Origin of the sequence: Bradyrhizobium sp. ORS 111, from assembly GCF_045571485.1 — a bacterium.
In the GTDB taxonomy this organism is placed as follows: domain Bacteria; phylum Pseudomonadota; class Alphaproteobacteria; order Rhizobiales; family Xanthobacteraceae; genus Bradyrhizobium.
Map to the genome: position 1 here is coordinate 7,980,801 of NZ_CP120701.1, position 47,462 is coordinate 8,028,262.

43 protein-coding genes, 1 tRNA gene and 1 pseudogene (1 of these 45 only partly in view) are annotated in these 47,462 nt (G+C 64.1%); 18 read left to right on the top strand and 27 right to left on the bottom strand.

Translation table 11 applies throughout. The features are described from left to right. From P6U30_RS36840 to P6U30_RS36850, 3 genes are all read left to right on the top strand, one after another. A protein-coding gene (locus tag P6U30_RS36840) for a LysR substrate-binding domain-containing protein (RefSeq protein ID WP_407167528.1) crosses the window boundary here: on the top strand, positions 1-514 show its 3' portion. It extends 359 nt beyond the left edge of the window; the window shows 514 of its 873 coding nt (coding positions 360-873); its start codon lies off the left edge, out of view; its stop codon occupies positions 512-514. 233 nt (positions 515-747) lie between these two features. Further along, positions 748-3,852, top strand: coding sequence for an EAL domain-containing protein (locus tag P6U30_RS36845; RefSeq protein ID WP_407167529.1), 3,105 nt, complete (start codon positions 748-750; stop codon positions 3,850-3,852). Positions 3,853-4,024: 172 nt separating this feature from the next. Continuing rightward, positions 4,025-4,429 (top strand): YccF domain-containing protein, encoded by a 405-nt coding sequence (locus tag P6U30_RS36850; RefSeq protein ID WP_407149350.1) that lies wholly within the window; start codon positions 4,025-4,027, stop codon positions 4,427-4,429. Positions 4,430-4,445: 16 nt separating this feature from the next. On the opposite strand, the gene P6U30_RS36855 is transcribed toward P6U30_RS36850, so the two are convergent. Then, positions 4,446-5,486: an alpha/beta hydrolase gene (locus P6U30_RS36855; RefSeq protein ID WP_407167530.1), complete on the bottom strand. Its 1,041-nt coding sequence runs from the start codon at positions 5,484-5,486 to the stop codon at positions 4,446-4,448. 123 nt (positions 5,487-5,609) lie between these two features. Then, complete coding sequence (locus P6U30_RS36860; protein WP_407167531.1) at positions 5,610-6,689, bottom strand: LLM class flavin-dependent oxidoreductase; 1,080 nt, start codon at positions 6,687-6,689, stop codon at positions 5,610-5,612. A gap of 132 nt (positions 6,690-6,821) precedes the next feature. On the opposite strand from P6U30_RS36860, the gene P6U30_RS36865 reads away from it, so the two are divergent. The 3 genes from P6U30_RS36865 (at position 6,822) to P6U30_RS36875 (ending at position 8,671) form a co-directional block, all read left to right on the top strand. After that, a tRNA-Arg gene (locus tag P6U30_RS36865) sits at positions 6,822-6,898 on the top strand. 478 nt (positions 6,899-7,376) lie between these two features. Next, positions 7,377-8,126 (top strand): protoglobin domain-containing protein, encoded by a 750-nt coding sequence (locus P6U30_RS36870; RefSeq protein ID WP_407167532.1) that lies wholly within the window; start codon positions 7,377-7,379, stop codon positions 8,124-8,126. Positions 8,127-8,212: 86 nt separating this feature from the next. Then, complete coding sequence (locus P6U30_RS36875; RefSeq protein WP_407167533.1) at positions 8,213-8,671, top strand: nuclear transport factor 2 family protein; 459 nt, start codon at positions 8,213-8,215, stop codon at positions 8,669-8,671. Positions 8,672-8,827: 156 nt separating this feature from the next. Here P6U30_RS36875 and P6U30_RS36880 read toward each other — a convergent pair whose 3' ends face one another. Continuing rightward, on the bottom strand, positions 8,828-9,421 hold the full coding sequence (locus P6U30_RS36880; RefSeq protein ID WP_407167534.1) for a Pr6Pr family membrane protein: 594 nt from the start codon (positions 9,419-9,421) through the stop codon (positions 8,828-8,830). A 445-nt stretch (positions 9,422-9,866) separates the two neighbouring features. Here P6U30_RS36880 and P6U30_RS36885 point away from each other — a divergent pair, with 445 nt between their 5' ends. From P6U30_RS36885 to P6U30_RS36895, 3 genes are all read left to right on the top strand, one after another. Next, positions 9,867-11,264 carry an MFS transporter gene (locus tag P6U30_RS36885; RefSeq protein WP_407167535.1) on the top strand — a complete coding sequence of 466 codons (1,398 nt, stop codon included), beginning with the start codon at positions 9,867-9,869 and terminating at the stop codon, positions 11,262-11,264. Between the two features lie 101 nt (positions 11,265-11,365). Continuing rightward, positions 11,366-12,259: a sigma-70 family RNA polymerase sigma factor gene (locus P6U30_RS36890; protein ID WP_407167536.1), complete on the top strand. Its 894-nt coding sequence runs from the start codon at positions 11,366-11,368 to the stop codon at positions 12,257-12,259. A 118-nt stretch (positions 12,260-12,377) separates the two neighbouring features. Next, entirely contained in the window at positions 12,378-12,716 is a 339-nt protein-coding gene (locus tag P6U30_RS36895) for a YciI family protein (RefSeq protein ID WP_407167537.1), read from the top strand. A gap of 57 nt (positions 12,717-12,773) precedes the next feature. Here the strand turns inward: P6U30_RS36895 and P6U30_RS36900 are convergent, their stop codons facing one another. From P6U30_RS36900 to P6U30_RS36915, 4 genes are all read right to left on the bottom strand, one after another. Next, entirely contained in the window at positions 12,774-14,804 is a 2,031-nt protein-coding gene (locus P6U30_RS36900) for a YgiQ family radical SAM protein (protein WP_407170638.1), read from the bottom strand. Positions 14,805-14,947: 143 nt separating this feature from the next. Beyond that, positions 14,948-18,106, bottom strand: a complete 3,159-nt coding sequence (locus P6U30_RS36905) for an efflux RND transporter permease subunit (RefSeq protein WP_407167538.1) — start codon at positions 18,104-18,106, stop codon at positions 14,948-14,950. Continuing rightward, positions 18,103-19,221, bottom strand: coding sequence for an efflux RND transporter periplasmic adaptor subunit (locus P6U30_RS36910; protein WP_407167539.1), 1,119 nt, complete (start codon positions 19,219-19,221; stop codon positions 18,103-18,105). The genes P6U30_RS36905 and P6U30_RS36910 overlap by 4 nt, the downstream gene beginning before the upstream one ends. Before the next feature lie 551 nt (positions 19,222-19,772). Next, the gene (locus tag P6U30_RS36915) at positions 19,773-20,909 is read right to left on the bottom strand and encodes a hypothetical protein (protein ID WP_407167540.1); all 1,137 of its coding nucleotides are present in this window, start codon (positions 20,907-20,909) and stop codon (positions 19,773-19,775) included. 354 nt (positions 20,910-21,263) lie between these two features. On the opposite strand from P6U30_RS36915, the gene P6U30_RS36920 reads away from it, so the two are divergent. Next, positions 21,264-22,376 (top strand): helix-turn-helix transcriptional regulator, encoded by a 1,113-nt coding sequence (locus P6U30_RS36920; RefSeq protein WP_407167541.1) that lies wholly within the window; start codon positions 21,264-21,266, stop codon positions 22,374-22,376. Positions 22,377-22,409: 33 nt separating this feature from the next. On the opposite strand, the gene P6U30_RS36925 is transcribed toward P6U30_RS36920, so the two are convergent. Continuing rightward, a complete protein-coding gene (locus P6U30_RS36925; protein WP_407167542.1) occupies positions 22,410-23,177 on the bottom strand; it encodes a dienelactone hydrolase family protein in 768 nt (255 codons plus the stop codon). Between the two features lie 202 nt (positions 23,178-23,379). Beyond that, positions 23,380-24,483, bottom strand: coding sequence for a serine hydrolase domain-containing protein (locus tag P6U30_RS36930; protein ID WP_407167543.1), 1,104 nt, complete (start codon positions 24,481-24,483; stop codon positions 23,380-23,382). 176 nt (positions 24,484-24,659) lie between these two features. Between P6U30_RS36930 and P6U30_RS36935 the strand changes: the two genes are divergently transcribed. Further along, positions 24,660-24,965, top strand: coding sequence for a hypothetical protein (locus P6U30_RS36935; protein WP_407167544.1), 306 nt, complete (start codon positions 24,660-24,662; stop codon positions 24,963-24,965). Positions 24,966-24,992: 27 nt separating this feature from the next. Next, positions 24,993-25,505, top strand: a complete 513-nt coding sequence (locus tag P6U30_RS36940; RefSeq protein ID WP_407167545.1) for a DUF1697 domain-containing protein — start codon at positions 24,993-24,995, stop codon at positions 25,503-25,505. Positions 25,506-25,779: 274 nt separating this feature from the next. On the opposite strand, the gene P6U30_RS36945 is transcribed toward P6U30_RS36940, so the two are convergent. The 11 genes and pseudogenes from P6U30_RS36945 to P6U30_RS36995 all read right to left on the bottom strand — a co-directional run bounded on the left by P6U30_RS36945 (position 25,780) and on the right by P6U30_RS36995 (position 33,096). Next, positions 25,780-27,006, bottom strand: a complete 1,227-nt coding sequence (locus P6U30_RS36945; protein WP_407167546.1) for a threonine ammonia-lyase — start codon at positions 27,004-27,006, stop codon at positions 25,780-25,782. 318 nt (positions 27,007-27,324) lie between these two features. Beyond that, the gene (locus P6U30_RS36950; protein WP_407170639.1) at positions 27,325-27,471 is read right to left on the bottom strand and encodes a response regulator; all 147 of its coding nucleotides are present in this window, start codon (positions 27,469-27,471) and stop codon (positions 27,325-27,327) included. A gap of 128 nt (positions 27,472-27,599) precedes the next feature. Continuing rightward, the gene (locus P6U30_RS36955; protein ID WP_407167547.1) at positions 27,600-28,343 is read right to left on the bottom strand and encodes a di-trans,poly-cis-decaprenylcistransferase; all 744 of its coding nucleotides are present in this window, start codon (positions 28,341-28,343) and stop codon (positions 27,600-27,602) included. Between the two features lie 32 nt (positions 28,344-28,375). After that, on the bottom strand, positions 28,376-28,756 hold the full coding sequence (locus P6U30_RS36960) for a transcriptional regulator (protein ID WP_407167548.1): 381 nt from the start codon (positions 28,754-28,756) through the stop codon (positions 28,376-28,378). Then, a complete protein-coding gene (locus P6U30_RS36965; RefSeq protein ID WP_407149383.1) occupies positions 28,743-29,360 on the bottom strand; it encodes a hypothetical protein in 618 nt (205 codons plus the stop codon). Before P6U30_RS36965 ends, P6U30_RS36960 begins: the two co-directional genes overlap by 14 nt. A gap of 123 nt (positions 29,361-29,483) precedes the next feature. Continuing rightward, entirely contained in the window at positions 29,484-29,840 is a 357-nt protein-coding gene (locus tag P6U30_RS36970) for a DUF1428 domain-containing protein (RefSeq protein WP_407167549.1), read from the bottom strand. 78 nt (positions 29,841-29,918) lie between these two features. Further along, on the bottom strand, positions 29,919-30,656 hold the full coding sequence (locus P6U30_RS36975) for a DUF899 domain-containing protein (RefSeq protein WP_407167550.1): 738 nt from the start codon (positions 30,654-30,656) through the stop codon (positions 29,919-29,921). Between the two features lie 21 nt (positions 30,657-30,677). Continuing rightward, a pseudogene (locus P6U30_RS36980) lies at positions 30,678-31,040 on the bottom strand (SRPBCC domain-containing protein); the annotation flags it as partial. Beyond that, positions 31,025-31,480 (bottom strand): ArsR/SmtB family transcription factor, encoded by a 456-nt coding sequence (locus tag P6U30_RS36985; RefSeq protein ID WP_407167551.1) that lies wholly within the window; start codon positions 31,478-31,480, stop codon positions 31,025-31,027. The pseudogene P6U30_RS36980 and the gene P6U30_RS36985, both read right to left, overlap by 16 nt. A gap of 150 nt (positions 31,481-31,630) precedes the next feature. Further along, positions 31,631-31,906, bottom strand: coding sequence for a DUF3551 domain-containing protein (locus tag P6U30_RS36990; RefSeq protein ID WP_407167552.1), 276 nt, complete (start codon positions 31,904-31,906; stop codon positions 31,631-31,633). A gap of 218 nt (positions 31,907-32,124) precedes the next feature. Further along, the gene (locus P6U30_RS36995) at positions 32,125-33,096 is read right to left on the bottom strand and encodes a Bug family tripartite tricarboxylate transporter substrate binding protein (protein WP_407149389.1); all 972 of its coding nucleotides are present in this window, start codon (positions 33,094-33,096) and stop codon (positions 32,125-32,127) included. A gap of 149 nt (positions 33,097-33,245) precedes the next feature. On the opposite strand from P6U30_RS36995, the gene P6U30_RS37000 reads away from it, so the two are divergent. Together P6U30_RS37000 and P6U30_RS37005 are read left to right on the top strand one after the other, a co-directional pair. Further along, the gene (locus tag P6U30_RS37000; RefSeq protein ID WP_407167553.1) at positions 33,246-33,656 is read left to right on the top strand and encodes a VOC family protein; all 411 of its coding nucleotides are present in this window, start codon (positions 33,246-33,248) and stop codon (positions 33,654-33,656) included. 229 nt (positions 33,657-33,885) lie between these two features. Then, positions 33,886-35,466 carry an AMP-binding protein gene (locus P6U30_RS37005; protein WP_407167554.1) on the top strand — a complete coding sequence of 527 codons (1,581 nt, stop codon included), beginning with the start codon at positions 33,886-33,888 and terminating at the stop codon, positions 35,464-35,466. 122 nt (positions 35,467-35,588) lie between these two features. On the opposite strand, the gene P6U30_RS37010 is transcribed toward P6U30_RS37005, so the two are convergent. From P6U30_RS37010 to P6U30_RS37025, 4 genes are all read right to left on the bottom strand, one after another. After that, a complete protein-coding gene (locus P6U30_RS37010; RefSeq protein ID WP_407167555.1) occupies positions 35,589-36,878 on the bottom strand; it encodes a cytochrome P450 in 1,290 nt (429 codons plus the stop codon). Positions 36,879-37,110: 232 nt separating this feature from the next. Continuing rightward, entirely contained in the window at positions 37,111-38,205 is a 1,095-nt protein-coding gene (locus P6U30_RS37015) for an HD-GYP domain-containing protein (protein ID WP_407167556.1), read from the bottom strand. 206 nt (positions 38,206-38,411) lie between these two features. Continuing rightward, on the bottom strand, positions 38,412-40,697 hold the full coding sequence (locus P6U30_RS37020) for a molybdopterin cofactor-binding domain-containing protein (RefSeq protein WP_407167557.1): 2,286 nt from the start codon (positions 40,695-40,697) through the stop codon (positions 38,412-38,414). Continuing rightward, on the bottom strand, positions 40,694-41,185 hold the full coding sequence (locus P6U30_RS37025) for a (2Fe-2S)-binding protein (RefSeq protein ID WP_407149395.1): 492 nt from the start codon (positions 41,183-41,185) through the stop codon (positions 40,694-40,696). The genes P6U30_RS37020 and P6U30_RS37025 overlap by 4 nt, the downstream gene beginning before the upstream one ends. A gap of 306 nt (positions 41,186-41,491) precedes the next feature. Between P6U30_RS37025 and P6U30_RS37030 the strand changes: the two genes are divergently transcribed. Genes P6U30_RS37030 through P6U30_RS37040 form a run of 3 tightly spaced genes read left to right on the top strand, consistent with a single transcriptional unit; the run spans position 41,492 to position 43,347 of the window. Beyond that, a complete protein-coding gene (locus P6U30_RS37030) occupies positions 41,492-42,280 on the top strand; it encodes an alpha/beta fold hydrolase (RefSeq protein WP_407167558.1) in 789 nt (262 codons plus the stop codon). After that, positions 42,277-42,618 (top strand): hypothetical protein, encoded by a 342-nt coding sequence (locus tag P6U30_RS37035; protein ID WP_407167559.1) that lies wholly within the window; start codon positions 42,277-42,279, stop codon positions 42,616-42,618. Before P6U30_RS37030 ends, P6U30_RS37035 begins: the two co-directional genes overlap by 4 nt. A gap of 54 nt (positions 42,619-42,672) precedes the next feature. Then, positions 42,673-43,347, top strand: coding sequence for a dienelactone hydrolase family protein (locus tag P6U30_RS37040; RefSeq protein ID WP_407167560.1), 675 nt, complete (start codon positions 42,673-42,675; stop codon positions 43,345-43,347). 292 nt (positions 43,348-43,639) lie between these two features. On the opposite strand, the gene P6U30_RS37045 is transcribed toward P6U30_RS37040, so the two are convergent. The 3 genes from P6U30_RS37045 to P6U30_RS37055 form a co-directional block, all read right to left on the bottom strand. After that, the gene (locus P6U30_RS37045; protein ID WP_407167561.1) at positions 43,640-44,380 is read right to left on the bottom strand and encodes a polysaccharide biosynthesis/export family protein; all 741 of its coding nucleotides are present in this window, start codon (positions 44,378-44,380) and stop codon (positions 43,640-43,642) included. A gap of 128 nt (positions 44,381-44,508) precedes the next feature. Continuing rightward, positions 44,509-45,165: a peptide-methionine (S)-S-oxide reductase MsrA gene (gene msrA / locus P6U30_RS37050; RefSeq protein WP_407167562.1), complete on the bottom strand. Its 657-nt coding sequence runs from the start codon at positions 45,163-45,165 to the stop codon at positions 44,509-44,511. Positions 45,166-45,284: 119 nt separating this feature from the next. Beyond that, positions 45,285-45,602, bottom strand: coding sequence for a hypothetical protein (locus tag P6U30_RS37055; protein ID WP_407167563.1), 318 nt, complete (start codon positions 45,600-45,602; stop codon positions 45,285-45,287). A 369-nt stretch (positions 45,603-45,971) separates the two neighbouring features. Between P6U30_RS37055 and rpsT the strand changes: the two genes are divergently transcribed. Continuing rightward, entirely contained in the window at positions 45,972-46,241 is a 270-nt protein-coding gene (gene rpsT / locus P6U30_RS37060; protein WP_407149402.1) for a 30S ribosomal protein S20, read from the top strand. Positions 46,242-47,462: the final 1,221 nt, after the last annotated feature.

A 47,462-nucleotide genomic window follows, 5' to 3' on the forward strand; every position in this document is an offset into this window, starting at 1 on the left:
CATCAAGATGGAGATCCGCGTCGATCGCAGCCCGTTTCTGATGGAGGCCCTCCATGCCGGCGACATTGATCTGACGGTCTCCACCCGGTTCGATCAAACGTTGGAGGGCATGGTGATTCGTCGGACTCCCACCGTCTGGCTGTGCTCCGCCGACTATGTTCACGACCCCGCGCAACCCGTGCCTTTGGTGCTCGCCGATGAGCCCAGCATTTTCAGGCGCGTTGCCCTCAACGCCCTCGAGCAATCACGCGTCGCCTGGCGCGCCAACTACGTGGCCCCCAATCTGGTAGGGATCAAGGCGGGGCTGCGCGCCGGCCTTGGGGTCACCGCGCGCGGAGTGGACTTCCTCAATCCCGAATTCAGGGTGCTTGGCGAGGCCGACGGACTGCCGAAACTTCCTGATATGACCTATTTCCTTTGGACCCGACGCGGCGCGTTGGTGCCATTGACGCGGCATGTCTATGATCTTCTGACCCGCAGCATGGGCCTGACCGAGCCCGGTCGACGCCCCTGACCCTACCAGGTCATACCGACCGCGCCGGCGCTCAGAGAAATAATTCGGTCCCGGCCGCCAAGCTCGCCACGCACCTGATATTTCGACTCCTTGAAAAATGGAGCTTGTTGAGCTGGTTGCGCCACACAACCATTCCGCTCAAAACACATCCGTTCCGATTAAGCGTTGAGTAACCGATTTTCCTAACGGCTTATGCGAACTCTGCGGCTTATCCATGCCGGCAGGGGTATGGCATGCGTGGATCGATGCAGGGGCAGGCGGACGTCCCATCAGAACCAGGTACGAGACGATGGCGGGTCGCGGCGGTCCTCCGCGGGCCGGTGCTGTGGCTCAGCGTGTGCGGCGCCCTGCTGGTGACCGCGATCTTCGCCGGCACCATCATGATGGTCGGCGAATTCCGCGAACGCGCCCTCGTCAACAGCGAGCGCGAGCTGGAGAACACCGTCCTGCTGCTCGCCCGTCACTTCGATCAGCAGTTCGAGGACTCCGACATCATCGCCGAGACCATGATCGACAAGCTGCGGATCTCCGAGATCAGCTCGCCGGAGCTGTTCAGGACCAGGATGTCGACGCCGGAAGCACATCAGATCCTCAAGGCCAGGAGCGTCTCGTTCCTGGGCAAGATCTCGCTGTTCGATACCGACGGCAAGGTCATCACTTGGTCAGGCGATTTGCCGCCGCCGGCGCGACTCGACATTTCCGGGCGCGACTATTTCAAGAGCTTCAAGTTCGATGCGCACCCCGAGCCGGTGCGCACGGAAACCCTGCACAGCATACTGATCAGCGGTCTCAGCACCATCATCGCCCACCGCCTGAGTGGGCCGGACGGCGGCTTCCTCGGCGTCATGACGCGGCGGATCGATCCCTTGAACTACGAGAAGTTCTTTGCCTCGGTCACGCCGGGGACGAGCGCTGCGATCACCATGGTCCAAACCGACGGCACCCTGCTCGCGCGCTATCCGCATGTCGACGCCCTGATCGGCCGCAAGCTCTCCGCCGCGCGGCTGGTGGAGCTCACCGCGCGCGAGGGCGGCCAGCACACGATGCGCATGATCAGCCCGATCGACGGCAGCGCGCGGCTCGGCTCGGCAGCGAAGCTCCGCTATTTTCCCGCCGTCGTCATCGCCACCAACACGATCGAGGCCGCGCTCGCCGACTGGCAGGCGCAGACCCGCTTCCTGATCTCCGCCGCGACGCTCGCAGCCGCCACTGTCGCGCTGGTTCTGTTCGCCCTGATCAGGCAGATCCTGCGGCAGAACCACGAGGCCCGGCAGCGGCTGGTCGCGGAGCGGCAGCGGCTCGACACCGCGCTCAACAACATGATCCAGGGCCTCGTGCTGTTCGACGCTTCGGAACGCGTGGTGGTCTGCAACCAGCGCTATCTCGCGATGTGCGGCCTTTCGCCGGGGCTGATCAAGCCCGGGTGCAGCTTCGAGGAGGTGATGCGGCATCGCAAGCTGAGCGGATCGTTCGTCGGGGACCTCGACGCGTTCTGCACGACGGTTCGGGCCAATATCGCCAACGGACAGGTGATGGAGGTCGTCACCCCCACCGCCGACGGACGCAGCTTCTCGATCGTCAACCAGCCGCTGACCCATGGCGGCTGGGTCGCGACGCTCGAGGACATCACCGAACGGCGCAACCTGGAGCAGGAGCGCGACCGCAACAACGCCTTCCTGCGCGAGATCGTCGACCACATTCCCTCGCAGATCACGGTGAAGGACGCGCATACCCGCCGCTACCTGCTGGTCAACCGCGTCGCCGAGACCCATTTCGGCACTTCGCGCGAGAACATCATCGGCAAGACGGCGGTCGACATCTTCCCGCCGGAGCTCGCGGCAGTGATCGCCGAGGACGACAACACCGTCCTGCAATCGCCCGACGGCCTCTTCAAGGACGAGCACCGCTGGCTCAGCCATGTGACCGGCGAGCATTACATCACGTCACGCCGGATCGGCATCCGCGACCAAGCCGGCACGCCGCGCTACATCATCACCGTCGTGGACGACGTCACCGAGCGGCGGCGCGCCAATGAGCGGATCGCCCGTCTCGCCCATTACGATGCGCTAACCGATCTGCCGAACCGCGTCCTGTTCCGCGAGCAGATCGAGCGCGAGCTGGAACGGGCCAGGAAGGGCCAGCAATTCGCCCTGCTCTACATCGACATCGACGAGTTCAAGGGCATCAACGATTCGCTCGGTCACCATGTCGGCGACGAGTTGCTCAAGACCATCGCCGGCCGCATCAAGGCCTGCCTGAGCGAAGGCGACCTGATCGCGCGGCTCGGCGGCGACGAGTTCGCGGTGATCCAGACCGCGATCCGCGGCACTGGCGATGTCGAGGATTTCGTCGCCAGCGTGCATCGCGCGATCCGGCAGCCTTGCGATTGCCTCGGCCATCACCTGTCGACCGATGCCAGCATTGGCGTCGCGCTGGCACCGCGCGACGGCACCGATCTCGACCAGTTGATCCGCAATGCCGATATCGCGATGTACGGCGCCAAGGCCGAGGGCCGCCACACCCACCGCTTCTTCGAGCCGGAGATGGGCGCAATGGCCCGCGCACGGCTGACGATGGAACAGGATCTGCGGCAGGCGATGACCGACGGCGGCTTCGAGATCCACTATCAGCCGCTGCTCGACCTCAACAGCGGCGAGGTGACCGGCTGCGAGGCGCTGCTGCGCTGGCGCCATGCCGAGCGCGGCATGGTCTCGCCGGCCGAGTTCATCCCGGTCGCAGAGGATACCGGCCTGATCGGCGAGCTCGGCGAATGGGTGCTGCGGACCGCCTGCATGGAGGCCGCGACCTGGCCGGACGACATCCGCCTCGCCGTCAACGTGTCGCCGATCCAGTTCAAGAACATCTCCCTGGCGCTGAAGGTCGCAACTGCGCTCGACGCCTCCGGCCTGAAGCCGAGCCGGCTCGAGCTCGAGATCACGGAGGCCGTGCTGATCGGCGACGACGAGGTGGCGCTCGCGATCCTGCACCAGTTGCGCGCCCTCGGCGTCAGAATCGCCCTTGACGATTTCGGCACCGGCTATTCGTCGCTGAGCTACCTGAAGCGCTTCCCATTCGACAAGATCAAGATCGACCGCAGCTTCGTCAGCGACATCGCCGTCGACGGCTCGGCGACGATCGTGCAGTCGGTGGTAAATATCGCCACCTCACGCAACATGACCACGACGGCGGAAGGCGTCGAAACCGAACAGCAGCGCGACTTGCTGCGCGAGCTCGGCTGCACCGAGATGCAGGGCTACCTCTTCAGCGCCCCGAAGCCGGCTGCCGAGCTCAGGCGCCTGCTCGCCGCGTCCGGTGCGCCTGCGCTCGCGCACGCCTAGAGCATTCGGCTCTGATTGAATCAGAGCCGAAGCTCTAGATCCTTGTTTTGGCGCGTTTTCTGCACGCGAACCGCTATCCACTTCGCTCGAAAGCGCTCCAGGCTGCACCTACCGCCGCGAAGGCCGCCGGCCTATATTCCGGACGGTCCCACGCGGCGCGAAGGTGTCAGCCATGCAGCCTGTGTCTATTCTCCTGAACATCCTCTGGATTCTGATCGGCGGCGCATGGATGGCGTTCGGCTGGCTGGTCGCCGCCGTGATCATGGCGATCACCATCATCGGCCTGCCCTGGGCGCGCGCCGCCTTCAACATCGCGGTCTATACGCTGTTGCCGTTCGGCTCGCGCGCGGTGCGCCGCGACGAACTGACCGGCCAGAGCGACACCGGCACCGGGCCGCTTGGTCTGATCGGCAACGTAATCTGGTTCATCCTGGCCGGCTGGTGGCTCGCGATCGGGCACCTGATCACCGCGCTGCTGCTGGCAGTGACCATCATCGGCATTCCCTTCGCCTGGGCGCATCTCAAGCTCGCCGGCATCGCGCTGTGGCCGATCGGCAAGGCGATCGTGCCGGCATAACGCGCCGATCTCGCGATCAGCGCGCGGCCGCACAGCCGGGAATGTCGAACACCGCGGCGAGGCCGCAGGGCGGTGTCAGCATCTTGCCGCCTTCGTGGCCGACCCCGGGCACGTCCCATTCGCTGTGGTTCGGCGTGCCGTTGTCGCGCGCCTTCATGACGGCGACATAGGCGTGGCCACGCGCATATCGATACGGACCCTCGGCCTCCGCCATGCAGGATTTGTCGAGCGCGGGATGGTTGGGATTGGTGTCGAGCGTTCCCAACAGATAGATCACGCGCCGTGCGACATAGGCCTGCTCCAGCGCGGCCGGCGTCGGCGCGGCGAGATAGGGCGGACGGTCGTCCATGCCGAACTTCCAGCGGTTGTAGCCGTGGCAGCTCGCGGCGATCGTGGGCTCCGGCCGGTCCTTGCTGAAATAGGCGTAGGAGGACGGGTTGGCGACCACATAGCGTACGCCGATGCCCTCTCGCGTGAGCACCTGGTCGCCGTTCGCCGCGATCGCGTAGCGCTGCACGACCTGCCCGCCGCCGGAATGGCCGAACACCACCACCTGCTTCAGGTTCGGAAACAGCGTGCGGTCGCCAAGCTTCGCCAGGATGGCATCGAGCACCTCGAACGAGCTCACCGGGCCCGGCGCGAGCGCGGGATCGCCGCCCTCCCAGCCCGTGATAGTCCAGCGCAGCATGTTTTCGGGGAGATTGAACGCATCGACGTCGGCTTGCGTCAGGAATTGCGGCGCGATCATCAGCGTCGCCTTGCCGGTCTCGCCAGCCGCCGCTTGCGCGTCCAGGGCAGAGCGGAAATAGTCGTCGGCATTGCGCAGCACGCCATGCAGGACGAGAACTGCGCGCGTGATGTCCGGCAACGGCTTCGACCAGTCGGCCGAGACGTACAGCGGAAAGGTTGCCGTGCCGACTGCGACGCGGGCGCTGCCGATTTGCTTGACCGGCTTCCGATAGCGCTCGGCTCCCGTATCAACGGCAGATGCGGCAGGCGCGTGGGCCGCCGTGATGACAAGCAGCGTCAGCGCAACAAGCCAGCCTCGCTTATGCATGGGGTTCGACTCCAGGTGCAGAGCATTCAGGCAGGATACGATCGGGGCCGGATTATCGCGCGTCGTGCTGCTCTCCACGCATGAACTTTCGGAAAACCTGCCTCACATCTTCCGGATCACGGATCAGGCGGCGAGCCGCCCGGGATTGTTCGCGGCGAGGATCGGGCGGATCAGCCGGCCGAACCGCTCGGCTTCCTCGTCGTGCAAATAGCCCGACAGGCAGAAGGAGTGGCAGCCTGCGTCAATGAATTGCTGCAACGTGTCAGCGCATTGATCGGGATTGCCGACCACGGCGATGCCGGCGCCGGGCCGCACCTTGGTGATGCCGGTCCACAGATGCGGCATCAAGAGATCGCCGTAGTCGCGCGCGAGTTGCTGCACGCGCTGATTTGCCTCCGAGCGGTTATAGAGCGTCTTCATCTCCTGCTTCTGCCGCTCGGTGGCGTGACGCACCAGTTGGTCCGCCGCCTCCCAGGCGTCCGCCTCGTTCTCGCGGCAGATCACCTGCAACCGCATGCCGAAGCCGATCGCGTCCTCGCGATCATGGGCGCGCGCCATCCGCCTGATCTCGGCGATATTCTCGGCGATGCGCTCCGGCAAATCGCCCCAGAACAGATGCACGTCGGAGTGCTTTGCCGACAATTCCCAGGCCTGCCGCGACCCGCCGCCGAGATAGAATTTCGGGAACGGCTGCTGCTTTGACCGCGGCCGGATATGGGCGCCCGAGATCGTGTGAAACTTGCCCTCGACATGCACTGGACCGCGCGTGGTCCACAGCGCCTTGAGGATCGAGACCTCCTCCTCCATCAGCGCGTACCGCTCCTCTTTCGCGTAGCGCACGCCTTCGGCCTCGACCTCGCTCTCGTTTTGGCCGGCGATCAGATTGATGCAGATCCGCCCGCCCGACATCTGGTCGAAGGTCGAGATCATCTTGGCGAGCAGCACCGGGTTGATGTAGCCCGGCCGTGCCGCAATCAGCGGCTTGATCCGGGCCGAGCGCGCCGCCATGAAGGCGCCCGTGATCCAGGCCTCCCAACACACCGAGCCGACCGGAATCAGCAGATAGTCGAAGCCCGCGTCCTCGGCCGCCTTGACCACCCGCTCGCAAAGTTCCGGCGAGCCGGCGACCTGCGCCTCCATCAGCCCATAGGCCGTGGTGTCGCCATGCGTGGGCAAATACCAGCCAAATTCCAGCGGACGCATGCCGATCTCCCTCGAAACACAGCCCTTTTTCCAGCGGGCCGTCAGATTGGCGGTGGGTCAGTTTACAGCCAACGCCGGGCCGGACAACGTCGTTGCCGTTCATGGGCCAATCAGCTAAATGAGGCCCTGCACGCACCCGTAGCTCAGCTGGATAGAGCGTTGCCCTCCGAAGGCAAAGGTCACACGTTCGAATCGTGTCGGGTGCGCCACTTTTTGTTATTTTACAGCGCTATATCGCGCGCTGACTGAACCCCGCTGACCTGCTCTGTTCGACGAGCAAGCAATCTTAAGAGAATCGGAGATTCGGCAGCACAGGCGTGCTGGCCCGAACTGCCCCTCAGTGCTGCCCGCGAACGTCAGCAGGTCCGCAGGGTCCGCTGCCAGGACGGGGCAGAGGGTGCAATTTCCATCAAGCATATCGATTGTGAACGTGGAGCGTTTTTAGCTGCACGCATGCGATCGACTTGGTCGCTGCGAGATGCCGCACGAGTTCGCGCGCGTGCAGGCGCGACGGATGGCGCTTGAGTCGTAGTGTCCGGGACACTTCAGCAGGGACAAATCGCTTCATAGGACACCTAGTCCGGCCCCGCACGCGACCCCGGAGGTCTGCATTCCCTGGAGGTCAGCGTCCCTCATTTTTGGACCTGCGCGTTTGCAACGAATTCCGAATGCGAGCGTTCGCGCAGCATGGAGGATCAGACGCTCCAAAGACGCGCCGAGAAGCTCGATCCGCGCGAGCAACACCACTGGCTCGACGAGGCACCGACGGCGCGCGCCGGACCTACTGCGCATCGTCCTGTTCACCAGCAAGGAGGAAGAGCCATGGATGCTCCGCGCGAACAACAGCATCAGCAGAAGATTCCCGGTTACGATCTCGGGTCCGACAAGGTGGCCAAGTCGCCGATTTCCATGGAGGAATGGGAGGAGTTGAAGAAATCCGCGCTCTTCTCTGAAGAGGACATTGTCTATCTGCGGCTTTCCGGTGAAATCCTGGAGGACCAGGTGCAAGATCTGTTGCAGGTCTGGCGCGGCATCATCTTTGACCATGCTCATCTTCGCGCCTATGACGAAGACCCGCAAACGCACAAGGTCGATACCGAGTATGCCAGCGCCGTGGCCAAGCGCTTTGGCCAGTGGATTCACGACACCGCGCGGGCAAAGTACGACAAGGCTTGGCTCGACTATCAATATGAGATCGGCCTGCGCCACCACCGCACCAAGAAGAACAAGACCGACAACGGACATACCCTGGGTCATATCCGCGCGCGCGATCTTCTCGCATTCTCCGCGTCGATCGTCGCGACGATGAAGCCGTTCCTCGCCAAGAAGGGGCATTCGCCGGAAGTGGTCAATCGGATGTACGATGCATGGTGGAAATCCATGATCCTGCAGGCGACGCTGTGGGTGCAGCCCTATGTCCGTGAAGGCGACTTCTGACGATTCAAGTCGCCCCTCGTGCTTAGCCGCTGGCGAAGATCGCTCGCGACGCAAATGCGCAAGAACTGCACAGCTAGGAGTAAGCCATGGATGACAGAGCACTGCCGAGAAATCTGGTCACAGCCGGTTCGACGCCGGTCGAGCGCATGTACTTCGCCTGGAACGACGCGCTGTCGCACAATGACGCCGATGCTCTGCTCGCACTCTATGCAGAGGACGCGTGGTTCGAAAGTCCGCTCGTTCCTCACCTGCTCGGCATCGAAAGAGGATACCTGCACGGCCACAAGGAAATTCGGCCGTTGTTCGATATTCTCGCAATTCGGAAGCCGCCGGTTCGCCAGTACTACCGGACCGGGTATTTGACTGACGGCAAGCGGCTGATCTGGGAGTACCCGCGCGACGCGGGAAAGGGCGAACAGATGGACTTCGTGGAGGCGATGGACCTCAACGATGATGGCCTGATCCAGCGCCATTGCGTCTATTGGGGCTGGTTCGGCTTTCGCGTGCTCCAGCGCAACGAGTATCACCGTGGGCACGATGATTGACGTCTCGGCGCCGCGAAATGGTCAATGCAGCCGGATCATTTCGCGGCGGGGCATGTTGGGCCCCAAGCCTCGGCGATCGCGTTCCAGGCCCCGCGAATTCGCGCTTATTCGAGGGCCGCAAAGCGAGTGCGCCCGCAGCCTGACCCGCACGGACCCTTACCCTTGGCGTCGAGCCAACATCTGATCGGCCCAGACCAGAACTTCTCCGCCCGCGACAAAGCACAGCGCAATCGCGACCGCATTTATTACCGTCCGTGCCCATCCATGCGCGGACACGTCGATGAACGGATAAGCATAATGCCCTTCGGCCGCGCCGCGGGCCAGGGCATAGACCAGGTAGCTCAGCGGATAGAGAGCCCAGAGCGGCGGATCGCGCCGCGAGAGCTTTCCTTTCCGCGTAAACAGCAACCAGAAGAGCGCGGTGAGGATCGGGTTGAGTTGATGGAGCAGAAAGTTCGCTTCCGCGGTTGCACCGGCCAAGATGCGCCGGCCTTGAAGCAGCAGCGCAAAGATCACGCCAACCAGGATCATTGCAGAAACCACGCCCGCCATCAGCCGGGGATGAATGAAACGCTCTCCGCGAATCGCAGCGCCACCGAACACGACGGCGACCAGAGCATTGGTCAGGATCGTAAAGTACCCACTCAGCAACCACACAGCACCAAGGATGGACGCGCCGCCCTTGATCAGTGCGCTGAATTCAAGTCCGATACCCGCGCATGCAGACAGGCAAATTATCAGGGCGAGCAAGCGAGAGATCACGAGAGGAACAATCCTTTCAACCCTTACGTAGCGGGAAGAGGGCAAGGTAGACGCAGCTTGGCCGCTGTCAACGAAGGGGGCGCGCTGCGAGGCATGCTGCAGTCGGACGGGCGCGCAATGCAGCGATGCCCTGCGGCCGCGCCAAGGCAGAACCTGGCCGGCGGCTGGATCGCGCGCTCGTCCTGGTGGCGGAGGCGCTTCGGCCCGCTTGCGCCCCGTAGGAGCGCTGCTTTCGACCTTTCGAAGCGGCGCGAGGAACTGTCGCCAGCGCAGGGGGTTTCCACACAAGCTGCGGTCAGGCAACCCATGGACTCACCTCGCGCGAGGACAAGATGGCTGGACGGGCGATATTGGCAATTGGGACCGCGCCGAACCTCGGTCGCAACATGACGCCTGCACAAGCGGTGGCCGCCCTCGGCAGAGGAAGCTACCAATGCTTCGTGCATTTCTGACAGCCGGTTCGCAGGCCGCAGACGACGGCCCGCCGGTGGTTGTGGACGAGCACCAGGTCAGGCGTGCTGTTGGCGCGACCGCCATGGGCAATGCCATGGAGTGGTTCGACTTCGGCATCTACAGCTACCTCGCGGTCGTTCTCGGCAACGTCTTCTTTCCCGGCAATGGCGACGAATTGATCCCCAGCCTCGTCGCATTCTCAGTCGCCTTTCTGGTAAGGCCGATCGGGGGATTCTTCTTCGGAATGCTCGGTGACCGGGTCGGTCGCCGAAGCATCCTCGCGACGACGATCATCGCGATGGCGACGGCCACCTTCTCAATCGGTTTGATCCCAAGCTATGCATCGATCGGCATCTGGTCGCCCGTTCTGCTCTTTGCCGCGCGCCTGGTGCAGGGCTTCTCGACCGGCGGCGAGTACAGCGGCGCCTCCACGTTCGTCACCGAGTTTGCACCCGATCGACGACGCGGATTCCTCGCGTCCTTCCTGGAAGTCGGGACCATCTCGGGATTCGTCCTGGGTGCAGCACTGGTCACCGGCCTGACGGCAGCGCTCGGCGACGCAGCGATGGAGGCATGGGGCTGGAGGGTGCCATTCCTGATTGCCGGACCGCTCGGGGCCGTCGGGCTCTATCTGAGGCTCAAGCTCTCGGAGACGCCGGCATTCGCCTCAATGCACAAGAGAACGCACGCGCGGTCCGGCGTGAGCCGATTATACGACATCGCCGTCGAGCATGGTCGCGTCGTCCTGCTTTGCATGGCCTTGGTGCTGGCGCTCAACGTCACCAACTACCTGGTACTGACCTACATGCCGAACTACCTGTCGGCAACGCTGGGCTACGACACCACGCACAGCCTCTTCCTGAACCTGCTGACCATGATGGTGATGCTGGTGGCGATCCCGTGCGTCGGCTGGCTGGGTGACCGGGTGGGGCGACGGCCGGTGCTGCTCGCAGCCTGTGTGGGCTATTTGGCGCTGTCCTTGCCGTCCCTGTGGCTGCTGCAACAGGGTTCCATTGCCGCGATCCTGACGGGCCTCCTGATCCTGGCTCTGTGCCAGACGCTCTTCATTGGTACGACGCCGTCAACGCTGCCGGCCATGTTTCCGACGGCGATCCGCTATGGCGGCCTGTCGATCGCGTACAATGTATCGGCCTCGCTGTTCGGCGGAACGGCGCCATTGGTGGCGGAGTGGCTGGTGCGCATCACCGGCAACGATGACATGCCCGCCTATTACGCGATGCTGGCGGCGCTGGCCGGACTCGTTGCCGTACTGTTCATGCGTGAGACGTCCGGGCAGCCGCTGGAAGGATCGGCGCCGACCATCAGCGCCGAGGAGGCCGACCGCTCGCAACCCGTCGCCGACGCCGCAGCGGAATGAGCAGTGCTGACGAGCGTTGGAACCTGCCGTTCCCGTTGTCACGCCGACCGGGGGTCCATTCGTCATAGTTATGATGAAGTGGCACCAGGGAGATGTGACCGATGGGCGAGCAGGAATGGCTCACGGAGCAGTTCACAGCTCATCGCACTCAATTGCGGAAGGTCGCCTACCGGATTCTCGGCTCGGTCGGCGAGGCTGACGACGCCTTGCAGGAAACCTGGCTCCGAATCAGCCGCGCCGACGCACATGGCGTCGAGAACATGGGTGGATGGCTGACGACGATCGTCGGGCGGGTGTGCCTGGACATGCTGCGCGCGCGCGTGCGCAAGATCCGGCGCGAGGAGCCGTTAGACTCGCTCGGGCCGGACGTAGTCGCGCGCGGCGGGGACATGATCGATCTGGAGCAGGAGGCGATGCTCGCCGATTCCATCGGGCTGGCATTGCTCGTGGTGCTGGAGAAATTGCCCCCGGCGGAGCGCGTCGCCTACGTCCTGCATGACATGTTCGATCTGCCCTTCGACGAAATCGCACCCATTGTTGCGCGATCAGTCGAAGCCACGCGCCAGCTTGCGAGCCGTGCGCGCCGCCATGTGCAGGGAGACAGGGCAGTTCCGGAGGCTCATCCGGCTCGCCGGCGTCAGATTGTGGAAGCCTTTCTGACTGCGTCTCGTGCAGGCGACTTCGATGCCCTCGTCGCCGTGCTCGATCCCAACGTCGTGCTGCGGGCGGACGAAGCCGCTGCACGCAGCGAAGTCGCAATGGAGCTTCGCGGTGCGTCAACGATTGCGAAACGGGCGCTGGCGTTCTCGGGGCGCGCGCCGGCGACGCGCCTTATGCTTGTGAATGGCGCCGTCGGAGCGGCGTGGTTTCGAGGCGAAGAACCAGCCCTCGTCCTTGTCTTCACGGTCGACGATGCGAAGATCATTGAGATCGAACTCATCGCCAATCCCGACAAGCTTCGCAGCATCGATCTGGCAAATCTCGATGAGCGGTGATCTTCATCAAAGACCGGGTTGCGTGACGCGTCCTGTCACGAACCGGAGCTTCGCGTCGTCAACAAGATAGGGGGCTGACGCAGGAGCCCAAGTTCGAGCAACCCTGGAGATCTACGCGATGAAATATCTGATGTTCATCTATCAGCCGAAGGACTTCGACGCGAACGCGCTCACGGAAAGCGAGTATCAGGCTGTGGCGGCGCAATACGCGGCCGTGACCGCGACGCCCAACGTAACGCCGGGACTGCCGGCCGGCCTGCCGAAAGACGCTGTCACCGTTCGCGTGCAGAACGGCGAGACCGTAACCGCGCAAGGCCCCTACCAGGAACACGCAGTGGGAGCCTATCTGGAATTCGAAGCCGACACGATTGATGCGGCGGTCGAATTGGCCGCCCGCATCCCGGCTGCCCGCTTGGGCGGCGCGGTTGAGGTTCGTCCGGCCCAGAAATACTGGTAGGTAGCCAAGCGACCAGCCTGTGAAGCGCGGCCGCATCAGATACCCGGCGATGCCGGCTTACTTGCCCATCCGCAGGCCCTTGGTGGTGAAGCGCTGCGTCCTGCCGCCGGGACGAACCGGTCGGCGGGTGCCGGCGGCTTTGCCTGTGCCGGGCGGCTGATGGGCGGGCACGAGTTGATCGGGACGCGAGCCGATCAGGTCGGCGCGGCCCATCCCTTTCAGCGCCTCACGCAGCAGCGGCCAATTGTCGGGGTCGTGATAGCGCAGGAATGCCTTGTGCAGCCGGCGCTGCCGCAGCCCCTTGATCGCCTCGACCTGGTCGCTCGCGCCACGGCGCACGCCGCGCAGCGGATTGACGCCGGTGTGGTACATCGCCGTCGCGGTCGCCATCGGCGACGGCAGGAAGGTCTGCACCTGATCGGCGCGGTAGCGATTCTTTTTGAGCCAGAGCGCGAGGTTCATCATGTCCTCGTCGGTCGTGCCCGGATGCGCTGCGATGAAATACGGGATCAGATAGTACTTCTTGCCGGCCTGCTCGGCGGCGGCATCGAACATCCGCTTGAAGCGGTTGTAGGCGCCGATGCCCGGCTTCATCATCTTGTCGAGCGGGCCACGCTCGGTGTGCTCGGGCGCGATCTTCAGGTAACCGCCGACATGATGGGTGACGAGCTCCTTGATGTAAGCGGGGCTCTCCACCGCGAGATCGTAGCGCACGCCGGAGGCAACCATCACCTTCTTGATGCCCTTCACCTCGCGCACCTTGCGATAGAGCCGGATCAGCTCGTCATGCGAGGTATTGAGATTCGGGCAGATCTCGGGGAAGACGCAGGACGGCCGCCGGCATGCCGCCTCGATCTTCGGATCCTTGCACGCCATCCGGTACATGTTGGCGGTCGGCCCGCCGATGTCGGAGATCACGCCGGTGAAGCCCGGCGTCTTGTCTCTGATACGCTCGATCTCGCGCAGGATCGAGCCCTCCGAGCGGTTCTGGATGATGCGACCCTCGTGCTCGGTGATCGAGCAGAAGGTGCAGCCGCCGAAGCAGCCGCGCATGATCGTCACCGAGAACTTGATCATCTCCCACGCAGGAATCTTGGCATCGCCATAGGAGGGATGCGGCGCGCGGGCGTAGGGCAGATCGTAGACGGCATCCATCTCGGCTGTCGTCAGCGGAATCGGCGGCGGGTTGAGCCAGAGGTCGCGGTCGCCGTGGCGCTGCACGAGCGGCCGCGCGTTCCCGGGATTGCTCTCCCGGTGCAGCACGCGCGAGGCGCGGGCATAGGCCTCGCGATCCTCTTCGACCTGTTCGCAGGCCGGCAGGCGGATCACGACATTGCCGGGTTGGCGCGATGCGCCCTCGTCGGCGGACGCGAGATCGTCGGCATGCAGCTCCGTGTAGTCGTCGGGCACGCGGCGAAACAGCGCCACGCCCCTGATCGAGTCGAGATCGCGCGGCGCCTCGCCATTGGCGAGCCGGTGCGCCACCTCGACGACGGCGCGCTCGGCGTTGCCGTAGAGCAAGAGGTCTGCCTTGGCGTCCGCCAACACCGAGCGTCGCACCTTGTCGGACCAGTAGTCGTAATGCGCGATGCGGCGCAGCGACGCCTCGATGCCGCCGAGCACGATCGGCACGTCCTTGAAAGCCTCGCGGCAGCGCTGGGCGTAGACGATGGTGCAGCGGTCGGGCCGCCGGCCACCCTCACTGGCGGGCGTGTAGGCATCGTCATGGCGCAGCCGGCGATCCGCGGTGTAGCGGTTGACCATCGAATCCATGTTGCCGCCGGTGACGCCGAAGAACAGCAGCGGCTTGCCCAGCGCCTTGAACGGCTCGGCCGATTGCCAATCGGGCTGCGCGATGATGCCGACCCTGAAGCCCTGAGCCTCCAACAGCCGGCCGATGATCGCCATGCCGAAACTCGGATGATCGACATAGGCATCGCCGGTCACCAGCACGATGTCGCAAGCATCCCAGCCGAGCTTCGCCATCTCGGCGCGGTTCATCGGCAGGAACGGCGCCGGCTTGCCGGGATGCGCCCGGTGGCGCGACCAGGAGCTCAAGGGCTTTGCAGTTGCAACGAGGGTTTCCATGGCGCTCACGCATAGGGCTCCGTGGCTGCGAATTCAACCGGCCGACCTGCGGCCCGACGTGGCCGCGAGGGCTATTGTGCCGGCGCGGAGGGACAATTTGCCCCGCAAATCAAACCGTTACGCTCTCAGCAGAGCCGTCGCTGTCACTCCGGCCGGTCGTGGGCCGGAGCGTCCGGTCCCCTCCCCTTGCGACCGAACCGATTTTTCACGCCCTCGCGCCAGCGCTGGAAGGTGACGTAGAGCATCGGCACCAGGAAGATGCCGATCGAGCTTGCGGCGAGCATGCCGCCGAACACCGCGGTGCCGACGGCTCTGCGGCTGATCTGGGCGGCGCCGGTGGCGACCACCAGCGGAACGAGGCCCAGGATGAAGGCGATCGAGGTCATCATGACCGCGCGGAAGCGCATCTGCGATCCGAGCGCCGCGGCTTCCCGGATCGGCAGGCCGGCTTCGCGCTGCTCCTTGGCGAACTCGACGATCAGGATGCCGTTCTTGGCCGCGAGCGCGATCAGCACCACGAGGCCGATCTGGCCATAGAGATCGAGATTCAGTCCCGCAACCTTGATGGCGAGATAGGAGCCGAACACGCCGACCGCGACCGACAGCAGCACCGGAATCGGGATCGTCCAGCTCTCGTACAACGCAACCAGGAACAGATAGGCGAACAGCACGGCGAGCGCGAGGATGATGCCGGTCTGACCCGAGGCCGCCTGCTCCTGATAGGCGGTGCCGGTCCACTCATAGGAATAGCCCGCGGGCAGCGTCGCCTTGGAGACCTCGGACATGGCCGCAAGCGCCGTGCCCGACGATATTCCCGCCGCCGGGCTGCCATTCACGGTGACCGAACGATAATTGTTGTAGCGGGTGATCACCTGCGGGCCGGTGACGATCCGCAAGCTTGCGATCGAGCGTATCGGCACCATCTCGCCGCCGCTGTTGCGCACATAGATCTGCCAGATATCGGGGATGTCGGCCCGGTTGGCGGCTTCGCCCTGCACGTTGACCTGCCAGGTCCGGCCGAACAGATTGAAGTTGTTGACGTAGATGCCGCCGAGCGTGGCCTGCAGCGCAGTGAAGACGTCGGCCATGTTGAGGCCGAGCGCCTGCGCCTTGGCGCGATCGATGTCGAGATAGATCGACGGATTGGTCGCGGTGAAGGTCGAGAACACGCGCGTCAGCCGCGGGTCGCGGTTTGCGGCGCCGATCAATCCCCCCATCACGCTGCCGAGCGCAGCTGGGTCCTGCCCTTCGAGTGCTTCGAGCTGGTATTCGAAGCCACCCGAGGTGGACAGCCCGATGATCGGCGGCAAGTTGAACGGCAGGACAGAGGCCTGGCGGATTTGCGCGCCGGCCATAAAGGTCTGCCCGATCGCGGCCTGCACCGAATCGGTGACGGCCTTGCGGTCGGCAAACGGCTTCATCCTGGCCACCATGAAGGCCGAATTGGGCTCGCTGACGCCGTCGAGCAGCGAAAAGCCGATGATCGACAGCACGTGATCGACGGCCGGATTCTTCTTCAGCAACGCCTCGACCTGCTTGGTCACCTCGCTGGTGCGCGCCACCGACGCGCCGTCGGGCAACTGCACGGAGATGAAGAATGCGCCCTGGTCCTCTTCGGGCAGGAAGCCGGTCGGCGTGATCCGCGACACGCCGAAGATGCCGCCGGCGAACACCAGAACGGCGACCAGCGACAGCACCGCCAGACGTAACAGCCGCCGAACCATGCCGGCGTAGCGGTCGCGGACCCAATCGATGCCGCCGAGCACCCGTCCCATGATGCCGCGGCGCGGTCCGCCGTGGCGCAGGAATACGGCGCAGAGCGCCGGCGAGAGCGTGAGCGCGTTCAGCGCCGAGATCACCATCGCCGCGCTGATCGTCACCGCGAACTGACGGAACAGCGTTCCAGAGATGCCGGGGATGAACGCGATCGGCACGAACACCGAAAGCAGCACCAGCGAGATCGCGATGATCGGCGCGGTGATTTGCGCCATGGCCTTCTTGGTCGCGTCGGCAGGCGACAGCTCCGGCTCCTCCTCCATGACGCGTTCGACGTTCTCCACCACCACGATGGCGTCGTCGACCACGATGCCGATGGCGAGCACCATCGCCAGCAGCGAGACCGTGTTGGCGGAATAGCCCATCGCCAGCAGGACGGCGAAGGTGCCGATCAGGCTGACCGGAACCGCCACCGCCGGAATCACGGTGGCGCGCAGATTGCCCAGGAACAGGAACACCACGATCACGACGAGCACAAAGGCTTCGCCGAGCGTCTTCATCACCTCCTTGATCGTGTCGGAGACGAAGGTCGTGGAGTCATACTGCACGAGATAGGTCAGCTCCGGCGGAAACCGCTCCGACAGCTTGGCGAGCGTGGCCTGGACGGCCTTCGCGGTCGTCACGGCGTTGGCGCCGGGAGCGAGATAGATACCCATCGGTACGCCGGGATTGCCGTCGATCCGCGACTCCGAGTCCATGTTCTGCGCACCGATCTCGACGCGGGCGACGTCCCTGATCCGCAGCACCGATCCGTCCGGATTGGCCCGTAGCACGATGTTGCCGAACTGCTCCGACGTGGCGAGACGTCCCTGCGTCTGCACGTTGAACTGGAACTGCTGATCGTTGCTGATTGGGCGCGCACCGATGCGGCCGACCGGCGCCTGCACGCTCTGCGCCCTGATCGCGGCGATCACGTCCGATGGCGCCAGGTTGAGGCTGGTGAGCCGCTGCGTGTCGAACCAGATCCGCATCGAGTAGTTCAGTTTCGCGAACAGCGACGCCTGCCCGACGCCGGGCGTGCGCGAAATCGCGTCCAGCACGTTGATGATGGCGTAGTTGGTGATGAACAGCGGATCCTGCTTGCCGCTCTTGCTGTACAGCACGATGAACTGCAGCACGGCCGAGGATTTCTTCTGCACGGTCAGGCCCTGCGCCTGCACCTCGGTCGGCAGTTGCGCAAGCGCGCTCTGCACCCGGTTGTTGACGTTGACCGTGTTGATGTCCGGATTGGTGCCGAGCGCAAACGACACCGTCAGCGTATAGCTGCCGTCGTTGCCGCTGGTCGACTTCATGTACAGCATCTTGTCGACGCCGACGACCTGCGCTTCGAGCGGCTGGGCGACGCTCGATTCCACCACGTCGGCGGAGGCACCGGGATACACCGCCGAGACCGTGACCTGTGGCGGCACGATGTCGGGGAATTGGGCGACGGGGATCTGCAGCAGCGCCAGCGCGCCGGCGATCGTGATCACGAACGCAATGACGATCGCTAGCCGCGGACGATCGACGAAGACCGCGGAAATCATGGGTTAGCGCCCGACTTCGAACCGCGGGCCCCGCCATTGTCCTCGGCCGAGGCCTTCATGCTCGACTGGATCATCGCGCTGGCCGGCCCCGGCGCCACGACTTCGCCCGGCCGCACCTTCTGCACTCCCTCGGCGATCACCTTGTCGCCAAGCGAGAGTCCGTCCGTCACCGCCGCGATCGTGGACGTCGATTGCCCGAGCTTGATCCGCCGCTGCTCGGCCTTGTTGTCCGCGCCGACGACATAGACATATTCGCCCTCCTGATCCGACAGCACCGCGGCGCGCGGGATCGCCAGCACCTCGACCGGCTGCACGCCCTCCAGCAGCACGGTCACGAACTCGTTGTCGGTGAGTTCGCGCACCGCGCCGCCGGTTTCAGTCGGCTTGTACAGGGGCGGATTCGGGATGGTGCCGCGAAGCGTGATCGTGTCGGTGTTCTGCGCGATGGTGTTGTTGACGAAATTCAGTTCGCCGACCTTGTCGTAGAGCCGGCCGTCCGGCAGGCGCAGCCGGATGACAACCGCGTTGAAGCCGCCTCGCGTCGCGTAGCGCGCGCGCAGGTTCAGCGCCTCACGCACCGACACCGGGAAGGTGACATACATCGGGTCCTGGCTGACGATCGTCGTCAGTGTTCCCGAGCTGGGTGTCACGACGTTGCCTTCGGTGACCGCGGTGCGCCCGATCCTGCCGTCGATCGGCGAATGGATCTCGGTATAGTCGAGATTGATCTGGGACAGATCGACCTGCGCCTGCGCGGCCTGCACCTGCGCTTCGAGGCTCTGCTGATTGGCGACCGCGGCATCATAGGTCGATTGCTGACCGGCCGGGCCGCCGAGCAGGGCCTTGGCGCGGTTGGTCGTCAGCTTGGCGTTGACGAGCGTCGCCTGCAGTTGCGCGACCTGCGCCTTCTTCGATTCCAGGTCGGCTTCGAACGGGCCACGCTCGAGCTGATAGAGCAGATCGCCGGACTTGACCTCGGCGCCTTCGATGAAGTTCCGCTTGTCGAGGAACGCGGTGACGCGCGCGACCACGTTGACGCGGTTGGTCGCCTCGACGCGACCGAGAAACTCGCTCGACTCGGTGACCGGCCGCTTGACCGCCTCGATCACGCCCACGGCCGGAGGCCCCGCAGGAGCCGGCTGGGCTTCGGCCGCAGATATCCCCGCAACCACCAGTCCTGCCGATATGAGAAGACCCGCCGTTCGACCGCGCATACTTTCGGTACCATTCATGTTGTCGAACCCCGGTCACCGCCTGCAGAGTTGAGATCGAGTTCCTTCGAGCGCGAAGGCCGGGATAGGCTGGTTGCGTTGCAGCAGATCATAACGCGCAGAATCCACATCCGACAATGCTGTAACAGGATCGTGCGTTCCGCATCTGTGCTCGCGACACGGGAATGGCGCCTCGGACGGGCGCGGGCTGCCGATGCAATTGTGCTCAAATGTTTGCGAGTTGCTGCTTCGCTTCGGCGTGTTCCCGGCCTCGCCGCGTGATGCGTGTGCACGTTAGTATGCGGCTGCAATCAAGACGTCACGACGACCATACCGCGGCGCGCCCATGAACGGCTTCGCCCGCCGCGAGCGTGATGCGCTCCAGTCCGTCGGCCATCACGTGCGCTTGGCGAGGCTCGGCGCGCATTGAGGCGGGGTTGAGGCGGCTATACCTCTCACAAGGCGATCGCGTTCTTCAGCCGCGACGTCGCCTGATAGGCCGGCGATGCCAGGCGCTCCTGCAGCCATAGCCTCGCGCCCTTGCCATTGACCTCATGCACGCCGTCGAAGACGATCATGTCAATCAAATGCCCGTGGCCGGAGGCTGCGTACACCGCCTGCATCTCCGCGAACTTCTCATCCCGTCCATACGCGACCGAGTTTGCAACGTCGCGGTTTCCAAGTTCGGCGAAAAGAGGGCAAGGCGAGATCAGGCTCGCCAGCACCCTTCCGACATATTTGGCGTGGCTCCTGCTAAAATGGATGTAGCTCGCGAGCTCGATGCCGAGATTCTTGCTGATGGTCGGCGACATCAGAAATTTCTTTTCGTCGCGCATATATCCCGAGACGACAGTCGGCCTCATGCGCCCGGTCGCAGCCTCGAGATGAAGCGCCAGAAACGCGCCCCAGGACACGCCGTATGCGCCGACATTCAAACCGGATAGCCCGGTCATCCTCCTGCAAACGGTTTCGCCCGCATCGATCGATGCGCACGACACGTTGTGAGCGGAGATGTGATGCGACGCCAGCATGGCGGCGATGTTGTTCTGGCTTTCCTGGTTGCCGATCTGGACAATGTAGGGGCACCAGACGACGTAACCGTCCTGGCAAAGTTGCTTGCCGATGGCATTCATGTAGTCCGGGTCTGTGTCGACGAAGCACCGCTCCGGTGTGCTGGCCATGCCGTGGGCCAGCAGCACCAAGCCCTTGGCCTCAGCATCGGGAATTCCGAGGCACCCTCGCACCGGCAGCCCGCATTCCAGATCGAATTCGACCTTCACGACGGAAAAGCGGTCCTGCGTCCTTCGCCACAGAACACGCATCTCGTCACTGAAGGCGCGATAGAGACGACGCTCCATGAACAGCGATTTCATCTCTCGTCGAATGTCCGGCCCCGTTGCGCCGGCTCTCAGCTTTCCGCTTGCGGCGATGTCGAAGAACGAGCGGCAGAACGCGTCATAGCCGAGAGCAGGCAGATCGACGTTGGCGCAAGCTCCGCGGCAATGGCCAAGTCCAAGGTCGTCGCTGCCGGCCATCGAAGCCGGGCCGACCAGCGTCATCAACAATCCGGACAGCGCCCTGCGGCTGATCATGGGTCACCTTGCGTCCGCCTAGCTGGCGTGAGGAGCCGCGGCGACGCAAATTAAAGGATGTTCATGCTCGAACGTTCGCGAGCGGCGTTGCAAAGATGCGACGATTCCGGTCTCGCGCGCGCGGCATTTCTGTCGATCGATTTCTGGGCGCTTCAGAACATTTCCACTCGTCAACAATCTGCGTTCCGGCGCGGCTCCGCGTGGCGCGGACCCGAGCCCGGCTTGTTGCTCCGCAGCGACCGCTGTCACGTCTCCGGAGTATCACGGACTCCCGCGTCCATTCGAATCGCTCTAAGGAAATATTTCCGTGGCCGGCGGGTTTATCTGCCTGGTAACATTGCTCCGGAATGCCCGATGAAAGCCGACCTGCACGAGCATCTGATCGAACTGGTCTATGAAGCCGCGGTCGTTCCGGAGCTGTGGCCGCAGGTCCTGCATCAGGTCGGCGGCATCGCGCGCGCACGCGGGGTCGTGCTGCTCACGGCAGATCCGCACGACATGCGCTGGATCGCTTCCCCCGACATGCACGACGACACGGTCGCCTATGTCGAAGGCCGCTGGCACGAGCGCAATGGACGTCTGCCGCGTCTGCTTGCCGCCAACCATGCCGGCTTCTTGCGCGACATCGACGTGTTCGCGTCCCCCGAAGAGGTGCAGCAGGATCTGCAGATCCGTGAATTCTTCCGCCCGCGCGGGCTCGGATGGGGCGCTGGCACCGCGATCCCCGTGCCGAGCGGCGACGTGCTGATCTACAGCGTCGAACGCGAATACGATCGCGGACCGATCGAGCAGGAAGCCGTGAAGCAGCTCGACGCGCTGCGCCCGCATCTGGCGCGCGCAGCTCTGCTCTCCGCGCGGCTCGGCATGGAGCGCGCAAGGGCGGCAACCGAGTCGCTGGCGATGCTTGGGCTGCCCGCGGCCGTGGTACGCCGTGGCGGCCGGTTGATGACGGCCAACACGCTGTTCGACCGCCTGGTGCCCGACGTCATGCAGGACCGCACCGACCGTCTGACGCTGGCGCCGGCCAGCGCCGACCTGCTGTTCGCACAGGCGCTGGCGGCACTGGATCATGGGATGATCAGTGTCGAGGTACGCTCGGTCCCGATCGCGGCGCAGGACGACCGCCCACCGATGATCGTGCATGTGGTGCCGATCCACGGGGCGGCGCAGGACCTTTTCGATCGCGCATCCGCGATCGTGATGGTGACGCCGGTCGTACCGTCCGACGTGCCGACGGCGGAGGTGCTGCAAGGCCTGTTCGATCTGACGCCGGCGGAAGCACGCGTCGCGCGCGGCATCGCCGAGGGTCGCACGGTCGAGACCATTGCCACGGCGTTCGGCATCTCGCGCGAAACAGTGCGCAACCAGCTCAAGGCGGTGCTAGCGAAGACCGGGCAGAGGCGGCAGGTGGAATTGGCCGGGCTGCTTGCCGGCACCAGAACGCCGCAGGGTTCGCCTGAGGCGTGAGGCCTCGCGGCGCGGCGGGATAGCCGGCCGATCTCACGTGGTGTTCAGGCGCGCCTGAAGAAAGCGGCACACACGGCCGACCGCATCGGCCGTGATCGGATCGTTGTCCGCGAAGTCGAAGCCGTGGCCCTTGCCGGGATAGGTGACGATCTCCGCCGGCGCGCCGACCGACCGGCCCAGCTTGACGAGCGCTTCGCCTTCCGCAAGCGGCACATTGCGATCGGCCTCGCCATGCAGCTCGAGCAGCGGCGGCAGATGCTTCACCTCCGGCGCGATTTTTCCGGGCATGCCGGCATACAGCACCGCAAGCGCGGAAACGCGCGCGTCGGACGCCGCCGTGACAGCGGCAACGTAGCCGCCCAGCGAGAATCCGAGCAGGCCGATCCGGCCGGAACTATCCGCGCGTGACAACACGGCAGCCAGTGCGGAGGAGACCCGCCCAGCCCAGGTATCGTAACGCCCCATCTCGTAGGCCTCGCGGGTCTCGCGCGAGCGCATCGTCTCGAACGCGCGCTCGTCGGCCGCCGTGTAGTAGCGAACGAAATAAGCGTCGATGCCGTCTGCGGTCAGCGCATCAGCGTAGCGTTCATAGGCACGCGGCTTCAGATCGAAGCCGCGTGAGCCGTGCAGAAGCAGCACCGCGGACCGCTTGCCGCTGCCCGGGGCACCATAGCGGCTCACTGCGACGGATCCATCGCCGGCGTCGACGTTCAGCGTCTCGGCCGTCGCCGCCAGCAGTGGGCGGGACGCCGCCACGAGGGCAAGGCCGCCAAGCAGGCTTCTTCGATTGAGTGTTCGCATGGACACCTCGGTACGGTCCGTGCCTGCGCCACCGGCTATATATATCACGTCGCGACGTGCATCCGGTAGAGTGCCCGCTCGAACGCCCGATAGGTTGCGAGCGCGCTGACATCCGCAAAGGGCAAGATCTGCATCATGATCACCGCAGCAATGCCGGACGCCGGATCGATCCAATAATAGGTGTTGTAGAGGCCGGCCCAGGTCAGGCTGCCGCCTTGCGGCCGCCTTCGACCGGATCGAGGTTGAGCATATGGCCGAGACCCCAGCGCAACCGAACGCCTGGAAAGAAATCGACGTCGTTCGAAATCGCCGGATTGGTCGTCTTCATGACGCCCGCGTCGAGATCGCCGATCTGGTTGGCTGCCATCAGCGCGACCGTCTGCGGCCGCAGGATCGATGTGCCGGCGAAGCTGCCGCCGCTCAGCAGCGCTTGCAACAAAGTGAGGTAGTCGGGCGCGGTGGAGTAAATGCCGCCACCGCCCGAGAATCGCTTCGGCAGCGTGTGCTTCTCCAGCGGCTGCGGCTCCAGCGAGCCGTTGCCCTGGCGGACGTGCAGATGCGCCTCACGGGTGCGCTGCGGCTCGGAGATCGTGAAGCCTGTATCGCTCATGCCGAGCGGACGGAGGATGTGATCCTGGAAATAGCGATCGAGCGTCAGCCCGCTCGCGATCTCGACCAGCCGGCCGACATGGTCGAGGCTGCCGCCGTAGGCCCAGCGGCTGCCCGGATCGAACATCAGCACGCTGCGCGGCAGCGCCGGATCGGATCGCGCGGCCCGGAGGTAGCGCACGACGCCAGCGTCCCACAACGGATAGCTGAAGCCCGACGTATGCGACAGCAGGTTGCGTAGCGTGATCGGCTTTCGCGGCGGGCGTAGCTGCGGAGTTCCTTTGGCATCGAATCCAGCGAGAACCTGGAGCGAGCCGAGCGCCGGGTCGATGCTGGCCGCGGGCTCATCGAGCTTGAGCCTGTCCCGTTCGACCAGTTGCAGGGCCGCGACCGAGGTCAACAGTTTGACCATCGAGGCGATGCGAAACACGGTGTCGACGGACATTTTTTCCGCCGCACCCTGCGCACGGGCGCCAAAGGCTCCCTCATAGATCGTGGCCTGGGCGCTGGCGGCCATGGCGACGACGCCGGGGACCGCTCCACTATCGACCTTGGCGCGCAGCACGGCATCGATGTCCCGGGCTTGCCGCAGGACGCGGAGCGGCGCCGACCCTGCATGGGACGCATTTGCCATCGTGCCTGCGGCGGCTATCGCCGCCGTCTGCATCAGTACGTCGCGCCGACTGAACCGCGCCATCATCCGCGGGGCCGCTCTCCTCTGACCTGACCGGTTATGCCGGAGCAGCCGGCCGGAGACAATGGTTGCGGGCGCAAAGGACTGCATGTTCAAACCGCGCCGGGTACGCTAGTGATAGCTTCCTCCGCCTGTCCGTGCGCCCTTCCGGCGCACATCCAGTCAATGAGTGCACCTGAATGGCTGAAGCCGACCTCGACGCCGTCATCCGGCAAACCGCAAAAACGCAGACCAAGGCCCTGATGGCAGCCGCGAAGAAGCGCCAGGCCGTGTGGGTGGCGCGCGCCGCCAAGGCCAAGGACAAGGACACCAAGGCGCGCTTCCGCTTCATGGCGAAGAGCACCATGCTGAACGCAACGGCGACCGCCAAGCGGCTGCAGAATTCCGCCGAGAACGCGGCCGATGCCTATGCCCGCGCCATCAAGAAGGCGCTGGAAGAGCCGCCGCCGGCGAAGAAGCCCGCGAAGAAGAAAGAGGACGCCTAGGACCGCATCATCATCGCTGAGGCTACAATGCCCCGTTATGTCGCCCTGCTGCGCGCGGTCAATGTCGGCGGCACCGGCAAGCTGCCGATGACCGAATTGAAGGCGATGTGCGTCGAGGAAGGGTTCGGCGAGGTCCAAACCTACATCGCCAGCGGCAATGTGGTGTTTTCCTCCAAGCACGGCGCGGTGAAGGTCAAGGCCGCGCTGGAGAAGCGGCTGCAGGTCTACGCTGGCAAGCCGGTCGGCGTGGTGGTCCGCAGCGCCGAAGAAGTCGCCGCCGTGCTGAAGGCCAACCCGTTCCCGAACGAGCCACCGAACTACACGGTCGCGATCTTCCTCGACGATCCGCCGGCAAAGGACGCCTTGAAAGATATCAGGGGTCAGCAGGACGAGCAGGTGCGGCTCGGCAAGCGCGAGATCTATGTCGCCTATGGCAGCGGCATGGGCCGCTCGAAGCTGAAGATTCCTGCGGCCGCCAAAGGCACCGCCCGCAACATCAACACGATCGCCACGCTCGCAGAGCTGGCGGCAAAGAAATGAGAGCCCATCTGCCAACCCAAGAGCCGTCATCCTGAGGAGGCCGCGAAGCGGCCGTCTCGACGGATGAACGACCGCCGGCGGAGCCGCGCATGCTTCGAGACGCGCGTTCCGCGCTCCTCAGCATGACGGAACAGCGTGCGCGCAAATGGCTATGGCGAGACGGCTCTTGCTTACCTAAAGCGCGATGAGATTGGGTCGAATCGTCATCGCGCTTTAGCTCCTTGTTTGAGCTTGATCCTTTCGGAAAACCGCTTCACGCTTTTCCGGATCGTGCTTAGCTCTCCCGCACCACAAACCCCGCCGCACCGAGCCTGGCCAGCACGTCCTCCAGATGCGCGCGATCGCGGGTCTCGATCACGAGCTCCAGCAGCGTCGCCTTCGCCGGCAGATCGGAGAAGGTTCGCTGATGTGAGACCTCGATGATATTGGCACCGGCCTCCGCGAGCAGGATCGACACCGCGGCGAGCTGCCCGGGCCGATCGACGATATCGAGCGCAAGCTGCGTCAGACGTCCCTCGCGCGCCAGCTCACGGGTCAAGACCGAAGCGATCAGGCGGGTGTCGATATTGCCGCCGGTCAGCACGAGGCCGACATTGCGGCCGGCAAAGCGCTCCGGCGTAGCGAGCACGGCGGCGAGCCCGGCCGCGCCGGCGCCCTCGACCACGGTCTTCTCGATCGAGATCAGCATCGCGACCGCGCGCTCGATCTGATCCTCGCTGACGAGCAGGATGTCATCGACCAGAGTGCGGCAGATCTTTGTGGTGATCTGTCCCGGCGCCTTGACCGCGATGCCTTCGGCCAGCGTATCGCCGCGCATCGGCAACTGCTCGCCCCTGATCGTGTTGTACATCGATGGATAGAGCCGCGCCTGCACGCCGATGACCTGAATGGACGGCTTCAGCGCCTTCGCCGCGGTCGCAATCCCCGAGATCAGCCCGCCGCCGCCGATCGGCACCACCAGGATGTCGAGATCAGGCACAGCCTCGAGCATCTCGAGTCCGATCGTGCCCTGCCCGGCAATGATCAGTGGATCGTCATAGGGATGGATCAGGATCAGGCCGTGCTCGGCAGCATACGTCCCGACGAAGGCAAAGCACTCCTCCAGGGTCTGTCCGGTGATGATAACCTCGGCGCCGTGACGCCTTGTGTTCTCGATCTTCACCATCGGCGTGCCGATCGGCATCACGATGGTGGCGGGAACGCCGAGCCGCTTCGCGTGGTATGCCACCCCCTGAGCGTGATTGCCGGCTGACATTGCGATCACCCCGCGTTTGCGCTGGTCGGGCGACAGCGCATGCAGGCGGTTGAGCGCCCCACGCTCCTTGAAGGTCGCGGTGAATTGCAGATTCTCGAATTTGAGGAACAGACGGCAGCCGCAGATTGCGCCGAGCGTGCGGCTTTCGTTGCACACCGTGACCAGGACCGAGTCACGGATCACGGCCGCGGCGCGCCGTATATCGGCGAGCGTCACGGCGGCTTGGGCGCTGGAATCTTGCGGCATCGGCTGGCTTCGCTTCGAGAGTTTCGGAAAGCGAAGCCTACCGGGTTTTGCGGCCGAAAACGACCGCGCTATCGGGCGGCCAACGCCCCCTGCCCTGCCTTGACCGGCCTGGCCAGCTCGATCTCATCACATGTCAGGCACACAAGCACGGTGCGGAAATGCTTGTCGAGCGCAATGGTTCGCGTCCTGCCGCATTGGCAGCGCATCGGCTTATCCATGAGAGATCGGCCCAGGTTCGAGATGCAAGGGAAGCGTGCGCTTAGCTAGCCTGGTCCGGTTAACCTAATATGACTTGCGGCGGAAAAGGCGGCGCTCGGCTCAAAAGAATCCTGGACTGAGATCGAGACCGTAGGTGGCCCTCAGCACCGCAACAAACAGCACGGCGAGCGCGAGCAACACAAGATTCCGGATGATCGCGATTTGAAGCGAACTGGCGGAAAACGCACGTACGATCGATTGAGCCAAAGCCGTCATCTGCGACCTCCAACGCCATGCCTCGCATTTTGGTCGCGGCTGACGCCTCGAGGTTCAACGCCGAGCGCACCCCCCGGCCGGCTTTTGCAGCAGCGATCGCGGCAAACCTGGCTGCCGCGCTAAATGTTCGGCACGGCCTCTGGTGCGATCGCCGTCAGGCCGCCGAAGCGGCGCTCGCGGCGCTGGAACGAGGCGAGCGCATCGGCGAGATCGTCGGCATCGAATTCGGGCCACATCCGCTCGGTGAAGTGCAATTCCGCGTAGGCGCCCTCCCAGAGCAGGAAGTCCGACAGCCGCTTCTCGCCCGAGGTGCGGATGATCAGATCGACGTCGCGCAGACCGGCCTCACCGGTGATGAGATCGGCAAAGGTCTCGCGACTGAGCTCGCCGACCGCGCCCACGCGCGCCGCGGCGTTCAGAATCGCATCGCGCGCCGAATAGTCGATCGCAATGCGCAGATGTAGCGTCGTGCCGTTGGCAGTCGCGGCCTCGGCGCGAGCGATGGCGCTGGCGATGCCGTCGGGCAGCCGGTCACGCCGGCCGATCACAGTGAGACGAACACCGTTGCGCACCAGTGCGGCGACCTCGTTGGCGAGATAGAGCCGCAGCAGCGCCATCAACGCGGCAACTTCGGCCTTGGGACGGCGCCAGTTGTCGCTCGAGAACGCATAGAGCGTCAGTGTGCCGACGCCTTGGTCCGGCGCGGCTTCGACCACGCGGCGAATGGCTTCCACCCCGGCCTCATGGCCGCGCAGCCGCGACAGGCCGCGGCGCGTGGCCCAGCGGCCGTTGCCGTCCATGATGATGCCGACATGCAGCCGGGTAGCAGCCACCTCGGGCTTGAGCGCGACGTTACTTTGCATCACAAAGTCTCCGGGCAAAAAAATTGCGGTGGTCAAATCGGTTGGATGCCGAGGCGGCGAGGCGCGCCTTCGTCGGGGCCGGCTGCTTTCGCAGCATCGCGCACCAGTTGCTCGAGCACGACGAGATAATCGAGGAAGCGGCGGCGGCCGGACTTGGTCAGGCGACAGGTGGTATGCGGGCGGTTGCCTTCATAGCCCTTGATGACATCGACCAGGCCGGCCTCCTGCAGCACCTGCAGATGCCGGCTGAGATTGCCGTCAGTCAGACGGCAAAGCTGCTTGAGATCGGCGAAGGCGAGACCCTTCGGGTGCGCCATCAGCGAGGTCAGGAGGCCAAGCCGAGCTTTCTCGTGGATGATGCGATCAAGGCCGTCATAGGCGAACGGCGCGGTGGTCGCGTCAGTCTTCGACATCGATCTCTCCAGAGGCGAAATAGAGCAGCGCCGCAAGCACGAGCTGGCCGATCGCAAACGGCAGGCCCATCGTCCAGGGCGACAGCGCGTGGCTCTGACTGGCGATCAGGAGCACCGTGAAGCCCGACACAAAATACCACGCGCCGCCGAGCGCAATCGTGCGCGGCAGCAAGCGAACCGAGGCGAACACGCCGAGACTGACGAGGACTTGCCACAGGCCGGGCAGCATCCACAGCGTCTCGGGAGCAAACTTCCATTGCAGGATCGCGAGCAGCACGCCGGCAATCGCCGCGGGAACAAATTGCTCGATCGCCTGCTGAATCATCGCATCGGCTAATCCGGAGTGATGTCGCCGCGACCGCGCCTGCATCTCGATCCAGATCAGCACGGCAGAAATCAGCGCCGCAGCCGCCCAGCCGGCAAGGAACGCGATCGGATGCGAGGTGGGATCGTCGAGCCAGAGGTACTGGGCAAGTGCGGTGACGAGCGCAATGCCGCTGGTCGCGGCAACAGTGGCGGGACCGTAGCCGCGAAATGCAGTTCCCGCCGCAATCTGGCTACGAATGGCGAGGATATCCGCCAAGGCCTTGTCGAGGTCGCGCATCGGTTCACCCGAACTTTGTATTGCAAAGTATATGGGATTGCCAAGCAAAGGCAAGCCGGATCGCGACGGCGCGTCCATCAACATGTTTAACGGTTGGTTATCGCAAGAATGAGGCGAACCGCCTCACGCCTTCACCAGGCTGGCAAAGCCGCCATAAATCATCCGCTTGACGTCAAATGGCGCGGTCTTTGGATCCATCGACGCCAGGCGAGGATCGGCCATCACCTTGCCGTTGATCTTGTCGCGCTGCGCACGCGACTTGTAGGTGATCCAGGCGAACACCACGGTTTCGCCGGGCTTCAGTTTCACGCTTTGCGGAAACGACGTCAGCTTGCCCGGCTTGACATCGTCGGCGACCCACTCGCGATAATCGAGCGCCCCATATTCGCGCCAGATCTTGCCGGCCTTCTTCGATAGTTGCGCATAGGCTTTGAGCTTCTTCTTCGGGACAGCGACGATGAATCCATCGACGTAAGGCATCGGGCGCTTCCTGTTGCGTGGTTGCACCGTCATTGCGAGCACCAGCGCTCCTCGCAATGACGGCGTGGGAGACCGTTCTCAACTATGACAGCAGGATGCCTGAACCTGCGACGGTTGATACTGGTCACGTAGCCGCACCCAATCCATCGGATAGGGCAGCCCTTCCTCGTGACGCCCGAGCGGTGTCAGGTCGAGATAGTGATAGGCGGCGTTCATCATGTCGAGGCCGCGCGCGAAAGTGGAATAGGTGTGGAACACCTCGCCGGTCTCGTCGCGATAGAACACGCTGATTCCTGGCACCTCGTCGCCGTAAGGCGGCGTGGTTCCGAAATTGTATTGAGCCTCGCCTCTGTCCATTTGCTCGCGGGTAAACGAGACGCCGTAGTCGTAGTTGAAGTCGTTATTGCCCGACGAAACCCAATCGAAGGTCCAGCCCATCCGCTTTTTGAAGGCTTCGAGCTTGGCGACCGGCGCACGCGAGATCGCGACCATCGTGGTATCGCGTGCGGCAAGGTGGGGCACCATGCGCTCATAGCCGTCGGCCCAGAACGAGCAGCTCTTGCAGGCCGCGTCCCATTCGGGTGCGAACATCACATGCTGCACCACGAGCTGCGGCCTGCCCCTGAAGAGATCGCCGAGCGTGATCTTGCCGTCCGGCCCGTCGAACACATAGTCCTTGTCGACCTTGACCCAAGGCAGTTCGCGCCGCTGTCGGCTCAACGCTTCGCGCGCTTGCGTCAGCTCCTTTTCGCCGGCCATCAGGGCCTTGCGAGCCTCGATCCATTCGTTGCGGGAGACGATCTTGTGCTGATGCATCGGATGCTCCTTTCGTTGCGTTCAGGCATCGACGAAGTTTTGCAGATTGCCGAGGAACTCGGTCCAGCCGCGCTGATGATTGTCGCGCGCCGTCTCATCGACGAACTGCGCGTGATGGAAGGTGAGCAGCGTGCCGCCGGCATCGGGCCTGATCGAGATCGTCACGACCGACTCGCGCTCGGGGGTCGAGTGCCAGGCCCAGCTAAACACCAGCCGCTCGTTCGGCACCACCTCGCGATAGACGCCGCCGACCTCGTGATACTCGCCCTTCGGCCCAGTGAAGCTGATGCGATAGCGTCCGCCAACGCGAACATCGAGATCGGCATGTGTCGTGCCGGGCTTGACCTGCCCCGGCCCGAACCATTGCGCTAGGTTTTCCGGCTCGGTCCACGCGGCATAGACCTTTTCCGGCCGCGCGCGGAGACGTCGCGTGAGGGTGAGGCTTGGGCGCGCGGCACCGCCGGCGGCGGCTTCGACTGCGGACTTGTTGGCCATGGGTTCTCCTCCACAAAGGCGGCAAGGCGATCGAGGTTATCGGACCAGAACTCCGCATAGCGATTGAGCCAATTCATCGCCTGCTCCATCGGCCGGGCGGTGAGCCGACACGCCACCGTGCGGCCGGTCTTCTCGCGCGCGATCAGGCCCGCATCCGAGAGCACGTCGAGATGCTTCATGATCGCGGGCAGCGACATCGCAAACGGCTGAGCCAGTTCGCTCACCGACAGGCTTTCCCGCTCGCCGAGCCGCGTCAGCAGGGCCCGGCGGGTCGGATCCGAAAGCGCCGCGAAAGTGCGATCCAGCGTCTCGTCCTGATACTTAACCATAAGGTTTAGTATAAGCGCAGGCGGCGCGGCGTCAAGGCCTCGCCTTCACGATCACGTCAAGCGCGCCGGACCATGGTGGTTTCGTTGTCGGGAACGGTCATGCCGGGCGCCGCGTCGGGCGGCGCCCCTCGGCGGAAACACAGCGGGAGGTCAGTACGGACGAACGTGCCGGCGCGAATAGGGGCGCGGCGGCGGCGGTTCGCGAAACAGGAAGCGTGGATTTTCCCCGCAATAGAGGTAACGGCCGGACACGCTCGCAAGGCACTGTTCGTAGGTCTGATAGGCGCATTCACCGGGATAGCCCAGGCTCGGACCCTGAGCACACCAGGGGTAGTCATAAGGATCGGCGGAAGCGGGACCAATACCTGCGACACCGGTGAACATGACGGCTCCGGCCGCAAGCATTGCCAATCGCGATGTACGCATGATCCAACCTCCTCTCTCACGACGCCGCAAGAGATAGCGCGGCACACCGGATCAAGGTTCCTGTATGCCGGTTTATTCCGCTGCTGGCCAGCACGAGCGCGTTACACCGGCTTGCGGCTCCGCCATGACGCATGGAATACCGAGCTCGCTTGGCGGCGAACCCGGCCCGATTGAAACGGCGCCCTCCCGGCCGGCCTGTCGCACGGTTCGCAAAGCGCCTATTCGACCTTGAGGCCAGCGAATTGAACCACCTTCTGCCACTTGTCGGTCTCGGCCTTGATGTCGTTGCCAAAGGCTTCCGGTGTCTGGATCAAGGGATCGCCGCCGAGCTCGACCAGGCGCTTCTTCATCTCAGGTTCGGCGAGAACGGCGTTGATCTCGCTGTTGAGCTTGGCGATGTACTCCTTCGGCGTGTTCTTCGGCGCGCCCATGCCGAACAGCGCACTCGCCTCATAACCCTTTACTGTCTCGGCGATCGCCTGCACGTCGGGCAGTTGCGATGAACGCTCTGCCGTCGTCACGCCAAGTGCGCGCAGCGCGCCGGAGCGGATGTGCTGGATGATCGAGGGCATGTTGTCGAAGATCACCTGCACCTGGCCGCCGAGCATGTCGGTGATCGCGGGCGCGGCACCGCGATAGGGCACGTGCTGCATCTTGCAACCGGTCATCGACATGAACATCTCACCGGACAGATGCACCGACGTGCCATTGCCGGAGGAGGCCATGTTCACCTTGCCGGGGTTGGCCTTCACATAGTCGATGAACTCGGCAACGGTCTTGGCCGGCACGTCCTTGTTGACCGTCATCACGTTCGGCACGCGATTGAAGGATGCGATCGGCGCGACGTCGCGCACGAAATTGAACTTCAGGTTCGCGTAGAGCGAAGCGTTGATGTAGTTCGCCGGATTGACCAGCAGCACGGTATAGCCGTCGGGCTCGGCGTTGATCGCAGCCTCGGTGCCGATGTTATTGCCGGCACCTGGCTTGTTCTCGATCACGAACTGCTGCCCCAGCTTCTCCGACAACCGCTGCCCGATCAGACGCGCGATGATGTCGGTGGCGCCGCCCGGCGGATAACCGACGATCCAGCGCACCGGCCGTGCCGGATAATCGGCCGCGGACGCCCGGCCGATCGCGAATGTCGAAATCCCCGCCCCGATCAGGCCCAGCGTGGCGCGACGTGAAATCATGAAGCTTTCTCCCGACGCGGCAGGGTTTGGCTCCCCGCCCGTTTCTGTTGAATTGCGTGCGCTGGGCTTTTAACAAACAATATCTAGTGCGGCCAGTGCGACACATGCGCAGGTGCCCGCGACGAAAGGCTAAGCCAAAAGGATCGATCATGTCAGTCAAGGTGAATGCGCTCGACCACCTCGTGATCAACGTCACGGATGTCGTGCGTTCCGTTGCCTGGTACAGCAGAATCCTCGGCATGGAGGTGAAGGTGTTCGATCCGGGTGCGGGCAAGACACCGCGCACCTCGCTGGTGTTCGGCAACCAGAAGATCAATGTGCGGCCGCGCGATGCCGGTAAGGTCGAGTGGTTCATCGCGGATCACGCAACGGCCGGCAGCGACGACCTCTGCTTCCTCACCACGAGCACGCCCGAGGAGGTGGTCGCGCACCTCAAGGCCAATGGCGTCCGGATCGAGGAAGGTCCGGTTGCCAAGCAAGGCGCACGTGGCACGCTGCGTTCGGTCTATTGCCGCGATCCGGACGGCAGTCTGATCGAGATTTCGTCGTATGAGGATTGACACCATGACGCGCGCCGAAACATCCGCGAATTAAGATCGTCATGCAGGGGCTCGACCCGGGCATCCATGTCCTGGCGCGCGCTCTCTTCGGAGGAAAACGTGGATGGCCGAGTCAAGCCCGGCCATGACGACCCAGCAACTGTGCCATTTGCCCTTCGCGCTATCCGGTGGCAGAACGATCCTCAGACAACATCGAACAAGCAGCCGCTGAAGCTGCGCGGGAGGACGCATGACCAATGTGAAGGCGGCGCCAGGTATCGTGGGACCGTTTGCGGGACTCGACGTGCCATGGCTGCTGAAGATGCGTGCCGAGGTGCGCCGCGATCACCCGTTCCTGATCTGGGCCCCGTTCGATGCGCCGGCGCGGCGCTGGAGCTACGGCGAATTCCACGAACGCGTCGGCGCACTCGCCGCTGGCCTCGCCCAACGCGGCATCAGGCAGGGCGACTACGTTCTGATCCATCTCGACAATTGCATCGAGGCGATCATGTCGTGGTTCGCCTGTGTCGAGCTCGGCGCCATCGCCGTCACCACCAACACCCGCTCGGCGGCCGCCGAGATGGCGTATTTCGCAGACCATTGCGGCGCGGTCGCAGCCATCACCCAGCCCGCCTATGCCGAACTGGTCGCCGCCAACTGCAAGGCCCTGCGCTGGCTCGCGGTGATCTCGCACGACGCGGGGCAACCGCCCGCGCAGGCGGCTTCGCGCGACGACAGCTTTGAATCGCTGTTTGCCGACAGCGCCGACCGGCCGCGACGCGCGACCGATCCGCTGGCGCCATGCAGCGTGCAATATACCTCCGGCACGACCTCGCGACCCAAGGCGGTGCTATGGACCCATGCCAACGCGCTGTGGGGCGCCAAGATCAACGCCGCTCACCAGGACCTGCACGCAACCGACGTGCACCAGACCTATCTGCCGCTGTTCCACACCAATGCGCTGGCCTATTCGATGCTGTCGACGCTGTGGGTCGGCGGCTCCTGCGTGATCCAGCCGCGCTTCTCGGCCAGCCGTTTCTGGCCGGTGGCGCTGGAGCACGGCTGCACCTGGACCTCGACGATCCCGTTCTGCATGAAAGCCTTGCTGGAGCACGAGATCCCGCAGAACCACAAGTTCCGGCTCTGGGGCACCGCGGTGAACGAGCCGCCGCCATTCGCCGCGTTCGGCGTCAAGATCATCGGCTGGTGGGGCATGACCGAGACCATCACCCACGGCATCATCGGCGAGGTCGATCAACCCAACACCCCGATGTCGATCGGGCGTGCCGCTCCTGAATACGAGATCCGCATCACCAATGACGACGGCACGCCGACCGGCGTCGGCGAGACCGGCAACCTGTTGATCAAGGGCGTTCGCGGGCTGTCGCTGTTCGCCGAATATCTGCACAATGAGAAGGCGACGCGCGACAGCTTCGACGAGCACGGCTATTTCATCACCGGCGACCGCGTCACGCTGCTGGAGCGCGGCTACATCAAGTTCGGCGACCGTGCCAAGGACATGCTCAAGGTCGGCGGCGAGAATGTCGCGGCATCCGAAATCGAGCAGGTGATCGCCGTGGTGCCGGGCGTGCGCGAGGCCGCTGTCGTGGCGAAGAAGCACCCGATGCTGGACGAGGTGCCGGTCGTCTTCATCATCCCGCAGACCGGCGTCGCCGCAATGCCGGCCGACCTGCACGACAACATCATGGCCGCCTGCCGCGCGGGACTCGCCGACTTCAAGGTGCCCCGGGAAATCCGCTTCGTCGACGACATGCCGCGCTCGACGCTGGAGAAGGTCGCGAAGGCGGAGCTGCGGAAGATGCTGGAGTAGGTCTCAACACCGTCATTGCGAGCCGCGGAGGCGGGTAAAGCGAAGCGTGCCCGCCGCCTCGCGACGTGCACGTGATGGTGGGCACGACGCTGCGCGCCTTTGCCCACCCTACGCGGCTAAGCTCAATTCACCTCGAAGCGGATCGGCAGTTTCTTCGGCCCATTCACGAAATAGGCCTGCGTCATCTTCACCTCGCCGTCGAGCGAGAGCGGCTTCAGCCGCGGCAGCAGCTCCTCGAACAGGATGCGCATCTCGAGCTTGGCCAGATACTGGCCGAGACAGAGATGCGCGCCGTAGCCGAAGGCGACGTGGCGGTTGGGTTTGCGGTCGCTGCGAAAGCGATAGGGATCCTCGAACACCTCCTCGTCGCGATTGCCCGAGGCGTAGCACAGCATCAGCCAGTCGCCCTTCGCGATCCGGCGGCCGCCGAGCTCGGTGTCCGCGGTCGCCGAGCGCATGAAATGCTTGACCGGTGTCATCCAGCGGATCGCCTCGTCGACCAGGCCCGGGATCAAGCTCGGATTGGCCTTGACCTTGGCGAATTCGCTGCCGTCTTCCGCCAGCGCCCAGATCGCGCCTGCGGTCGAGGACGACGTGGTGTCGTGGCCCGCGGTGGCGACGATCATGTAATAGCTGGTCTGATCGTGCTCGGGCATGTAGTCGCCGCCGATCTTCGCATTGGCGATGACGGTGGCGAGATCGTCGCGCGGGTTGCGACGGCGGTCCTCGGTGATCTTGCGGAAGTACGCCGAGAAGTCAGCGATGATCGCCTGCAACATCGCGGAGACTTGCTCCGCGCCTAGCGCCTCACGAACGCGCGCGGTGTCGGGATCCTGCGGGCCGAACAGCTCTTGCGTCAGCTTCAGCATGCGCGGCTCGTCCGCCTCGGGCACGCCAAGGATTTCCATGATGACGTGCAGCGGATAGCCGAGCGCGACGTCGGCGACGAAATCGCAGGTGCCGCCCTTGTCGAGCATGCGCTGCACCGTGGCCCGCGCAATCTCGCGGACGCGCCCCTCGAACTTGCTGAGATTGGCCGGCATGAACCAGCCCTGCGTCAGCGCGCGATATTTCGGATGGTCGGGCGCATCCATCTGCACCAGCGAGCGCACCAGGTTGGGGCCGCCGGTGATCTTGCGGACGCGCTCTTCGAGCGCCTGATTTGTCAGCGTGGTCGGGCGGTCGGCATTGTGGAACAATTCGTTCTGGCGGCTGACCGCTTGGATATGCGCATGTTTGGTGACCACCCAGAACGGGTCGAACCGGTCCGGCCGCGCAATCCCGAGCGGGTTGTTGGCGCGCAGCCAGCGATAGGCGTCATGGATGCGCTGATCGGCATAGGCGACGGGATCGACGAGGGTCGCAGCGATGTCGGCGGGGATATCGAGATTCCCGGTCGTTGTCGTATCCATGCTGGTCCTCGCCGCGTGCGCATCGGTCGCGCCGATGATCATCGGAATCTAGGCGGAGGTAAGGAGGAGGACTTGCGTTGATTGGCTAGTCCAACCAGGTCATTCCGGGGCAACGCGCAGCGTTGAACTCCGCTGTGCAATTCCACATCGGCGAATCTCGAGATTCTCCGGTGCGCAATTGCGCACCATAGTTCGATGCTTTCGCATCGCCCCGGAATGACCAAGCCCAAATCTAATAGTGCCCGAACGCCACGGGACGGAACGCCTGCAGCAATTGCTGGTCGAGCTTGCCGCCCATGTCCTCCATCATGGAGAACGCCTTGGCGTGGGTGAATTGCAGCCGGTAGGCGCGCTTCTCCACCAGCGCGGCATAGACGTCGACGATCGTGGTGACGCGGACGATGTCGCTGATCTGGCTGCCGCTGAGGCCATTGGGATAGCCGGTGCCGTCGAGGAATTCGTGGTGGTGCAGAATCACGTCGAGCATTTCCGGCGGAAAGCCGCCCTGCGCGGCCAACGCCTCGTAGCCGCGGCGCGGATGCTCGCGCATCTCCGCCATCTCCTCGACCGTCAGCGCGCCGGGCTTGTCGAGCAGCGCCACCGGGATGAAGGCCTTGCCGACATCATGCAGCAGGGCGGCACGGGCAAGCCGCCGCTGATCGTCCTCGCGCATGCCGAGATGCTGGGCGAACGCCACCGCAAAGCCGGTCACGAACAGGCAGTGGCGGTAGGTCTCCTGGTGATGGCAGCCGACCGTGGTCAGCCATTCGCGCAGCGAATTGTGCTTGATCGCCTTGAGAATCTTGTTCTCAGCGGCGACGATGTCGTCGAATTTCAGTGGCTCGCCGGCGCGCATCCGCTCAAAGATCTTGACCATCACCCCGTGCGCCGCCTCGACGCCGCGGTTGAGCGCCTTGCCGCGGTCGGTCTCGTCGTAGCCGCTGTTGTCAGGGAATGCGGCGCGAATCCGCTGCAGGATGCCGCGCGCATCGAACGGCCGAGAGATCGTGTCGGTGGCGCCCAGCGCCCAGGCCTGCATCGAGGCGTGGTGCAGCGCATCTGCAAGCACGAACAGCCTAGGCATCTCGCGATAGGCGTCGCTCTGCAGCTTCGCGCGCACGAGCTGCACGCTCTCCGGCGAACGCAGATTGATGTCGACCACGATGCCGGCGAGATCGCCGGCGGGACGCTCGGGAATTTCCGATGTCGGGATAGTATCGACCTCACCGACCGACCGCAGGATGTTGGCGAGTTCGTTACTCTGATCGCTTCTGTCAGACGCCAGCAGCAAACGGCGCTTCGAAGTCTTGTTGGCCAAGGCAGTCATGAATTCCCCGTCGCGTAACGACCGACGGCCCACGCTACCCGACGAGATGTTCCCTCCCGCTTAATGGGGATGCTGAACGGCTGTTGAGCGCAATGGATACAATTTGAAAGACAGCGGAATCCGGCAGCAAAATCAGGGCTGACCGGGCAAAGAAAATCCGCCGAGAAAACTCTCGGCGGATCATCTTTTTCAGCGGCGAGCGACGCTTATGCCTTCATCGCTGCCTTCACCGCCTCCGCGGAGATCGGCAGGCCGCGGACGCGAGCACCGACCGCGTTGAACACCGCGTTGCCGATCGCCGGCGCCACCACCGTCACCGCGGGCTCGCCGACGCCGGTGGCCTTTTCGCCATTGGCGATGACGTTGACCGCGACCTCCGGCAGTTGGCTCATCCGCAGCGGCGTGTAGCTGTCGAAGTTGGTCTGCTCGATGCCGCCGTCCTTCAACGTCGCCTTCTCGAACAGTGCAAGCGACATGCCCCACAGCGCCGCACCCTCGACCTGGGCACGGATGCCGTCGGGATTCACCTGCGTGCCGACGTCGGTTGCGACCGTCAGCTTCTTCACCGTCACCTCGCCCGACGGCGCCACCGCGACGTGGGCGACGCAGGCGGTCCAGCTTGCAGTGGCGCGCTCCTGCGACGACACGCAGGCCACGCCCATGCCTTCGCCCTTCGGCAGCTTCTTGGTGCCGTAGCCGGCAAGGCCCATCGCGGCGAGCAGCGTGTTACGCAGCCGCTGCGCGCCGCCATCGTTCTTGCCCTTGCCGTCGAGCAGCTCGACCCGGAACAGGGCCGGATCCTTGCCGGTCGCATGCGCGATCTCGTCGATCATGCTTTCGACCGCCCAGAAGGTCCAACCCGGAGCCACCGAGCGAAGCTGACCCGACGGGGTGGCATTGTGCGCCATCTCGTTCTTGATCGCCCGCACATAGTGGTTCGGCACGGTATAGAAGAAGTCCGCGCCGTTCACGGTGAAGGAATCGAGCGGACCTTTCTTGTCGACCGAGGGCGTCAGGAAATCGGGGATTCCCCAGCGCGCGGTCGGCCAGGCCGAGACCACGTCGTGGCTCAGCGCGACGATTTTACCGTCGCCGTCCATGCCGGCCTTGATCTTCTGGTAGGTGAGCGGACGCGAGAAATCCATCGTCATGTCGTTCTCGCGCGAGTAGATCACCTTGACCGGCTTGCCGACGGCCTTCGCCGCCTGCACCGCGGGCACCATCATGTCGGCGTCGAGACGCCGGCCGAAGCCGCCGCCCAGCCACATCTGGTGCATCACGACATACTTCGGATCGATCCCGGCCGCGCCAGCGGCGATCGCGCCGGAGCGTGTCGCGAACTGGTTGCCCGAGTAGATGTGCAGGATGTCGCCCTTGAACTCGGCCGTCGCATTCATCGGCTCCATCGGGCAGTGAATGTTGATGTTGGTGGTGTATTCCGCCTCCATCACCTTTGCCGCCGAGCCGAACACTGAGTCCGGATCGCCGTCCTTGACGAAGAACTGGCCGGAATCGCTGAGCCCTTGCAGCCGCTTGGCTTCGGTGAGCAGCGATTCGCTCGACAGCTTCGCGTTCGGACCGCCGTCATAGTCGATCTTGAGCGCCGCCGCCGCCTTGCGGGCATTGGCGTAGGTGTGGGCCACCGCGACCACCCAGCCGGTGGTCGTGCCGGTCTTGTCGTCGAGCGTGACGGCCTTGATGAAGCCCGGCACCTTCTTGGCCGCGGAGTCGTCGACCGACTTCACGGTGGCGCCGTAACGCACCGGCGGCGTGACCAGGGCGCCGTAGACCATGCCCGGCAGCATGACGTCGATGCCGTACTTCGCGGTGCCGTTGGTCTTGTAGGGAATGTCGATCTGCGGCACCGAGACGCCGATCATCGTGTATTGCTCGGGCGATTTCAGCTTGATCGCCTTGAGGTCATCAGCCGTGAAGGTCTTGGTCGCCTTGCCGCTCTTGACCACATCGGCGAACGACATCGACTTCTTCGACTTCGGATGGCTGATCACGGAGTCGCGGACCACCAGCTCGCCGGCCGGCACGCCCATCGCGCTTGCGGCCGCTTCGGTCAACGCGATGCGGCCCGCCGCGCCGGCGCGGCTCATCGCATCGAAGTTCATCATCGTCGACCAGCTTCCGCCGGTGATCTGCGCGCCCAGCACAGGATCGTTGAACTTCGGATCGTTGGATGCAAGCTGGACCCGCATGTCCTTCCAATTCGCGCCGAGCTCCTCGGCGACGATCTGCGCCATGGTCGAGGCGATGTGCTGACCCATGTCGGCCTTGCCGCAGGTCACGGTGACGAGACCATCGGGAGCGATCGCGTACCAGACGGTCGGCTCGAAATGGGCGGGCGCCGCGGCCAGCGCCTGATCGACGCCGGGAACGGCGGCGTAGCCGAGCACGAGCCCGGTTGCAGCGGTGCCGACCAGGAAGGAACGGCGGCTGAGGTCGGCTGATGTACCTTGCGGAATTTTCACGTGGCTATTCATGTGGGCCTCCGCTCGCTTCCGGTGGCCGACGCGGTGCGCATCTCGGATGCCGCGCGCAGGATCGCCTTCTGGATTCGGGAATAGGTCATGCAGCGGCACAGGTTGCCGTCCATATGCGCGACCACTTCATCCTTCGTCGGGTTGGAGTTCTTCGACAGCAAGGCTGCCGCCTGCATGATCTGGCCGGACTGGCAGTAACCGCATTGCGGGACCTGCTCGGCGATCCAGGCTTTCTGCAAGGGATGATCGCCCTTGGCGGAGAGCCCCTCGATGGTGACGATCTTCTTGCCGACGGCGTCGGCGACGGAGGTCTGGCAGGATCGCACTGCTTCGCCGTTGAGGTGGACCGTGCAAGCGCCGCAGAGACCCGCGCCGCAACCGAATTTGGTGCCGGTCATCTGCAATTGCTCGCGGATGACCCATAGCAGCGGCGTGTCGTTCGCCGCCTCGACGGACATATTCCGTCCATTGATGTTGAGATTAGGCATCTCTCTCCCCTTCCGGTGTATGAAGCCGCTTACGGCGGCAATTCACTTTTTTGGGTCGTGGCTGCCGTCCACCGGGTCAGCGACAGTTGCCATGAGAATGATCCGGTTACCGTCTAGAGGCAATCCAATTTGGAACTGTTCGAAGAGAATCATTTTCGAAGCAAACGATTGTGCGATGCGGCACGCATCTGTCGCGGCAATTCCGATGACAGACCGGTTTGCCGGCATCCTCTGCCGTCCGCGCATTTCTCAACGGCAAACGGATCGCGCTAGGATCGAATGGCCTTGAGAAAACGGGGAGCCATCATGCCAAAGCTCAATCGCGACGGGGTCAACATCCACTACGAGGTCTACGGCAGCGGCTCGCCGCTGATCCTCACCCACGGCTATTCATCGACCTCGGCGATGTGGCAGGGCCAGATCGACGCGCTGTCGAAACACCACAAGCTGGTGTTGTGGGACATGCGCGGCCACGGCCTGTCCGACTATCCCGACGACCCCGCAAGCTACAGTGAGGCCCTGACGGTCGGCGACATCGCCGCCCTGCTCGACACTATCGGGGCCGACAAGGCGATCGTCGGCGGCCTATCGCTCGGCGGTTACATGTCGCTTGCCTTCCATCGCGCCCATCCGGAGCGGGTGCGGGCGCTCCTGATCATTGACACCGGCCCGGGCTTCAAGAAGGACGACGCCCGCGAGGTCTGGAACAAGCGCGCCCGTGACACCGGCGACCGGTTCGAGCGCGAAGGACTGGACGTGCTGAAGTCGCTGAGCGCCGAGCGCGCGTCCGTGACGCATCGCAATGCCAAGGGCCTCGCGCTCGCCGCACGCGGCATGCTGGCGCAACGCGATGCGCGGGTGATCGAATCCCTGCCCGACATCAAGGTGCCGTCGCTGGTCGTGGTCGGAGCCGACGACACGCCGTTCCTCGCCGCGTCCGACTACATGGCCGCAAAGATCCCCGGCGCGCGCAAGGTCGTGATCCCGAACGCCGGCCACGCCGTCAACATCGATCAGCCGCAGGCCTTCATCGATGCCGTGCTGCCGTTCCTCGACGGCCTCGAGGCCGAGGCCGCGGGGAAAACCGCGTCATGAGGGCGCTCGCCATCGCCTTGCTGCTGGCCGCGGGCAGCACGGCCGCCAGCGCTCAGAAGCTGCCGCCGTTCGGCGGCCCAGCCAAGCCTTCGGTCGCCACCACGCGATCGAACACCACGCCACTGGTGTTCGGTATGGGTGTTGACGAGGCTCGGCGCGCGCTCGGCACCCCCCTCGCCTATGGCAGCGGTCGGCCCGGCGAGGAAGTCTTCCTGACCTTTCGCGATGTCGGCGGCAGCGGGCTATTCCCGCACCACGACCGTCTCTATCTGCAATTTCGCAAGGGCCGGCTCACCGGCTGGAGGGGCGACTGGGGCGAGAACTGGATGTGGCAATAGCCCGTCGCGCATCGCCAACCCCTCACGCAATCTCTAACCCAACAAGGACAACCCATGGGACAGGATATCAAGCTCAAGGCTTCGAATGGCTTTGAATTCGGCGCCTACCGCGCCGATCCCGCCGCCGCGCCGAAGGGCGCCATCGTCGTGATCCAGGAGATCTTCGGCGTCAACCATCACATCCGCTCGGTCTGCGACCGCCTGGCGAAGGAAGGCTATGTTGCCGTCGCGCCGTCGATCTTCGATCGCATCGAGCCGAACTTCCAGAGCGGCTACGCGCCGGACGAAATCGCCAACGCGCGGAAGTTCGTCGCCAATCCGGACTGGACCGCCATGTTGCGCGACGCCCAGGCCGCGATCGATGCGGTGAAATCCGTCGGCCCGGTCGGCATCATCGGCTTCTGCCTCGGCGGCAGCGTCACTTACGCGGCGGCAACCAAGCTGTCCGGGCTTTCCGCCGCCGTCGGCTATTACGGCGGCGCCATCGTCCGCTTTGCCGACGACAAGCCGACGGTGCCGACCCAATTGCATTTCGGCGAGAAGGACGCCGGCATTCCCTTGAGCGACGTCGAGACCATCAGGTCGAAGCGGCCTGAGGTCGAGATCTTCATCTATCCCGGCGCGCAGCACGGCTTCCATTGCGACGAGCGTGCAAGCTATGACAAGGCGAGTGCCGAGTTCGCCTGGCCGCGCAGCATGGCGTTCTTTGCCAAGCATTTGCAGCAGTAGGAAGTGGGCTCTTCCGGTAGAGCATGAGGGGATTGGCTGGATCTGAGACAGCGGCGGAGATCACCTCTCCCTTGGGAGAGGTCGATTTGCGCAGCAAATCGGGTGAGGGGTTATGGTCTATCGAAAGCGCAAGGGCCCTCACCCGGATTGCATCTGACGATGCAATCCGACCTCTCGGGGAGAGGTAGACCGAAGCCGCCGCGAGTCGATCCAACCCAATCTCGCCGCGCTTTAGTCATTCCGGGGCGCGCAAAGCGCATCGCCCCGGAATGACGAAGGACGTTGCCCTTCGTCAGAACCAGCGCTCGTTGACGAACACGGTGTCGCCGGGGCCGATCGGTGTGCCGAGCGGCACCACGAAGCGGCCGGAGCCGGAGGCGTCCGTATGCGTCAAGGTGACGCTGTCGCGCTTGGCGCGCGGCGAGAAGCCGCCGGCAATCGCGACCGCGCTCTCCACCGTCATGTTGGGCACGTAGGGATACTGGCCGGGAGCGGCGACTTCGCCCAGGATGAAGAACGGACGATAGGCCTCGATCTCGACCGCCACCGAAGGCTCGCGGATATAGCCGTTGCGCAGCCGTGCGGTGATCTCGGCAGCGAGCCCAGCCGGCGTGCGGCCGCGCGCCGGCACCGAGCCGATCAGCGGCATGGTGATCGCGCCGGCGGCATCGATCGCATAGGTGTTGGTGAGGCCTTCCTGGCCATAGACCACGACGCGCAGCCTGTCGCCGGCATCGAGATGATAGGCGCTGTCGTAGCGGGACGGCCGTGATGGCGCGGCGTAGGCGGCCGGGGCGGCCAACGCGACGTAGCCGCGAGGGGAGCTTGCGAAGGCCGAGCGCATCGCGCTGATGGCACCGCCACCGCTCGCGTCCGCCACCGGGGCCTGCGCGTAGGTCTGTCCATAGGCGATGGAATCGAGGCTGCCTTGCGGGCCGACGGCGACCGGACCGGACGTGCTCATGCAGCCGGACAGCGCGAGCGCCGTCGTGATGACAGTGATCGGCAATCGTAACGCGCGCACAACCGGCACCGGACCCATCCCTCATAGCGAGACAGCCCCAGTCTTGCACCGATTATGGTTAACAAAGGGTTTTTGGACGCGGTCGAACGGCAGAAACGGGAAGCCGGAATTGGGCTTCCCGTCGATTGAGAATGCGATCAGGCCGTGACGCCGACGCCGATCGGGCAGGACACCCCGGTGCCACCGAGCCCGCAATAGCCCGCCGGATTCTTGGCGAGATATTGCTGGTGGTAGTCCTCCGCGAAATAGAACTCGCCGGCCGGCGCGATCTCGGTGGTGATGGTGCCGAGCCCCTTGGTGGCGAGCGCCTTCTGATACATCGCGCTGGATGCTTCGGCGGCTTTGCGCTGCGCATCGCTGAAGGTGTAGATCGCGGAGCGATATTGCGTGCCGATATCGTTGCCCTGCCGCATGCCCTGGGTCGGGTCGTGGTTCTCCCAGAACGTCTTCAACAGCTTCTCGTAGGAGATCTTCTTGGGATCGAACACGACGAGCACCACCTCGGTGTGGCCGGTCCGACCGGAGCAGACCTCTTCATAGGTCGGATTCGGCGTGTGGCCTCCGGCATAGCCGACGGCCGTGGTGTAGATGCCGTCGCCAAGCTCCCAGAACTTGCGCTCCGCGCCCCAGAAGCAACCGAGCCCGAACACGGCCTGCTCGAGGCCTTGCGGATAGGGCTGCTTCAACTTGCTGCCATTGACGAAATGAGTGGTCGCGGTCGGGATCGGCGTCGCGCGGCCCGGCAGCGCCTCGGCGGCGCTCGGCAACGCGGTGGTTTTGCGCATGAACAACATGGATTACCTCCAGGCAGGACATCGGCCGACGCGGCGAGGGCCTGCGGGCCGGCTGCCGACTATATATGTCCTTACGCTGGCGATGGCAGCCCCGTTACCCGCGGCTGCGATGGCGCAACTCAGTCCCGCGTGTAGCCGATCAGCGGCTTACGCGGCCGGAACAGGACCATCAGAAGAATGCCGGCAATGCCGAGCACCGCGAACGCCGGCTGATCGAGGACGACCCTGATCACGCCGTTCCACAGCCACGGTGCGTGGCTCTCCACCCAGACGCGCAAGGCCTGCTGGCTGGACTGGTGGACGTCATTCCAGAACTGGCCAAACTGGGTGAAGCGCAGGCTCTGGTCGGCGACGTAGCGGGCGCCGTCATAGACCAGGAAGATGAATCCGCCGGCCAGCAGGACGAGGCCGATGAGACGGAAAAAACCGCGGATCATGCATCACCCCAATTTCCTGTCGCGCCCTGATTGTCAGGCCTTACCGGGCACTCCCCGGAAATTCAACCTCTTCAGGGCCTTATCCGGGCGTCGCAAGCCAATTTCGGGCGCTTTTTAGGCCCGGAAAGCGTTGACGCTGGGGGCTGCGGCATCTATAAGACCGGCCGATGGCGGCGGGCGCAATCCTGCCGCCGCTGTTCTTTGGACAGTGCCGCATGTGGGGGCAGCGTTCCGCTCCCTGGCATGGCCGCCTCAAGAACACCCTTGCTCAAGAACACCCTTGGACAATACACCCGAGTAAAGATTTGAACCGGCCGGTGCGCGCGAGCCCGACCACCGAGCGATCACCGCCGAAGGACAGTTGAGACCATGGCCAATACCACTTCCGCCAAGAAGGCGACCCGCAAGATTGCCCGCCGCACCATCATCAACAAGTCGCGCCGCACGCAGATGCGCGGCGCCGTTCGCACCGTCGAGGAGGCGATCAAGCGCGGCGACCGCGAAGCAGCACTCAAGGCGATGACGCGTGCTGAGCCTGAACTGATGAAGGCTGCGCAGAAGAACATCATTCACAAGAACAACGCGAGCCGGAAGGTGTCGCGCCTCTCGCACCAGATCGCAAAGCTCGCTGCACAGTGAGCTGACCAAAAGGCTCATCGCTTACGAAGCCCGGCTCGCGCCGGGCTTTTTGTTTGTCTGCGGCTTGATCGTGTGCTGCGAAGCAAGTTTCGTCACGCAAGACGGATTGTGCTGCTGCGCAACCGAGCACGCGTTGTGTTTCGTCGCATCCGTATTTCTACAGGCGCATCTCGCTCGACGCGTTAAGCTTAAGCGCAAACATCTCGCTCTACGCAAGGTAGATGGAATAGCGCACGGCATCTCTTTCGAAAAACTGCGGGGCGGGAGTTACCCTGTAAAAGCAATCGTGAAAAATCACGCTTCGCGAATTACTTATGAACATAGTGCTGAGCAGCGATTGGAAAATCGACCGTCGCAACGGCGAATGTAAATTTTCTATGAAAAAATTTTAGTATTACACCGCCGTCTGTGACACGCGCGATTCTGTGCGCGGATTCAAAAACTTGCTTTCGCGGTATTGCGTTGGCCGCGACGCAACACTCGCGAAGAGTCTCGCTCTCCGTCGAATCCACGGATTGTCAGGAAATCCGCTTGGTGTATTTGTTTGTTGTCCGCGACGCCCATGGCTCTCCAGATCAGCGCGGTTTGAGACCCAAGGGCGGACGTGCAAATCGGCGGCGGTGTGCGCGTTAGCGACGCTCTCCAAGCGAAGCTAGACTGACAACTCATAGCGATATGAGGACGGTAGACCTGTGTCAAAATTCCTCCGGCGAGGCCTCGGGTTTTCCCCGACACCTCGAACAAGAGAGACCAGGAACGATCGTCAGAGTTTGGAAGCTGGAACGCGAAGCGAGCGGACGGGTTGATGAGGAAGACACGCGGCGGGGCAGCGCCGGGCATCTCGGTGTTCGGTAGCAGCAACTGAATTTGAAGACACCAGCAAGTTGATAGCTTGTCGCGATACGTCGCGGCGGGAGGGGGAGGACTAATGACTTACGGGATCATCACTGCGGTCGACACCACGATCGCTGGAGCGCAGACTTCCAATGGTGCCGTAATCAACCCCTCGGACTCCGGCTCTAGCTCCCAGAGACCGTCGAGTACGCGCTGACCTCGCGGGACGCTTCTTCTCCAAACAGATGATCTGACAGGTGACGCATTGTCGTCACACGGGAGATCTTTGTCTGGAGCAGGCAGCACCCGCTAGAGGTCGCGCCGTCGCGGGCAGCCTGCGCGGCGCTTTCGCAACAAACATCTCTCAGACTTGGAAGTACGAAGGCA

Bases quoted from the DNA above. Each gene is read 5' to 3' on its own strand.
- P6U30_RS36845 (WP_407167529.1), top strand. From the start codon at position 748: ATGCGTGGATCGATGCAGGGGCAGGCGGACGTCCCATCAGAACCAGGT.
- P6U30_RS36850 (WP_407149350.1), top strand. From the start codon at position 4,025: ATGCAGCCTGTGTCTATTCTCCTGAACATCCTCTGGATTCTGATCGGC.
- P6U30_RS36855 (WP_407167530.1), bottom strand. From the start codon at position 5,486: ATGCATAAGCGAGGCTGGCTTGTTGCGCTGACGCTGCTTGTCATCACG.
- P6U30_RS36860 (WP_407167531.1), bottom strand. From the start codon at position 6,689: ATGCGTCCGCTGGAATTTGGCTGGTATTTGCCCACGCATGGCGACACC.
- P6U30_RS36870 (WP_407167532.1), top strand. From the start codon at position 7,377: ATGGAGGATCAGACGCTCCAAAGACGCGCCGAGAAGCTCGATCCGCGC.
- P6U30_RS36875 (WP_407167533.1), top strand. From the start codon at position 8,213: ATGGATGACAGAGCACTGCCGAGAAATCTGGTCACAGCCGGTTCGACG.
- P6U30_RS36885 (WP_407167535.1), top strand. From the start codon at position 9,867: ATGCTTCGTGCATTTCTGACAGCCGGTTCGCAGGCCGCAGACGACGGC.
- P6U30_RS36890 (WP_407167536.1), top strand. From the start codon at position 11,366: ATGGGCGAGCAGGAATGGCTCACGGAGCAGTTCACAGCTCATCGCACT.
- P6U30_RS36895 (WP_407167537.1), top strand. From the start codon at position 12,378: ATGAAATATCTGATGTTCATCTATCAGCCGAAGGACTTCGACGCGAAC.
- P6U30_RS36900 (WP_407170638.1), bottom strand. From the start codon at position 14,804: ATGGAAACCCTCGTTGCAACTGCAAAGCCCTTGAGCTCCTGGTCGCGC.
- P6U30_RS36905 (WP_407167538.1), bottom strand. From the start codon at position 18,106: ATGATTTCCGCGGTCTTCGTCGATCGTCCGCGGCTAGCGATCGTCATT.
- P6U30_RS36915 (WP_407167540.1), bottom strand. From the start codon at position 20,909: ATGATCAGCCGCAGGGCGCTGTCCGGATTGTTGATGACGCTGGTCGGC.
- P6U30_RS36920 (WP_407167541.1), top strand. From the start codon at position 21,264: ATGAAAGCCGACCTGCACGAGCATCTGATCGAACTGGTCTATGAAGCC.
- P6U30_RS36925 (WP_407167542.1), bottom strand. From the start codon at position 23,177: ATGCGAACACTCAATCGAAGAAGCCTGCTTGGCGGCCTTGCCCTCGTG.
- P6U30_RS36930 (WP_407167543.1), bottom strand. From the start codon at position 24,483: ATGGCGCGGTTCAGTCGGCGCGACGTACTGATGCAGACGGCGGCGATA.
- P6U30_RS36935 (WP_407167544.1), top strand. From the start codon at position 24,660: ATGGCTGAAGCCGACCTCGACGCCGTCATCCGGCAAACCGCAAAAACG.
- P6U30_RS36940 (WP_407167545.1), top strand. From the start codon at position 24,993: ATGCCCCGTTATGTCGCCCTGCTGCGCGCGGTCAATGTCGGCGGCACC.
- P6U30_RS36945 (WP_407167546.1), bottom strand. From the start codon at position 27,006: ATGCCGCAAGATTCCAGCGCCCAAGCCGCCGTGACGCTCGCCGATATA.
- P6U30_RS36955 (WP_407167547.1), bottom strand. From the start codon at position 28,343: ATGCAAAGTAACGTCGCGCTCAAGCCCGAGGTGGCTGCTACCCGGCTG.
- P6U30_RS36960 (WP_407167548.1), bottom strand. From the start codon at position 28,756: ATGTCGAAGACTGACGCGACCACCGCGCCGTTCGCCTATGACGGCCTT.
- P6U30_RS36965 (WP_407149383.1), bottom strand. From the start codon at position 29,360: ATGCGCGACCTCGACAAGGCCTTGGCGGATATCCTCGCCATTCGTAGC.
- P6U30_RS36970 (WP_407167549.1), bottom strand. From the start codon at position 29,840: ATGCCTTACGTCGATGGATTCATCGTCGCTGTCCCGAAGAAGAAGCTC.
- P6U30_RS36975 (WP_407167550.1), bottom strand. From the start codon at position 30,656: ATGCATCAGCACAAGATCGTCTCCCGCAACGAATGGATCGAGGCTCGC.
- P6U30_RS36985 (WP_407167551.1), bottom strand. From the start codon at position 31,480: ATGGTTAAGTATCAGGACGAGACGCTGGATCGCACTTTCGCGGCGCTT.
- P6U30_RS36990 (WP_407167552.1), bottom strand. From the start codon at position 31,906: ATGCGTACATCGCGATTGGCAATGCTTGCGGCCGGAGCCGTCATGTTC.
- P6U30_RS36995 (WP_407149389.1), bottom strand. From the start codon at position 33,096: ATGATTTCACGTCGCGCCACGCTGGGCCTGATCGGGGCGGGGATTTCG.
- P6U30_RS37000 (WP_407167553.1), top strand. From the start codon at position 33,246: ATGTCAGTCAAGGTGAATGCGCTCGACCACCTCGTGATCAACGTCACG.
- P6U30_RS37005 (WP_407167554.1), top strand. From the start codon at position 33,886: ATGACCAATGTGAAGGCGGCGCCAGGTATCGTGGGACCGTTTGCGGGA.
- P6U30_RS37010 (WP_407167555.1), bottom strand. From the start codon at position 36,878: ATGGATACGACAACGACCGGGAATCTCGATATCCCCGCCGACATCGCT.
- P6U30_RS37015 (WP_407167556.1), bottom strand. From the start codon at position 38,205: ATGACTGCCTTGGCCAACAAGACTTCGAAGCGCCGTTTGCTGCTGGCG.
- P6U30_RS37020 (WP_407167557.1), bottom strand. From the start codon at position 40,697: ATGAATAGCCACGTGAAAATTCCGCAAGGTACATCAGCCGACCTCAGC.
- P6U30_RS37025 (WP_407149395.1), bottom strand. From the start codon at position 41,185: ATGCCTAATCTCAACATCAATGGACGGAATATGTCCGTCGAGGCGGCG.
- P6U30_RS37030 (WP_407167558.1), top strand. From the start codon at position 41,492: ATGCCAAAGCTCAATCGCGACGGGGTCAACATCCACTACGAGGTCTAC.
- P6U30_RS37035 (WP_407167559.1), top strand. From the start codon at position 42,277: ATGAGGGCGCTCGCCATCGCCTTGCTGCTGGCCGCGGGCAGCACGGCC.
- P6U30_RS37040 (WP_407167560.1), top strand. From the start codon at position 42,673: ATGGGACAGGATATCAAGCTCAAGGCTTCGAATGGCTTTGAATTCGGC.
- msrA (WP_407167562.1), bottom strand. From the start codon at position 45,165: ATGTTGTTCATGCGCAAAACCACCGCGTTGCCGAGCGCCGCCGAGGCG.
- P6U30_RS37055 (WP_407167563.1), bottom strand. From the start codon at position 45,602: ATGATCCGCGGTTTTTTCCGTCTCATCGGCCTCGTCCTGCTGGCCGGC.
- rpsT (WP_407149402.1), top strand. From the start codon at position 45,972: ATGGCCAATACCACTTCCGCCAAGAAGGCGACCCGCAAGATTGCCCGC.